Source organism: Ruegeria sp. C8, assembly GCF_056537565.1.
This window is the reverse complement of the sequence record NZ_JBQFRV010000011.1, coordinates 1-57671: the sequence shown is the minus strand read 5'-3', so window position 1 is coordinate 57671 and position 57671 is coordinate 1. Positions and strand designations below refer to the sequence as shown.

51 protein-coding genes and 1 pseudogene (1 of these 52 running past the window's edge) are annotated in these 57671 nt (G+C 58.8%); 19 read left to right on the top strand and 33 right to left on the bottom strand.

Annotated elements, in window-relative coordinates; genetic code table 11:
• Positions 1-608, top strand: partial view of an NAD(P)-dependent oxidoreductase gene (locus ACR0KL_RS15045; protein ID WP_170680143.1) — the 3' portion only. 265 nt of this gene lie to the left of the window's left edge; 608 of the gene's 873 nt are visible here — the last part of the coding sequence; its start codon lies off the left edge, out of view; the stop codon is at positions 606-608.
• Positions 609-712: 104 nt separating this feature from the next.
• Here ACR0KL_RS15045 and ACR0KL_RS15040 read toward each other — a convergent pair whose 3' ends face one another.
• The 6 genes from ACR0KL_RS15040 to ACR0KL_RS15015 all read right to left on the bottom strand — a co-directional run bounded on the left by ACR0KL_RS15040 (position 713) and on the right by ACR0KL_RS15015 (position 7763).
• Positions 713-1858, bottom strand: a complete 1146-nt coding sequence (locus ACR0KL_RS15040) for an ABC transporter permease (protein ID WP_170680145.1) — start codon at positions 1856-1858, stop codon at positions 713-715.
• Positions 1855-2781, bottom strand: a complete 927-nt coding sequence (locus ACR0KL_RS15035; RefSeq protein ID WP_170680147.1) for an ABC transporter ATP-binding protein — start codon at positions 2779-2781, stop codon at positions 1855-1857. Before ACR0KL_RS15035 ends, ACR0KL_RS15040 begins: the two co-directional genes overlap by 4 nt.
• Positions 2778-3740 (bottom strand): HlyD family secretion protein, encoded by a 963-nt coding sequence (locus ACR0KL_RS15030; RefSeq protein ID WP_480555236.1) that lies wholly within the window; start codon positions 3738-3740, stop codon positions 2778-2780. The genes ACR0KL_RS15035 and ACR0KL_RS15030 overlap by 4 nt, the downstream gene beginning before the upstream one ends.
• A gap of 464 nt (positions 3741-4204) precedes the next feature.
• On the bottom strand, positions 4205-5266 hold the full coding sequence (locus ACR0KL_RS15025; protein ID WP_480777211.1) for a glycosyltransferase family 4 protein: 1062 nt from the start codon (positions 5264-5266) through the stop codon (positions 4205-4207).
• A 243-nt stretch (positions 5267-5509) separates the two neighbouring features.
• Positions 5510-6637 carry a Hint domain-containing protein gene (locus ACR0KL_RS15020; RefSeq protein WP_480777210.1) on the bottom strand — a complete coding sequence of 376 codons (1128 nt, stop codon included), beginning with the start codon at positions 6635-6637 and terminating at the stop codon, positions 5510-5512.
• 214 nt (positions 6638-6851) lie between these two features.
• Positions 6852-7763 carry a LysR substrate-binding domain-containing protein gene (locus ACR0KL_RS15015; RefSeq protein WP_170661448.1) on the bottom strand — a complete coding sequence of 304 codons (912 nt, stop codon included), beginning with the start codon at positions 7761-7763 and terminating at the stop codon, positions 6852-6854.
• Positions 7764-7853: 90 nt separating this feature from the next.
• Here ACR0KL_RS15015 and ACR0KL_RS15010 point away from each other — a divergent pair, with 90 nt between their 5' ends.
• The 3 genes from ACR0KL_RS15010 (at position 7854) to ACR0KL_RS15000 (ending at position 12967) form a co-directional block, all read left to right on the top strand.
• Complete coding sequence (locus tag ACR0KL_RS15010) at positions 7854-9374, top strand: trimethylamine methyltransferase family protein (RefSeq protein WP_170680153.1); 1521 nt, start codon at positions 7854-7856, stop codon at positions 9372-9374.
• A 119-nt stretch (positions 9375-9493) separates the two neighbouring features.
• The gene (locus ACR0KL_RS15005; RefSeq protein ID WP_480777209.1) at positions 9494-11962 is read left to right on the top strand and encodes a GcvT family protein; all 2469 of its coding nucleotides are present in this window, start codon (positions 9494-9496) and stop codon (positions 11960-11962) included.
• Positions 11963-11977: 15 nt separating this feature from the next.
• Positions 11978-12967 (top strand): GlxA family transcriptional regulator, encoded by a 990-nt coding sequence (locus ACR0KL_RS15000; RefSeq protein WP_480777208.1) that lies wholly within the window; start codon positions 11978-11980, stop codon positions 12965-12967.
• Between the two features lie 30 nt (positions 12968-12997).
• Here the strand turns inward: ACR0KL_RS15000 and speB are convergent, their stop codons facing one another.
• The 6 genes from speB to ACR0KL_RS14970 all read right to left on the bottom strand — a co-directional run bounded on the left by speB (position 12998) and on the right by ACR0KL_RS14970 (position 18877).
• The gene (gene speB / locus ACR0KL_RS14995; protein WP_170680159.1) at positions 12998-13981 is read right to left on the bottom strand and encodes an agmatinase; all 984 of its coding nucleotides are present in this window, start codon (positions 13979-13981) and stop codon (positions 12998-13000) included.
• A 97-nt stretch (positions 13982-14078) separates the two neighbouring features.
• Positions 14079-15557: an aldehyde dehydrogenase gene (locus tag ACR0KL_RS14990; RefSeq protein WP_170680161.1), complete on the bottom strand. Its 1479-nt coding sequence runs from the start codon at positions 15555-15557 to the stop codon at positions 14079-14081.
• Between the two features lie 9 nt (positions 15558-15566).
• Positions 15567-16601, bottom strand: coding sequence for an LLM class flavin-dependent oxidoreductase (locus tag ACR0KL_RS14985; protein WP_170680222.1), 1035 nt, complete (start codon positions 16599-16601; stop codon positions 15567-15569).
• On the bottom strand, positions 16601-17521 hold the full coding sequence (locus ACR0KL_RS14980) for a flavin reductase family protein (RefSeq protein WP_170680163.1): 921 nt from the start codon (positions 17519-17521) through the stop codon (positions 16601-16603). Before ACR0KL_RS14980 ends, ACR0KL_RS14985 begins: the two co-directional genes overlap by 1 nt.
• Positions 17518-18306, bottom strand: a complete 789-nt coding sequence (locus ACR0KL_RS14975; RefSeq protein ID WP_480777207.1) for an alpha/beta fold hydrolase — start codon at positions 18304-18306, stop codon at positions 17518-17520. The genes ACR0KL_RS14980 and ACR0KL_RS14975 overlap by 4 nt, the downstream gene beginning before the upstream one ends.
• Positions 18278-18877, bottom strand: a complete 600-nt coding sequence (locus ACR0KL_RS14970; protein WP_170473740.1) for an amino acid synthesis family protein — start codon at positions 18875-18877, stop codon at positions 18278-18280. Before ACR0KL_RS14970 ends, ACR0KL_RS14975 begins: the two co-directional genes overlap by 29 nt.
• Positions 18878-18983: 106 nt before the next feature.
• Here ACR0KL_RS14970 and ACR0KL_RS14965 point away from each other — a divergent pair, with 106 nt between their 5' ends.
• The 9 genes from ACR0KL_RS14965 to ACR0KL_RS14925 all read left to right on the top strand — a co-directional run bounded on the left by ACR0KL_RS14965 (position 18984) and on the right by ACR0KL_RS14925 (position 29145).
• Positions 18984-19823: a LysR family transcriptional regulator gene (locus ACR0KL_RS14965; RefSeq protein ID WP_170680167.1), complete on the top strand. Its 840-nt coding sequence runs from the start codon at positions 18984-18986 to the stop codon at positions 19821-19823.
• A gap of 64 nt (positions 19824-19887) precedes the next feature.
• A complete protein-coding gene (locus tag ACR0KL_RS14960) occupies positions 19888-20931 on the top strand; it encodes a pyridoxal-phosphate dependent enzyme (RefSeq protein ID WP_170680169.1) in 1044 nt (347 codons plus the stop codon).
• Positions 20928-22073, top strand: coding sequence for a M24 family metallopeptidase (locus tag ACR0KL_RS14955; protein WP_480777206.1), 1146 nt, complete (start codon positions 20928-20930; stop codon positions 22071-22073). Before ACR0KL_RS14960 ends, ACR0KL_RS14955 begins: the two co-directional genes overlap by 4 nt.
• Positions 22070-22780: an aspartate racemase/maleate isomerase family protein gene (locus ACR0KL_RS14950; protein WP_170680173.1), complete on the top strand. Its 711-nt coding sequence runs from the start codon at positions 22070-22072 to the stop codon at positions 22778-22780. The genes ACR0KL_RS14955 and ACR0KL_RS14950 overlap by 4 nt, the downstream gene beginning before the upstream one ends.
• Before the next feature lie 136 nt (positions 22781-22916).
• Entirely contained in the window at positions 22917-24017 is a 1101-nt protein-coding gene (locus tag ACR0KL_RS14945) for an ABC transporter ATP-binding protein (RefSeq protein ID WP_170556042.1), read from the top strand.
• Between the two features lie 102 nt (positions 24018-24119).
• Positions 24120-25211 carry an extracellular solute-binding protein gene (locus ACR0KL_RS14940; RefSeq protein WP_170380379.1) on the top strand — a complete coding sequence of 364 codons (1092 nt, stop codon included), beginning with the start codon at positions 24120-24122 and terminating at the stop codon, positions 25209-25211.
• A gap of 70 nt (positions 25212-25281) precedes the next feature.
• The gene (locus ACR0KL_RS14935) at positions 25282-26556 is read left to right on the top strand and encodes an ABC transporter permease (protein ID WP_170556043.1); all 1275 of its coding nucleotides are present in this window, start codon (positions 25282-25284) and stop codon (positions 26554-26556) included.
• 5 nt (positions 26557-26561) lie between these two features.
• Positions 26562-27773 carry an ABC transporter permease gene (locus ACR0KL_RS14930; protein ID WP_170680175.1) on the top strand — a complete coding sequence of 404 codons (1212 nt, stop codon included), beginning with the start codon at positions 26562-26564 and terminating at the stop codon, positions 27771-27773.
• 160 nt (positions 27774-27933) lie between these two features.
• Positions 27934-29145 carry an aminopeptidase P family protein gene (locus tag ACR0KL_RS14925; protein ID WP_480777205.1) on the top strand — a complete coding sequence of 404 codons (1212 nt, stop codon included), beginning with the start codon at positions 27934-27936 and terminating at the stop codon, positions 29143-29145.
• Positions 29146-29201: 56 nt separating this feature from the next.
• On the opposite strand, the gene ACR0KL_RS14920 is transcribed toward ACR0KL_RS14925, so the two are convergent.
• Positions 29202-29501 (bottom strand): hypothetical protein, encoded by a 300-nt coding sequence (locus ACR0KL_RS14920; RefSeq protein ID WP_480777204.1) that lies wholly within the window; start codon positions 29499-29501, stop codon positions 29202-29204.
• A gap of 145 nt (positions 29502-29646) precedes the next feature.
• On the opposite strand from ACR0KL_RS14920, the gene ACR0KL_RS14915 reads away from it, so the two are divergent.
• Positions 29647-30810, top strand: a complete 1164-nt coding sequence (locus ACR0KL_RS14915; RefSeq protein ID WP_170680179.1) for a Hint domain-containing protein — start codon at positions 29647-29649, stop codon at positions 30808-30810.
• Between the two features lie 91 nt (positions 30811-30901).
• Here the strand turns inward: ACR0KL_RS14915 and ACR0KL_RS14910 are convergent, their stop codons facing one another.
• Both ACR0KL_RS14910 and ACR0KL_RS14905 read right to left on the bottom strand, forming a co-directional pair.
• Complete coding sequence (locus ACR0KL_RS14910; protein WP_170680181.1) at positions 30902-31639, bottom strand: hypothetical protein; 738 nt, start codon at positions 31637-31639, stop codon at positions 30902-30904.
• On the bottom strand, positions 31636-32208 hold the full coding sequence (locus ACR0KL_RS14905; protein ID WP_371811923.1) for an RNA polymerase sigma factor: 573 nt from the start codon (positions 32206-32208) through the stop codon (positions 31636-31638). The genes ACR0KL_RS14910 and ACR0KL_RS14905 overlap by 4 nt, the downstream gene beginning before the upstream one ends.
• A gap of 48 nt (positions 32209-32256) precedes the next feature.
• Here ACR0KL_RS14905 and ACR0KL_RS14900 point away from each other — a divergent pair, with 48 nt between their 5' ends.
• On the top strand, positions 32257-33195 hold the full coding sequence (locus ACR0KL_RS14900; RefSeq protein WP_170680183.1) for a c-type cytochrome: 939 nt from the start codon (positions 32257-32259) through the stop codon (positions 33193-33195).
• Positions 33196-33258: 63 nt separating this feature from the next.
• On the opposite strand, the gene ACR0KL_RS14895 is transcribed toward ACR0KL_RS14900, so the two are convergent.
• The 18 genes and pseudogenes from ACR0KL_RS14895 to ACR0KL_RS14810 all read right to left on the bottom strand — a co-directional run bounded on the left by ACR0KL_RS14895 (position 33259) and on the right by ACR0KL_RS14810 (position 52937).
• The gene (locus tag ACR0KL_RS14895; RefSeq protein WP_170556048.1) at positions 33259-33711 is read right to left on the bottom strand and encodes an SRPBCC family protein; all 453 of its coding nucleotides are present in this window, start codon (positions 33709-33711) and stop codon (positions 33259-33261) included.
• A 106-nt stretch (positions 33712-33817) separates the two neighbouring features.
• The gene (locus tag ACR0KL_RS14890) at positions 33818-34630 is read right to left on the bottom strand and encodes an XdhC family protein (protein ID WP_480777203.1); all 813 of its coding nucleotides are present in this window, start codon (positions 34628-34630) and stop codon (positions 33818-33820) included.
• Positions 34631-34642: 12 nt separating this feature from the next.
• Positions 34643-35785 (bottom strand): vWA domain-containing protein, encoded by a 1143-nt coding sequence (locus tag ACR0KL_RS14885; RefSeq protein ID WP_480555224.1) that lies wholly within the window; start codon positions 35783-35785, stop codon positions 34643-34645.
• Between the two features lie 47 nt (positions 35786-35832).
• Positions 35833-36699 (bottom strand): AAA family ATPase, encoded by an 867-nt coding sequence (locus ACR0KL_RS14880; RefSeq protein ID WP_170680189.1) that lies wholly within the window; start codon positions 36697-36699, stop codon positions 35833-35835.
• Positions 36700-36803: 104 nt separating this feature from the next.
• Entirely contained in the window at positions 36804-39221 is a 2418-nt protein-coding gene (locus tag ACR0KL_RS14875; protein WP_170680192.1) for an aerobic carbon-monoxide dehydrogenase large subunit, read from the bottom strand.
• On the bottom strand, positions 39218-39712 hold the full coding sequence (locus tag ACR0KL_RS14870; protein ID WP_170473684.1) for a (2Fe-2S)-binding protein: 495 nt from the start codon (positions 39710-39712) through the stop codon (positions 39218-39220). Before ACR0KL_RS14870 ends, ACR0KL_RS14875 begins: the two co-directional genes overlap by 4 nt.
• Before the next feature lie 12 nt (positions 39713-39724).
• Positions 39725-40558 carry an FAD binding domain-containing protein gene (locus ACR0KL_RS14865; protein WP_170680194.1) on the bottom strand — a complete coding sequence of 278 codons (834 nt, stop codon included), beginning with the start codon at positions 40556-40558 and terminating at the stop codon, positions 39725-39727.
• 139 nt (positions 40559-40697) lie between these two features.
• Positions 40698-41795 (bottom strand): MHYT domain-containing protein, encoded by a 1098-nt coding sequence (locus tag ACR0KL_RS14860; protein WP_170380393.1) that lies wholly within the window; start codon positions 41793-41795, stop codon positions 40698-40700.
• 139 nt (positions 41796-41934) lie between these two features.
• Positions 41935-43026, bottom strand: coding sequence for a ferritin-like domain-containing protein (locus tag ACR0KL_RS14855; protein WP_480777202.1), 1092 nt, complete (start codon positions 43024-43026; stop codon positions 41935-41937).
• Complete coding sequence (locus ACR0KL_RS14850; RefSeq protein ID WP_480777201.1) at positions 43023-44927, bottom strand: GMC family oxidoreductase; 1905 nt, start codon at positions 44925-44927, stop codon at positions 43023-43025. The genes ACR0KL_RS14855 and ACR0KL_RS14850 overlap by 4 nt, the downstream gene beginning before the upstream one ends.
• Positions 44924-45400 (bottom strand): hypothetical protein, encoded by a 477-nt coding sequence (locus ACR0KL_RS14845; protein ID WP_170680203.1) that lies wholly within the window; start codon positions 45398-45400, stop codon positions 44924-44926. The genes ACR0KL_RS14850 and ACR0KL_RS14845 overlap by 4 nt, the downstream gene beginning before the upstream one ends.
• Positions 45387-46328 (bottom strand): hypothetical protein, encoded by a 942-nt coding sequence (locus ACR0KL_RS14840; RefSeq protein ID WP_170463365.1) that lies wholly within the window; start codon positions 46326-46328, stop codon positions 45387-45389. Before ACR0KL_RS14840 ends, ACR0KL_RS14845 begins: the two co-directional genes overlap by 14 nt.
• Before the next feature lie 57 nt (positions 46329-46385).
• A complete protein-coding gene (locus ACR0KL_RS14835) occupies positions 46386-49559 on the bottom strand; it encodes an adenylate/guanylate cyclase domain-containing protein (protein ID WP_480777231.1) in 3174 nt (1057 codons plus the stop codon).
• Positions 49560-49580: 21 nt separating this feature from the next.
• Positions 49581-49721 (bottom strand): annotated as a pseudogene (locus ACR0KL_RS14830) (double zinc ribbon domain-containing protein); the annotation flags it as partial.
• Positions 49722-49880: 159 nt separating this feature from the next.
• Positions 49881-50234: an antibiotic biosynthesis monooxygenase gene (locus ACR0KL_RS14825; RefSeq protein WP_170680207.1), complete on the bottom strand. Its 354-nt coding sequence runs from the start codon at positions 50232-50234 to the stop codon at positions 49881-49883.
• Positions 50235-50493: 259 nt separating this feature from the next.
• Complete coding sequence (gene xylB / locus ACR0KL_RS14820) at positions 50494-51954, bottom strand: xylulokinase (RefSeq protein WP_170680209.1); 1461 nt, start codon at positions 51952-51954, stop codon at positions 50494-50496.
• A 71-nt stretch (positions 51955-52025) separates the two neighbouring features.
• A complete protein-coding gene (locus ACR0KL_RS14815) occupies positions 52026-52232 on the bottom strand; it encodes a hypothetical protein (protein WP_170680211.1) in 207 nt (68 codons plus the stop codon).
• A gap of 75 nt (positions 52233-52307) precedes the next feature.
• Positions 52308-52937, bottom strand: a complete 630-nt coding sequence (locus tag ACR0KL_RS14810) for a response regulator transcription factor (protein WP_247748029.1) — start codon at positions 52935-52937, stop codon at positions 52308-52310.
• Between the two features lie 220 nt (positions 52938-53157).
• Between ACR0KL_RS14810 and ACR0KL_RS14805 the strand changes: the two genes are divergently transcribed.
• Genes ACR0KL_RS14805 through ACR0KL_RS14790 form a run of 4 tightly spaced genes read left to right on the top strand, consistent with a single transcriptional unit; the run spans position 53158 to position 57482 of the window.
• On the top strand, positions 53158-54399 hold the full coding sequence (locus ACR0KL_RS14805; protein ID WP_170680213.1) for an aminotransferase class V-fold PLP-dependent enzyme: 1242 nt from the start codon (positions 53158-53160) through the stop codon (positions 54397-54399).
• A 28-nt stretch (positions 54400-54427) separates the two neighbouring features.
• Complete coding sequence (locus tag ACR0KL_RS14800; RefSeq protein ID WP_170680214.1) at positions 54428-55627, top strand: malate--CoA ligase subunit beta; 1200 nt, start codon at positions 54428-54430, stop codon at positions 55625-55627.
• Complete coding sequence (gene sucD, locus ACR0KL_RS14795) at positions 55624-56511, top strand: succinate--CoA ligase subunit alpha (protein WP_170380404.1); 888 nt, start codon at positions 55624-55626, stop codon at positions 56509-56511. Before ACR0KL_RS14800 ends, sucD begins: the two co-directional genes overlap by 4 nt.
• Positions 56511-57482, top strand: coding sequence for a 2-hydroxyacid dehydrogenase (locus ACR0KL_RS14790; protein WP_170680223.1), 972 nt, complete (start codon positions 56511-56513; stop codon positions 57480-57482). Before sucD ends, ACR0KL_RS14790 begins: the two co-directional genes overlap by 1 nt.
• Positions 57483-57671 lie beyond the last annotated feature (189 nt).

Sequence of the window (57671 nt, the reverse complement as noted above, 5' to 3'; positions counted from 1 at the left end):
GCACTACGCTCGTGGACCACACGACCGTTTCGGCGAAAGTCACACGCGAGTTGTATGCGGCGGCGAAGGATCAGGGCTTGGGCTTTGTAGACGCGCCGATTTCGGGCGGTCAGGCTGGGGCCGAAAACGGTGTCCTTTCGATCATGTGCGGCGGGGATCAGTCTGTTTACGACGCGGCCGAGCCAATCATGCAGGTCTATTCGAAGATCTGCCGTAGGATTGGCGAAAGCGGTGCGGGTCAGATGACAAAGATGAGCAACCAGATTGCGATCGCCGGTCTGGTTCAGGGCTTGAGCGAGGCCCTGCACTTTGCCGAGAAAGCCGGTCTGGACGGGCGCGCGGTCGTCGAGGTTATCAGCCAGGGCGCAGCCGGAAGCTGGCAGATGGCCAACAGGTACGAGACGATGCTGGACGACCACTTTGACCACGGGTTTGCCGTGGACTGGATGCGCAAAGATCTGGGGATTTGTCTTGATACTGCAAATGAAACAGGGGCAAGCCTTCCGGTGACTGCGCTGGTCGATCAGTTTTACAAAGATGTTCAGAAACTCGGCGGCGGCCGCTGGGATACCTCGTCTTTGCTAAAAAGGCTTCGGGCTCTGGATTGAACAACACGCCTGCGATTTCGAGGCCTCTCGGCAGAGCGCTTGCAAAGCAAACCGAGGTAGGGTGGCGATTCGCCTGACACGCAGTCCAAGCGCCAGATGGTTCGCTAGCCCAGGCGCTTCTTGAACCTCAATGTTGCTGCCAGCAATCCGAAAATGGCAAAGCCGATCATCCACAGGATCTCCGAGCGCAGATCATAAAGCGAGGCGTCGCGCAGAACCACGCCTCGGATCATTTCCATAAAATGCGTGGCTGGCAGCACCTGTGCGATGATCTGTACCGGTTGAGGCATGCCGTCGAACGGGAACATGAACCCGGACATCAGGATGGACGGCAGCAGGATAAAGAGGGTCATCTGCATCGACTGAAGCTGGTTCTGGGCCAGCGTGGAAATCACCAGCCCCAGCGAAAGGCTGGCAATGATGAACAGCAGCGTCACCACCAGCAATGTGCCCAGCCCTCCGTTAATTGGGACGTCAAACAGAAGATGCCCAAGCCCCAGAATGATCGCGACCTGGATCAGGCCCAGAAAGATGTAGGGGATGATCTTGCCCAGCATCAATTCGATCGACTTGATCGGTGTGTTGATCAGCATCTCCATATTCCCGCGTTCGCGCTCCCGAACGATCGCGGCGGAGGTGAACAGGATCATCGTCATCGTCAAGATCACCCCCACAAGACCTGGCACGATATTGACTGCGGATCGCTGTTCAGGGTTGAAATACAGTGTCACTTCAAATGTCGGAACCTGCCGGTTAGCAGGCAGCCTTAGCAGTTCGGTCAAGGGCATTGTCCGCAGGGATTTGATTGCGCTTGCCACCATGGTGTCCGAGCCATCGACGATCCAATGCGCAACAGGTCGACTACTGGTTTGATCTGTTGAATTGGGCAAGCCAAGCCCAACAGACGGGCTGCGGGCAAGGCGCTGGCTAACGTCCGGAGGGATGATTAGCGCGGCCCGCACGCGGGATTGCGTGATCGCGCGCTCGGCCTCTTGTGGGGTTGTCAGTTGCTCGGTGACTGTCACGACCTGCGTGGCCTGAACCATCTGCGTCAACATGCGGGACAGCTCGGTTTGGGATTGATCAACAACAGCCACAGGCACGTGGCGCAGGTTGGTGTTGATCGCATATCCGAACAATAATAGCTGGATCAGCGGGATCATGATGACCATGGCGAAGGTCATCCTGTCCCGCCGCAGTTGCAACAGTTCTTTCCTGAGGACGGCTGCGATCCGGCGGGCCGAGATCATGGGTCTTCCCCCCGCGTAGCGCTGACAAAGACGTCCTCAAGATTTGGCCTCTGGGGTGTCAGAGACAGATCAGAGAACCCCTCAAGCTGGGCGCGCAGCATGTCCACCGGCTGAGGTTCGGACTTGTCCACCAGAACCCGCAAGCGAGAGCCGACCTGAGCGGTCGACAATATCTTTGGCGTGCCGTCCAGCTCATGTTTGACCCTACGCAGATCCGGGCCTTCGACCTCCACAACGTCGGCTTGAAGATCATTCATAAGCTGGCGCGGTGATCCGTCCGCTTTCTTGACACCATGCTGGAGGATGGCCAGGCGGTGGCAGCGCTCGGCCTCATCCATGAAGTGGGTAGAAACGATCATGGTCGCACCCTGATCGACCAGATCGAACAATTGCTCCCAGAACGTGCGGCGTGTTTCGGGATCAACGGCCGAGGTCGGCTCGTCCAGAAACAGCAGTTTAGGCCGGTGCAGGATCGTGGCCGCAAGGGCCAGCTTTTGCCGCTGACCTCCGCTCATGCTGCCGCTGAGTTGATTTACGTTGGTCGTCAGGTCGTATGTGTGTAGCAGCTCGTCGATCCGATCTTTCGCTGCTTTTGCAGGGATACCGTAGATTTCCGCCGCGAACCTGAGGTTTTCCAGCACGGTCAGGTCGCGGTAGTAGGAGAAGATCTGGGTCATGTACCCGATCTCATTCTTGAGCGGTTCTGCCGCTTCGGGCATGGATCGACCCAGAACCGAGATGGATCCGCTGGTCGGCGTCAGTAGCCCGGTCAGCATACGCATGGTCGTTGTCTTGCCGCAGCCGTTAGGGCCAAGAAACCCGTAGATCTGGCCTGTTCTGATCTCAAGATCCAGATCGTTGACGGCGGTGTTTGTTCCGAATTGCCGGGTCAGGCCGCGTGTCGACACAACGACATCTGTCATGGCATGGGAACCTGCACTGGAACGCCGGCAGGCAGGTCCGGCGACGCGGTGGGCAGATCAATTTCGGCTAGATAGACAAGCCGCGTCCGGTCATCTTGGTTCAAACCATAGTAAGGGGTGAAGGACGCGTCGTCGCTGATCCACCGGACCACGCCGTCCAGCGGGGCATCCAGCCCATCGACATTCACCTCCAGCGTATCGCCGGGTTTCAGTTTCACGCGATGCGGTTCGGGTACATAGACGCGGGCATAGGGTGTCTGCCCCGTGACCAGAACGGCCACGGGGCTGCCGGTCGTCACCCGTTCACCAAGGTTCCAAGGCAACGAGTCCAAGACGCCGTCGCGTGTTGCGACAACGGTCAGATCCTCCAATACGGTCTGTTCCGCGTCAACCGACGCTTCGGCTGCGCGGACGTTGGCTTCGGCGACGGCGAGATCTTCGGGGCGGGTGCCGTTCTGAAGCTCTTTCAACGTTTCCTGAGCACCGACCAATTCGGCACGCGCAGAGTCCCGCAAGGCCAGATCATTTGCGACCTGCGCCTCGGTCACGACCGAGTTTTCAACCAAACGGGCATTGCGTTCATAGATTGCTTCAGCATCGGCCAATCGCGCGGTAGCCCCGGCGACCTTGGCTTGGGCAATTGCGATCTCTTCCTCGCGCGGCCCGACCTGCAGCTTCAAAAGGGTGGCTTTTGCTTTTTCCAGTTCCGCCTGAGCCAGGTTTAGCTTTGCGGTCTGCAATGTGGGATCAAGTTGAACCAGCGTATCTCCGGCCATGACGACCGAGCCTTCGGCAACTGGCAAATCGACGATGATTTCGCTGGCCGTCGCAGTCAATGCGACGCGGTCGCGTGCCAGAACACCTAGGGCCACGCTCGTATCCGAGGCAGAGCATCGGTCCAGAACCGCAGGCAGCATTGCCGCCAATATCAAGGGTATGGGGATCGACAAATTCAGCACGGGGTCCCTCCGGGTGTTAACCTCTGGTCGCGTTGGACGGTTTGTTGAACCATACAATCATGAAATCGGAATTGTATATGTTGTCTAGCCTTTCGCGAAGACCGCACCGATCATGCGATGCGTTGTGCCGGTTTCAAACCTTAAGCTTGTCCTGACACACCATTTACCTGCCATGCCTTCGGCAGTGTTGGATCAATGGGGTTCTCAAAAGCATCAAAAGTCAAAACGCGCGCTGTCATAGCGGGCGAAAAGAACATCGCAGTCATCAGACTCCTGACGAATGGGTCTGGGGAAATCCAGAATTTCAAACCCGTTCTTACCCATGAAAGAGACGAGCTCTGAGAACCTGTATCCACCCACACAACGCCGTTTTACATTCGCTTCGGCCAACACAAAGATAGCTCTTTTTGCGCGAGATCTACCCTCAGCCCGCACAGTTGGCGAAGGATCAGACGAGGTATCGATCATGTCATGGGCCGGTCTGGTTGGTGTTCAAGAAGGATGTTCATCAGCTTGTGGCTTATCACCTCGGGCGAGTGCATTTGCGCATGGTTCAAACAGGCCTGTCGCAGCCTCTGATACTCTGAGGTTTCCATCTGCAGCGATCGGATCATGGCGCGGATCAACCCTCGGTGCAAGCTTGGGTCATAGAGTGTTGTCTCATGCAGTTCCGGCGGCGTGATTTCCTTCATTTCGCGCAGGGCAGGGCCGATGATCGGTAATCCGAAACTTATGGCCAGTGAAACAGTGCCCGAGCTGAACAGCTCGGAATAGGGGGCTAGAAAGAAATGCGCGTTCGAGAAGATTTCGGGGATCTCTTCATCCGGGATACGGTCGGTTCTGAGCGAAATGTTCTTATTCCAGCCTAGGCGCCTCAGCAACCGTCTTTGGCTGCCGAAAGCCTTGCCGTACATGTTCAGACTATAGTCATAGTCCCGCTTTGTCAGCTTAGCGGCGGCGTCCCGGATGCGCTCTGCCCCTTTTTCTCCTCGAAACATTCCGAAGAACAAAAACGTGGTTGGTCTGCGATCCGGCATAGGGCGCGCCAGCGTGATGTCTTGCGGCTCGTACGACCCGAGGTAGCTTGGATGGGAAATCACATGAATACGGCTCGGGTCCGCCCCGTATTCCGAGATCATGTGATCGCGGGCATGGGGGGCGTGAACGTGGATGGCGTCGGCCCGTTTGACCAGCGATTGGCGGGCTTGACGAAAACCGTCAAGGCTGATCACCTTGTGCGGGCGGGCGTTGCGAATGGTCCAGACCAACCGACCGCCCTGCGCGCGGTAGCTGTCAACCGACAGTTCCGCCGTGTGCAAAAGGTCCCTATTGTTTTGCGCATCTGCGTCACGGCCAAAGATCCGGTCATCCCAACGTAGATGGGTTACTGGGTGTTTGGCCGCATCCAAATTCAGAAGTGCGCCTTTGCCGCCGCCGACGAACTCGACCCTGTCTGTCGCGCAGCGATACATCAGATTGCGCTGATAGGGGTTTCCGTCGGCGGTCGGAATGTTGAGGACCTGCACCGGATTTCCGCCGTTCACAAGGACCCGCCGAGTTCGTCTTGGGCGGTTTTTATTCTGGGGTTCGGCGAAATTGTCACTTGGCTCATATCTGCCCAGATCAAAGGGTCTGTTATCGACTGCATCCAACGAAATTGGATGCTCGGCGTCTGCAGGCTTGCTTGATGATTGGGGTGATAGCAACCCTTTTCTGCCAGCAACCCCGGCCTGGGCCAAGCGCGTGGTTGCCGGGGCAGGGGTCCCTGCTCAGTTATGGGCAGCCTGACCGTCGAACAAGGGTTTGCGGTTCCCACGGTGACGTTCAACAAGTTTCGAAATCCACTTGCCCTTTTCAGGCACCAACCTTGCCGTTAGCGGTCGAAAATCAAGCGCCGCGCATTCTGGGAAAAGCGCTTTGACCTCTTGCCGCGCTTCGGGTGAGATCGCCTGCATGGTCAGTGGCCCCAGATAGAGGCTTTCCGTAGGCGTGCCGTTGGACCAGATGATCTCATGCTGATCGAACAGGATGTGGTGATACTGAACTCCGCCAGACAGTTCGTCCAAAACATCGACACCGCTCAACGGCAGCAGTTTCTTCGCGGGCAGCAGGATATCCTGACAGTCGAACATCCGCTTGGCGATGGCTGAGGAGACCAAAATCCGGTGCTGAGGCGACACGATCAGATCGCGCCGCGGATAGCCGGGACCCAACGCATCCGCCCGGATCACAATGGGCTTGAGATGCGGTTTGTCCTCAAGTTGGTTTTGGCTCAGGCCACGAGAGCCAATCCAGCAAACCGGCCGCAGCCCGTTGTCATATGTCAGGACCTGATCGCCGACCTTTAGGTCCTCGACCCGAACAAGCCCCTCTGATGTTTCGATCAGTGTTCCTGATGCAAAACAGGGTACATCCTCGAATTCACCGCTCGCATTGGTCGGGCCGGTCACGACCTGATCGATTTCGATGGTGTTGTCACCATCCTCGTTCCAAGCTGCCGCGATTGCGTCGGTGTTGACGGTCAGGCCGTTGAACAATTCAAGTGGAACAAGCGCGCCATCGTCGGACTTCACACCGAACAGGGCAATGGTCCCGTCCGGGTTCACCTCGAGCCGGACAACAGGATCAGTGTCCGAGTTTTGAAGCTGCCATACGGCAGGCGTATTCACCTCGTATCGATCACCATCTGCAAATCGCACGGTTTGACCGGAGGTCCCGCTAATCTGGAACTGTAGCTCATTGGGTGCTCCGGCGGGGCCGCCGACAAAAAGATCAACACCGTTGATCTGCACGCTGAAGCTGTTGTCGAGCAGCCTGAAGTCGATGACAAACCCCCCGCCGGGGGTTGTGTCCGTAAATGTGGTAGATGCGCCGCCGACGATGCTGAAATCTGGCATTCAAGTCTCGTTTCAACCTGTAACCTGTTTTCCTTCCGTAGACGCGTAAACCCTTGCTTCTTCAAGACAGAAATTCGTTCATTTTGTGAAAAATTCGCCCCTGACGTCAGGTCCATTTGTTTTGGTTTTGCCCTAGACTGACGTGGGAATCCGCGGGCAGCGTCCTGACGCATATTTGGGGCGAGAGCGCGCGCCTCTCGATGGCGTGTCGTGCTCAGGCAGCCTCGTCCAGAGTGCGCAAAATCCAATCTCTTACCTTTCGCGCATCATCGGACAGAGGGGTTTTCTTGGACCAGACCAAATAGAACCCTTTGCCGGTCGTCCATTGCCAATCGGATCGGGCAGCCAGCAGACCCTGATCGACAAGACGGTCGGTCAGGTGTTTCCAGCCGAAGGCAAAGCCCTCACCGGCCATCGCCGCCTGCAGGACAAGCGCATAGTCATTCAATCGCAACCCCGTGTTCGGAACCGCTGTCCTGATCGAGAAATTGGCGAACCAATCGCTCCAACTCGGACGCTGACGAATGGGTTCTTCCAGATGAATGAGGCGTTGGGACAGGAGATTGGGCAGGCTTCTCAGATCAACTGCGGCGGCCATGACGCGGGGCGAGGCGACAGGATAGATCGCCTCGGGCGCGATCAGGGCGCTTTCGCAATCCGCCCAGTTTCCATCCCCCAGACGCACCGCCAGGCTGATGTTTTCCGCGTCGATATCCGGTTCCCGGTCACTGGATTGCAGGCGCAAGTCGATTTTCGGATGCTGGCTTTGCAGATCGACCAGTCGCGGCATGATCCAATAGTTGTTGAAGGCTGTCGATGCGCTGAGGGTGACGTAGCCCGCCTGTTTGGTCTGCTGAATGGACTCAACCGACAGGGCCAATTGCTCGAACGCGCGCGAGACATCCGCCAGCAGTCGCTCGCCGGCTCCGGTCAGGACGACCTGACGGTGACCGCGGGTGAACAGAGGTGTTCCCAGGCCTTCTTCCAGCCTGCGAATGGCAACGCTGACGGCGGGTTGTTGCACGTTCAGCTCCTGCGCGGCGCGGGTAAAGGACTGAAGGCGGGCGGCGGCCTCGAATACGACCAGATTACGAGGGGATCCAAGCTGTTTCCAGAGTTCTAGCATAATCTGTGTTTATGCTAAGCATTCAAATTTTCAAGCGTCACATGCGTTTTCTTGGCAGTTAATATGCACCCAAAAAATGGAGTGCTATTAATGGCTCGGCGCGCACGTCAATCCCGTTCCCGCGGTTCCGAGGCTGGTTCTGTCCCGGCCTCCCCTTATATCCAACGAAAGTTGGCGTTCTTTGACCCCCTGAACGAGGAAGATCTGGCCCGCCTTGAGGCTCAGGTCGACTGGATTTTCCAGGATGTGGGAATCGCCTTCCGCGACGACCCCGAAGCGCTGGAGCTGTGGCGCCGTGAAGGGGCGCGGGTCGAAGGCGATATCGTACGGGCCGACGCGCAATGGATTCGCAGCCTGTGTGCCAAGGCGCCCAAAAGCTTCAAACAAGTCGCACGCAACCCCGAGCGTTCGGTGGTCATAGGTGACGGAAATCAGGTTTTCGCGCCGGTCTACGGCGCACCTTTCGTGCGTGATCTGGAAGGCGGTCGCCGCTACGGCGATATCGAGGCGTTCGAAAAGCTGGTGAAACTGACTTACCTGCATCCGAACCTGCACCATGGCGGTTTCGTGACCTGCGAACCCTGCGACGTGCCGGTCAGCAAGCGTCACCTCGACATGATGTTGGCGCATATGACCCTCAGTGACAAACCGCATCTGGGTGCCATCACCGAGATGAGCCGCGCGCAAGACAGTGTCGACATGGCCGAGATCATCTTCGGCGCGGATTTCATGGAAGACAATTGCGTCATTATGGGCAACGTGAACACGAATTCTCCATTGCTGGTCGACCGCGTTGTCACCGAAGCGGCACGGGTCTATTCGACGCGCGGACAAGGCATGATCGTGGTTCCGTTCATCTTGTCCGGCGCAATGGGTCCGGTCAGCACCGCCGCCAGCGTCGCACAGGCCATGGCCGAGGCGATGATGGTCTGTGCCTACGTCCAACTTCTGCGCCCCGGCGCGCCCTTTGTTCTGGGCAACTTCCTGTCGTCCATGTCGCTGAAATCCGGTGCACCGACCTTTGGTATGCCGGAACCTGTGATTTCGAACTACGCCATCGGCCAACTGGCCCGCCGTGCCGGTCTGCCGCTGCGCTGCGGTGGCTCTTTGACGGCCTCCAAGATCGAAGACGCGCAGGCCGCCTATGAATCGGCGGATTCGATGCATTCGACCATGCTGGCCGGTGCAAACTTCGTTCTGCACTCGGCCGGTTGGCTCGAAGGTGGCCTGTGTACCGGTTTTGAAAAGCTAATCATGGATGCAGACCGTCTTGGCTCATACCAAAAAGTCCTCAGTCAAGGGCTGGACACCAGTGACGACGCCTTCGCCCGTGACGCCTATGACGAGGTCGACGCAGGCGGTCACTTCCTCGGCTGCGCCCACACCATGCGCAACTACCAGACTGCATTCTACGAACCCAAGCTCAGCGACAGCGAAAACGTCGAAAGCTGGGAAGAGGGCGGCTCCAAGGACATGCGCCGCCGCGCCTATGAGCGCTGGAACCAGATGCTGAGCGAATACCAACCCCCCGCAATGGACGAGGCCAAGAAAGACGAACTGGCCGCCTATGTGGCCAAACGCAAAGAAGAGATCCCGGACGCCTGGTACTAAAACCGGGATCCCTTCATCTGGCCAGAAATACCTTCAGGGGTGAATTGAGCCGCAGGCTCAAGAGGGGGCAGACAGCCCCCTTTCCCCATCACCACAAGAAAACGACACAGGAAATTCCCATGCCTGAGATTCAAAAAGACGAAACCACGTCTGGTAAAAAGCTGCCCTCCCACGCCAAGGTCGTTGTCATTGGCGGCGGCGTCGTCGGCTGTTCGATCCTCTTCCACCTGGCCAAGTTCGGTTGGAAAGACGTTGTCTTGCTGGAGCGTGACGAGTTGACATCCGGATCCAGCTGGCACGCGGCGGGTCAGATCCACACGATCAGTTCGGATCCCAACATCTCGCGCCTGCAGAGCTATACCATCGATCTCTATAAAGAGATTGAGGAAACCTCGGGCCACTCGGTCGGCATGCATATCACCGGCGGTTTCTACGCGGCGTCGACCAAGGAGTGGTACGACTACCTCAAGCGTGAACGCTCGAAAGCGCGCTACATGGGCCTGCATCAGGAATTCATCAGCCCGCAGGAACTGGCCGAGCGTCACCCGCTGATCGACCCCAAACACTATCACGCCGCCCTCTGGGACGAGCAGGATGGCGATGTCGATCCCTCGGGCGCAACTTACGCCTTCGCCAAATCCGCCCGTCACCACGGCGCGCAGTATTTCACCCATTGCGGTGTAACCTCGATGAGCCAGCGCCCCGATGGAAGCTGGGATTTGACCACCCCCAAAGGCGTCATAAACGCCGAGCAGGTTGTGAACTGCGGCGGCCTCTGGGCGCGCGAAGTGGGCCATATGTCGGGCATCCATCTGCCGGTACAGCCGATGGAGCACCACTATCTGATCACCGACGCGATCCCGATGATCAAGGACCGCATGGAGAGCATGGGCGAAGCCGGTCGTTTACCCGCGGGCATCGACTATGAGGCCAACATCTATTTCCGTCAGGAACGCCACGGCATGCTTCTGGGCACCTATGAGCCGAAATCGACCCCGTGGAAGGTCGATGGCACACCATGGGATTTCGGCCACGAGTTGCTGCAACCCGATCTCGACCGTATCGCCGACCGTCTAGAAATGTCGTTCGAGCGTATCCCCGCCATTGGCGAATCCGGTATCAAGGACACCATCAACGGCCCGTTCACCTTCGGCCCCGATGGCAACCCGATGATCGGTCCGGTTCCGGGCATGAAGAACTACTGGGTCGCCGTGGGCGTCATGGCAGGCTTCTGTCAGGGCGGCGGCGTTGGTCTGACCATGGCCGAATGGATGATCGACGGCGAGCCCTCGATCGACGTCTGGGCGATGGACGTGGCGCGCTTTGGCGAGTTCGCAACGCCGGACTGGGGCACCATCAAGTCCTCGGAAAACTACGAGCGTCGTTTCGTGATGACCTTCCCGAACGAAACGCTGCCCAAAGGCCGGATGCAGAAAACCACCGCGCTCTATGACCGTCTGGTCGAAAAAGGCGCCGTGATGGGGCAAGGCTTTGGTCTGGAAAACGCTCTGTGGTTTGCCGACAGTGCCGAAGACGCGCATGAAACGCCGACTTTCGAGCGGAACCGCAGCCACGACTATGTCGCGCGCGAAGTCAAAGCCGTGCAAGAGGCCGTGGGCGGTATCGAAATTGCCAACTTTGCCAAGCACGAGTTCAAGGGCGCTGGCGCGCGTGAATATCTGAACCGCACTCTGGCCGGCTACGTCCCGAAACCGGGCCGTCTGGCGCTGACCCCAATGCTGACCGAAAAAGGCCGCCTGTACGGAGACCTGACCGTGGCATGCCTGGGTGACGATCACTTCATGCTGTTCGGTTCCGGCACGATGCAGGACGCACACAGCCGTTGGTTCGAAAAGGACCTGCCTGCGGATGTGAGCTATGCGAATGTCTCGGATGACTGGCATGGGATCGCTCTGTCGGGTCCCAAGTCGCGCGAACTGCTGGCCCGTATCACCCGCGACGACGTCAGCGCCGATGCGCTGAAGTTCCGCGATCTACGCCAGACCTTCGTGGGCGGCGTGCCGGTGATCCTGAACCGTATCTCGTTCTCGGGCGAGCTGGGCTTTGAGATCTACTGCAAGCCGATGTACCTGCTGCGTCTGGCCGAGGCGATCGAAGAGGCCGGGGCCGATCTGGGTTATCGCTGGTACGGCGCGCGCGCGCTGATGTCGCTGCGTCTTGAAAAAGGCTGGGGCGTCTGGACCACCGATTTCCGTCCTGATTTCAACGCGGTCGAATCCGGCATGGATGTCTTCATCAACTGGAAGAAAGACTTTGTCGGCAAGGAAGCGACGCTGAAGTTCAAGGAAGATGGCGTTGCCCGCAAGCTGGTCACCATGACCATCGACGTGGACGGCATCGACGTCTCGAATGACGAAGCGATCCTGAAAGATGGCGAAGCGGTTGGTTATGTCTCGTCCGGCGGCTATGGCCACCGCGTCGGCAAGTCGATGGCGATGGGCTATGTCGCAACCGAGAGTGCCGCTCCGGGAACCAGGCTTCAGGTCGAAATCCTGGGCGCGTTCTACGATGCGGAAGTTCTGGGCGCGCCCGCCTATGACGCCAACGGCGCCAATATGCGGACGTAAGAAAGGAAAGCCGGAATGGGTCGTCCCGAGATCAATTTTGCAGATGCAAGCACACGGGTGAATGAGCTGAACCGCTTCATTTTCCTGCTGACGCCGGGGTTCTCTGCTTTGGACCTTGGGGCCGGGATCGACTCATTGGGGGCGGCCAATGCCGCCTCCGAGCAGGCTGTTTTCGAATGGAGTATCGTCAGCGAAACCGGCGAGGCGGTGACCTCATCCTCGGGGATGACGGTTGCTGTCGATGGCGGTTTGAACAAGACCCGCCGGGGCGATTGTATTGTCATTTGCGGGCCGACGACCGTGGATCGGTCGGTCTCGAATGAGTTGAAATCCTGGTTGCGTCAGGGGCGTCGGTTCGGCGTTCAGCTTTGCGGCATCGGGGGTGGGTCCGGCATTCTGGCCATGGCCGGAGTGGCCAGCGGCCAGAGCCTGAGCGCGCATTGGAAACAGCAACCCGTGATGGTCGAGCTGTTTCCGACCGTGGAATCCAACTGCTCGGTCTTTGTGGATGAAGGTCCGATTGCGACCTGCGGCGGAGGTGTCACCACGCTCGACCTGTTCTCATCGTTGATCGGTCAGGCCTGTGGTCAGACCGTTGCCTCTCGCGTGGCGGATCAATTGCTATATGCGTCGGTGCGTCCAAAGGACGGCAGGCAGACGCAGACGGATCTGTTCCGCTTTGGCCGCCGTCATGAGAAACTGGCGACCGCCATCATGATCATGCGCGAAAATCTTGAAAGCCCATTGTCGCCAAGTGTCGTGGCCGAAAGCGCGGGCCTCTCGACCCGACAGCTTGAGCGCTTGTTTCAACGGTACGTCGGCACAAGCCCAAAGAACTATATGACGCGCCTGAGGCTCGAGCGTGCGCGCACCCTGTTGCAGCAAACCGATATGCGGGTGCTGGATGTGGCCATCGCCTGCGGCTTTGGCTCAGCCAGCTATTTCTCCAAATGCTTCCGCCGGTATTTTGGAACCTCTCCGCATATGCAGCAGAAGTCGGTCTGAAAGACCGAGCTTTAGTCCGAAAACCTGCTCTTACCCCGCGCTGGGCGAACCTTTGTGGTGCAGAATACGCCCAATTGTGTTCATGAGGATTTGTGCCGCCAGAATGGCGGTGCTGCCCGTGTGATCATAATCCGGGGCCACTTCGACCAGATCCAACCCCACCACATCACCGCGCTGGGTCAGACCGTCGAGCAGTTCCAGCACTTCGTAATACAGGAAACCACCGTGGCTGGGCGTGCCGGTACCAGGCGCGATGGAGGGGTCGAACCCGTCAATGTCTATTGTGACATAGTACCTAGCGCCTACCGGTATCCGGTCCAAAACAGCCTCGGTCCCCAGCTTGCGCAACTGCCGGACCGACAGGATGTCTGACCCCATGCGACGGGCGTCCTCATAGCCCTCTTTTGCGGTCGACGAGACGTTGCGAATGCCAATTTGCGTCAGGCCCGAAACATATGATTTCTCCGCCGCACGCCGCATCGGGTTTCCGTGCCCGAACCGAACCCCGTGCCGTTCATCCACGAAATCCAGATGCGCGTCGATCTGAACAAGGTGAATGGGGCCGTTCTTTTCGCAATCGGCAGCAAAGGCATCAATGCAAGGGATGTTGACCGAATGATCTCCGCCCAGAACCACAGGCAGAGCCCCGGCCTCAAGGCATTTTTCGACACCGAGCTTTATGTTCTGGTGGCTTTTTTCGGTGCTGGTATGCACGATATCGGCGTCGCCCAGATCCACGATCCGGGTGGTTTCCGACGGCAGGTAGGTGATGTCATCTTCATGGTCGTATGCGCCGCCATGCCCAAAGGAAAACAAGGTCGAGGCTTCGCGGATGGCGCGTGGCCCGAACCGCGCGCCGGGCCGGAACTGAGTGCCAAAATCAAACGGAGCGCCAAGGATCGCGACATCAGCGTCGATCGCATCCCAGTCGCTGACATAGGGATATTTGCCAAAGGTCGAGATCCCGACAAAGGGCAAGTTTAACCGACCGCTTTCATATCCATGTGCGCTCATTCTTCAGCCTCCAACCGCTATTCTTGCGCCATAGTGTGGGATAATTTTCAGAAGGGCCATAGGGTTGTGGAGAAGAGGGCGAAATCTATCGCCACGCTCAGCGCATCACAAACGGGTTCGACATGGGTTGATCAGAGGTGTTCAGCCATACGGTCTTGGTGCGTGTGTAGTCCTGAATGGCCTCGATCCCCGCTTCGCGGCCATAGCCGGATTGGTTGTAGCCGCCAAACGGCGCGATGGGCGACACCGCTCGATACGTGTTGATCCAACAAATACCGGCCTTCAATCGGGACGACACCCGGTGCGCGCGGGCGACATTTTCGGTGAACACGCCCGATCCCAACCCGAACGGGGTTTCGTTGGCCAGAGCGATTGCTTCTTCCTCGGTGTCGAAGGGCAACAGGGACATGACGGGCCCGAACATCTCGACCTGCAGGGTCTCGGTCTCGGGCGATGCACATTCGACCAGAGTGGGCGCCATGAAGTTTCCGGGTCGGTCAAGCGGCGCGCCGCCAAACCGGATGCGCGCGCCCTGATCGGTGGATTTTGCCAGTACCGTCTTGATATTGGCGATCTGCGCATTGGTGCAAAGCGGCCCGATATGGGTCGAGGCGTTCAAAGGGTCACCCACGACGACGTCTTTCATTTTCTCTTCGATCCTGACTGCCAAGGCCTCCAGAATTGGGCGATGTACCAAACCGCGAGATCCCGCGACGCAGCTTTGGCCGGAGGCCCCGAAGTTGCCTGCGATCAGGCCATTGGCGGCCCCGTCCAGATTGGCATCGTCAAATACCAAAATCGGGGATTTTCCGCCAAGCTCCAGCGTGGTTACGGCGAAGTTTTCGGCCGAGTTGCGAACCACATGGCGCGCTGTTTCCGGGCCGCCGGTAAAGGCGATGCGATCCACGTCGGGGTGTCGGGTCAGGGGGATCGCGCAGTTTTCTGCATCGCCCGTGATAACCGAGACGACGCCGGGCGGGAAGCCCGCCTGCTCTACCAGACGCGCGAATTCCAGCATTGGCGCTGGCGCAATCTCAGAGGCCTTCAGCACCACCGAACACCCGGCGGCAAGGGCTGGACCCAGCTTGGTTGCCGTCAGGAACATCTGCGCGTTCCAAGGCACAATTGCGACGACCACACCGATTGGTTCGCGGCGGGTAAAGACATGCAGGTTGGGCTTGTCGATCGGAAGCACCGCACCTTCGATCTTGTCGGCCAAACCAGCGTAGTAACGATAGTAGTCGCCGACATAGGCCGTCTGGCTTGCTGTTTCGGCCAGAAGCTTTCCGCTGTCTTTCGTCTCAATCTCGCCGAGGCGTTCGGCATTTTGTTCAATCAGCTCTGCAAGCCTGAACAACAATTTGCCACGCGCGGTCTGCGTCAAATCCCGCCAAGCCGGGTTATTCAGGGATCGACGCGCCGCCGAGATGGCACGATCCACATCCTCGGGCGCGGCGCAGGCGAAACTGGACCATGCCTCGCCCGTAGCAGGGTTTTGCGAGGTCATGACCTGCCCGTTGGCGCCCTCGGTCCAGGTTCCGTCGATGAAAAGCTGATAGTGTGGGTTCTGTTGCATCACGGGTCCTCACTGAAACTTTGGCATCACGTCGTCGATAAACCGGGCCAGCGAAGCGCGCTTGCGCTCAAAGCTCATGCCGCTGTCGATCCAGAACGAATATTCATCATAGCCAAGGTCTTCATAGTGCTTCAGGCGATCCGTGACCTGCTCAGCCGTGCCAACTGTCAGATCGCGGCCCATGTTCTCGGGGGCCATCATGGCGTTGGCCGCCATTTCTTCATCCGTCAGGGTTTGGATCAGCCCCTGATGTACGGGTCGCTTGTTCTGAAACCACGCGCCGAAATAGTTGTAAAAGCGCGAAAGCTCACGCGTGGCCTGATCCACATCAGCGGCGTCCTGCCCGACATAAGTGTGGTGAAGAAGCATGATCTTCGGTCGCGGCCCGTCATAGTTGGCGCAGGCATCATTGAAGCGGCCCATCAAACTCTCAATCTCTGCGTTACCTTGCCAGAGAGGCGTGACCTGAATGTTGAAGCCATTTTGGACGCCGAATTCGTGGCTGTTGGGGTCGCGGGCAGCGATCCAGATCGGCGGCCCTCCGTCCTGAACGGGTTTCGGCGCAGAGGTGGTGGCAGGGAATTGGAAATACTCTCCCTCATGGGCGCAATCGCCTTCCCACAATTTGGGCAACAGGGGCGCGATTTCCCGCATGCGCTGGCCCGCGTCCCAGGCATCCATGCCGGGGATCAATCGTTCATATTCATAGGAATAGGCTCCGCGCGCGATACCCAACTCGATACGTCCCCCGGTCATCAGGTCGGCGGCGGCCGTTTCGCCCGCTAGCTTGATCGGATGCCAGAAAGGCGCGATGACCGTGCCGGTACCTAGGCGGATGTTTTTGGTGTGATGCGCAATATCGACGAGGGTCATCAATGGATTTGGCGCGATGGTGAAATCCATCCCGTGATGCTCGCCCGTCCAAACCGCGCGCATACCGGCGTCATCCGCCATTTTGCACAGCTCAATAAACTCTTCATACAGTTTCTCATGAGGCTGTTCGGGGTTGAGCCGCTCCATATGAGCAAAGAGGGAAAACTCCATCATTCAGTCCTTTCCGAGAGGGTATGTACATCGCCCCGCTGCGCATCGCCGAGGTATAGAGAAAAGTCGCGGGTCAGGCTTTCAAACGCAAAGCGGGACATCATGGTGGCGATGGCCGGGGTTGCGAATGTCAGGTCTGTAAGCTGCTTGATGGCAACCGCTTCAAGGGTGCTGTTGAGCGGCAAAGCCGGTACCGATGCGAGCGTGTAGACATGGTGCGTCGTGGCGTCGTCGTAGACAGAATAGACCGCACCCAACTGCGCTGTGATCCCGCGCGTTGCCAAGTCTTGCTGCAGGCTTTCGCGCAGGGCTTGATGATCCGACAAGCTGATCTGCGGCGGGCGGTATCCGGATGCGGTTTTCTCCAACAGCACCTTTCCGTTGCATTCGATGATCGCGCCGCAGACAACGGATCGGTCTGCGGCCTCGAATGCGCCGCGTTCCAGGCCGAGGCTGAAATACTGCCCGTTGGCGTATCCGAGGCCTCGGGTTTCGGCATAGGAATACGCCCCAACCTCTCCGATCAGAATACAGTGATCTCCGGCGTCAATGGCCTGATGCGCCCGGCAGGAAAACGTTGCAACTGCGCCATCCAGAAGAGGGACGCCATTGGCGTCCAACTGGTGCGCGGTTTTGGCAAACCGATCGCCTTTGAACCCGGCGAACGTGTTTGAGACATCCTCTTGCCCCTCAGCCAGAATGTTCACTGCGAAATACTCGCAGCTCGCGAAGGCATCGTAGGAGGACAGGTTCTTGCCCGGACAAACCAGCAAAAGCGGCGGGTCCAGAGAAACGGATGAGAAGGAATTGGCAGTAAACCCCAACGGCGTGCCTGAGGTGTCGCGCGTCGTCACGACAGTGACGCCGGTCATAAAGCTGCCAAAGGCACGCCGCAGGTCGCGAGGGTCGAGACTGGTCATTGTTGCACCTCGTTCAGAAAGGTCGAAAGGGCGGCGTTAACCTCTGCGGCGTGGGTCATCGGCATCATATGCGCGGCACCCTTGACGATCTGCGCCCGCCCGTTTGGAACAAGCTTCGCCATGGCGCGTGACATGGCGGGGGTCGAGTTGGGCTCAAGTTCACCGGTCATAAACAGCGCTGGGCAGAGGATCTTTTTCAACTCATTACTGCGCGGGTTTTTGCTGTTGGAAAAGACGGTATAGGCCTGTTTGTACCCAGCTGGGTTCGTTGCCGTCAGCCAGTTTTGACAGGCTGTACGCTCGGGCGATTCCGTGTCGCCGAACCAACGGAAGAGGGTCCCCGTCGGGTCGCTCGGTGTCTTGCCATCAAGCGCGGCGGCGCGGGTTTGTATGGCCCGTGTAGCCTCAGAATCGCGTTCGAAAATCGCGTTCAGAGCAACAACGCCCGCGATCCGCTGAGGTGCTTTGGCCGCCAGATCCAGCGCAATCATTGCGCCCATGGAATGACCGACGACGAGTGTTGGCCCGTCCAGCCGATCCAGAACGCGCAACGCGGCCTCGGTATATTCCGAAATATCCTCACGCGGGTCGCCCAAAGGGCTTTCGCCGTGACCGGGCATGTCCGGTGCGGTCAGACACGCCACCGATGCCAGCGCGTCAAATTGGGCGCCCCAGGCCTCGGCGCGCAAACCGACGCCATGCAGCAACAGGACATTCGGTCCCGCGCCGGTCTGGATTGCTGCGAGGCCGCCGATCTCAGACCGCGGCCGGGTTGTCCACGTCATGGCCCAAATCCTTGAGGTCCTGATAGCGGTCGCCAATACGGTGATGCGGCCGGCCCGAGGTCGCCGCACCAAGCACCACAACGATCTCATCGTCTCGTGGCGCATCGGGGATCGCAAATTGGATGGTCAGATAGTGCGAGCGCCGCCCGGCGTCGTTCTTGTCCATCAGCGGCACCATGATCGGAGCGTTCGCGGGCCCTCGGGTGTTGGTAAAGGCCAGATAAGACTTTGCGTCAACGGCCTGCCGGTAGTGGTTGCCAAAGCGCAGAGTGTGAATGAGGCCCGAGGCATGCTCGACCTCGCCATTCAGACCAACCACGGCGGCCTTGCCATAAGCCTCGATCGCATCCCCGCTGCCAGCCAGCGCAATCATGCGCTTGGTCATCATTTCACCCAAGACGGGACCGTAGGCCTGAATCTCGGGCTTCAGGTCTTCGACATATCGGCCAGCCCATGGGTTGGTGACTACAGCGGCCACTGCAAACATTCGCCATGGGGTTTTTGCGGGGCGAAACCCCTCGACCAGAACCTCTTCGTCATAGGTTACGATTTTGCGTATTTCCGGCTGCATAAAACTTCTCCTGTCGCGCGGGCCGACGTTAGAAACGGGGCTGATTTTTGACAAATGATAGAATTATGTGCTTTGACATTAACAAGACTAATGACCAGCTTGGCCTATGGCAAAATCACTTCCCCCTCTGACCTGGTTCCGATCCTTCGAGGCCGCCGCCCGCACGCTTAGCTTTACCGCTGCGGCCGAGGAAATCGGTCTGACGCAATCGGCGGTCAGCCAGCAGGTGAAATCGCTTGAATTGCGGTTGGGCGCATCCCTTTTCGTGCGCCATCCGCGCAGTCTGGCGTTGACGGATGCGGGGAGAAAGCTGTTGCCCGAGGTGGGTAAGGCGCTTGAGGCGCTGGCTGTTGCCGCCGGGCAGGTCGACACCAACGCGTCCGGAGACGTTCTGACCGTCGCGACCTCGGTCAGTATCGCGCAATGGGTCATCGCCCCACATCTGCCCGCGTTTGCCCGTCAGCACTCGGACATTCGCGTACGGCTGCTCAGTGCGATATGGCCCGATGACTTTAATGCATCCCAGGCGGATGTGCAGGTGCGATTCGGATCGAAGAAACAAGTGGGGCAGGGCGCTGTTCGTCTGATGCCGGACCGGCTTGTTCCTTTCAAATCTCCGGCTCTGTTGGGGGACATATCGGATCTGCCTCTGATTGAAGCTGTGGGGACTTCAGGCGGGTGGAGTCGATGGTTGGAAAGCCAAGGGCTACAAAGCCAGCCCACTATTTTTGTGGATACCTTTGGCATGGCGCTTCAATTGGCGGCGCATGGGGGTGGCGTGGCATTGGTGAGTGAGCTTCTTGCGAAACATGCGCTTGATACGGGCTTGGTCGAGCGTGCGCATGGCGGCTCAATCGAGAGCAATGAGGGGTATTTTCTATCCGCCAACGCCGCGAACCCGGCGGCGGGATTGTTTCATGACTGGCTGTTGGGTCAGGTCGGTTAACGCTCAGAAGAGTTGACAGATCCAGGGCGATCGGATCACGTCAGGCAAAATGGCGGGGAGACACATGAAGATCGTTGCGAATACACACAGGGCAGGTCCCAAACTTGCGCCCTCGGCCCCTTATCCGTCGACACATGCGGCCCGCGTTTCGGCGTTGTTGTCCATGTGTCCAGCGGCGAAAGATACCCCGCTGGTGAATGCCGCAGGCCTCGCTCCGGTTGCGCAGCTTTGGGTCAAAGATGAACGCGCGCGTATGAATCTGGGCTCGTTCAAAGCCCTCGGCGCGGCTTATGTGATTGCGCGCCACGCGGCCGAAGCCTCGGATACGCCGGGTGTAGACACGTTGGCAGGGTCAACCTACGTGACCGCCAGCGCCGGGAATCACGGGATGAGCGTTGCAGCGGGAGCGCGGATGTTTGGCGCAAAGGCCGTTGTCTATATCGCCGAGACGGTGCCCGAGAGTTTTGCCGCACGATTGAAGGGCCAAGGTGCCGAGGTTGTGCGCAGTGGCTCTGACTATGCGGCCAGCATGCAAGCGGCAAGCGCGGCGGCTGAAGAGAACGGGTGGATCCTGCTCTCGGACAGCTCATGGGACGGGTATTATGAGCTGCCCTGGACCCTGATGGAGGGGTACCTGCAAATGGCGTCTGAGGCGGTTGATCAATGCCCTGAGCCCCCGACTCACATCATGTTGCAGGCAGGTGTTGGCGGTCTTGCCGGTGCTGTAGCGGCCTATGCGCGCAAAGCCTGGGGCGACGCGCCGAAGATAGTCGTGGTCGAACCTGAAGCCGCGCCTGCCCTGCAGGCCAGTATCGAGGCCGGGTCGTGCGTGTTCGCCGATGGGCCAGATAGCATTATGGGGCGTTTGGATTGCAAGGAGCCGTCGTTGATCGCATTGAATGGATTGGCGCGCGATGCCGACCTGTTTCTGACACTTTCGGATGAGGACGTGTCCGAGAAACTGCCCGCCATGGCCGCGGCGGGGTTGGAGACAACAGCCTCGGGCGGCGCTGGGCTTGCCGCGGTTCTGAATGACCAGGCACGGACCGAATTGGGAATGACTGAGGCCTCACGCGTGCTGTGCATCCTCTCCGAGACTGCGGAATGAGGGGGTTCGCACGATCCGAGTTTGAAGCGCGCACCAGACGCGCGCAAAAGTTGATGGATGCGGCGGGCCTGTCGGCGCTTTTGCTGACAACCGAGACGGATGTACGCTATTTCACCGGGTTTCTGACCCGGTTCTGGGAAAGCCCGACCCGCCCGTGGTTCCTCATTGTGCCAGCCACGGGCAAGCCGATAGCGGTGATCCCGTCGATCGGGGCAGCCCTCATGGCGCAGACATGGATTGACGACATCCGCACCTGGAGCGCGCCTCATCTGGAAGATGATGGAGTCTCACTGCTGCGCGACGCGCTGGTCGAGGTGACACCGGCAGAGGGGCGAATTGGGATACCGGATGGGCATGAGACGCACCTCCGTATGCCTTTGGCAGACCTTGAACGATTACGAGGCCAGCTTGGAACAAGGGCGCTGAAAGGTGACAACGGCATCCTGCGCCAGTTGCGCATGGTCAAATCAGAGGCCGAGGTTGCCAAGATCGAAACCGCCTGCAGCATTGCCGGTCGGGCTTTTGCCCGCGTCCCCGAGATCGCCGGAGAAGGAGTGCCGTTGAATGAGGTGTTCCGCCGCTTTCAAATGCTGTGCCTGGAGGAGGGTGCCGATTGGGTGCCCTATCTTGCAGGCGGGTCGGAGCAGGGTGGCTATGCGGATGTGATTTCGCCAGCCTCCGACGTACCGTTGGCGCTGGGCGATGTGTTGATGTTGGACACCGGTTTGGTCTGGGACGGGTATTTCTGTGACTTCGACCGAAACTGGTCGGTTGGCCCGCCTCGGCCTGATGTGGCAAACGCCCATGCCAGATTAATCGAGGCATCGGGTGCTGCGTTCGAAACCGCTCGTCCAGGCGCAACCGCAGCGGATTTGTTTCATGCTATGAACACCGTTCTCACGGTGGATGCAGAGGGTACGGATGCGGGTCGTCTGGGCCATGGTTTGGGAATGTCCCTCACCGAATGGCCCTCTCTGATCCCGACGGACAACACAGTTCTGGAACCGGGCATGGTTTTGACACTGGAACCGGGCATCGCCGTCGGTGACAAAATTCTGGTGCATGAGGAAAACATCGTCATCACGGACGGCACCCCACGGTTTATCAGCCCAAGGATCGGGCCGGAGATGGTGCAGCTATGACCTATGTCCCTTACACTCTGGATGAAGACGATCCAAGCGCCTCGCCGCTGGGGCTGATCGTTTTGCAGGTCGATGAGACGCTTGAGCCTGAATTCGGCGCATATTTCGCGGACCGTAAATACCCGCTGCACGTCACGCGCATTCCAAGCGGGATCGAGGTGACGACCGAAAGCCTTGCCGAAATGGAGAAGGCGCTGCCGGCGGCGGCGGAGTTACTTCCCAATGCGCGACCCTACAACGTTGTGGGCTACGGCTGCACCTCGGCCAGTTCGGTGATCGGGTCAGAGCGCGTCGCGGAACTGATCAAACAGACATGCAATACCCGTGAAGTCACGAATCCTCTCCGCGCGGCGACCGCTTGCGCCGCCGACCTAGGTGTTTCGAAATTTGCCCTGCTGTCGCCTTACATCGAAGAGGTCAACATACCGCTGCGTACTGCGTTTCAGGCCAGTGGAATAGGCATGGATGTTTTTGCAAGTTTCGGGCAGGCAGAAGAGGCCAAAGTGGCGCGGATATCGACGGAATCCGTGGTCGAGGCGGCCTCCGAATTGGGGGCAGATCCGGCGGTCGAGGCGGTGTTCCTGAGTTGTACCAACCTGCGAACTCTCGACGCGATACCGAAAATCCAAGAGCGGATCGGAAAACCTGTTTTGTCGAGTAATCAATGTCTTGCGTGGCATATGAGGCGCTTAAACGCTGTGCATTGACAAGTAAGTGTGAACTCAATTTTGGCAAAAGCACCATAACTTGTTGCCAAGTGCGTATCGCTTGGTCTTAACTGTGGGTCACAGATCAATGAAATCCGAAAGCCTCGGGTAATCATTTGACGAAACAGGGGGTCTTGTGACCGGTACAACGAACGACGCCGCGTTTGTCGAATTTCAACGCGTTCAGAAGTCTTATGATGGCGAGAATCTCGTCGTTAAAGATCTCAACCTTGCAATGCCGAAGGGCGAGTTTCTAACAATGCTTGGGCCGTCAGGCTCAGGCAAGACAACTTGCCTTATGATGCTCGCCGGGTTTGAAACCGCTACCCATGGTGAAATCCTGCTGGATGGAAAGCCAATCAACAATATCCCGCCGCACAAACGTGGGATTGGCATGGTGTTTCAGAACTACGCTCTGTTCCCGCACATGACGGTGGCCGAAAACCTTTCGTTTCCTCTGGAAGTTCGCAAGCTGGGCAAGTCCGAGCGTGACGAAAAGGTCAAGCGCGCTTTGGACATGGTGCAGATGGGTGCCTTTGGCGGTCGTCGTCCGGCGCAGCTGTCCGGCGGTCAGCAACAGCGGATCGCCTTGGCCCGCGCGTTGGTGTTCGAGCCGGAGCTGGTGCTGATGGACGAGCCGCTGGGCGCGCTGGACAAACAGCTGCGTGAGCATATGCAGTTCGAAATCACCCGACTGGCGCATGAGTTGGGCATTACCACCGTTTATGTGACCCACGACCAGACCGAGGCGCTGACGATGTCAGACCGTGTCGCCGTGTTCGATGATGGCCGCATTCAGCAGCTGGCCCCGCCGGATCAACTCTATGAAGAGCCCGATAACAGCTTCGTCGCGCAGTTCATCGGCGAGAACAACACTCTGGAAGGTGTGGTCAAATCCATCGACGGAGACGGCTGTGTGGTGCAGTTGGATGACGGATCAGAAATTGATGCGGTGCCGATCAATGTGCACAATCCGGGCGAACGGACCAAGGTTTCGATCCGGCCGGAACGTGTGGAGTTCAACAAGGATCGTCTGCATGCCGACGCGCATACGCTGAAGGCGACGGTTAAGGAATTCATCTATATGGGCGACGTGTTCCGCTTCCGCATGTCTGTAGCGGGCAATGACGAGTTCATCGTCAAGACACGGAACGCCCCCGATGCCATTCGCCTGCAACCCGGTCAAGAGATCGATATTGGTTGGCTGGCCAAGGATTGTCGTGCGCTTGACGCATAGACCAAGCCGCGCGGCACAAGCGCGGTTACACTGAGGGACCGGCTGGCGAAAACCCGTGCGTCGGCTGACCACACAACAAACGGGAAATACTGGGAGTTTTACATGAAACCAACAAAGACACTGCTGACTGCAGCGGCTCTGGCAACAGCGGCCGGTGGCGTTTCCGCCGAAGAGATGACCATCGTCTCGTGGGGGGGAGCCTATTCCAAATCGCAGCTTAAGGCCTATCACGAACCCTATTCGGAAAAGACTGGCGTCACCATCCTGAACGATGACAGCTCGGCCGAAGCGGTTGCCAAGCTGCGCGCTATGAATGAAGCCGGGAACATCACCTGGGACGTCGTTGACGTTGTTGCGGCGGACGCGATCCGTCTGTGCGACGAAGGTCTGGCGATGGAAATCGATCCCGACACCATGCTGGCCCCGGCACCTGATGGCACGCCCGCATCCGAAGACTTCGGTGACCTGCTGGTTAGCGACTGCTTTATCCCGCAGATCGTTTACTCGACCACATTCGGCTATCGCACCGACCTGGTTGGTGACACACCGCCGACAGACGTCTGCGCCGTGTTTGATCTGGAAAACTATCCGGGTAAGCGTTCGCTGGAAAAGCGTCCGATCAACAACATGGAATGGGCTCTGATCTGTGACGGCGTTGCCAAGGACGACGTTTATGACGTGCTGGCGACTGCAGAGGGTCAGGATCAGGCTCTGGCCAAGCTCGACACCATCAAGGACAGCGTTGTCTGGTGGTCGGCAGGTGCAGACACGCCCCAGCTGCTGGCTGATGGCGAAGTCATCATGGGCTCGACCTACAACGGTCGTCTGTTCAGCGTGATCGAAGAACAGAACCAGCCCGTTGCCATGCTGTGGGATGCGCAGGTGTTCGATCTGGACGGTTGGATCATCCCGGCCGGTCTGAGCGAAGAGCGTCAGGCGCGCGCACTGGACTACATCATGTTCGCGACCGACACCCAGCGGCTTGCGGATCAGGCCAAGTACATCTCGTACGGTCCGGCCCGTGCCTCGTCGGCTCCGCTGGTGGGTCAGCATGCCGATCTGGGTATCGACATGGCACCGCACATGCCGACCGATCCGAACAACGCCAAGAACACGTTCCTGTACAACTACGAGTTTTGGGCTGACTACCGCGACGACATCGACGCCAAGTTCCAGGCGTGGTTGGCGCAATAAGCGTCTGATTTCATGACAAACTCGGGGGCGGTGCGCCGCCCCCGGACCAAAGAAAACCCAAGGGGCACTGATGACTGACGCAAGCCAAAACGCCGGACCTATGCTGGCAGCGGATGGAACGCCGCTCAAGCAATCGCTGGCACGTTCGTTGAGGCGACAAAAGCTGCGGGCGCTGATGCTGGTGGCCCCTCTGCTTTTGTTCGTGCTGTTCTCGTTCATCGTGCCGATTGCATCGATGCTTTTCCGGTCGGTGGAAAACAGCATTGTGCAGCAAACCCTGCCCCTGACGGTCGAAGCCTTGCAAAGCTGGGATGAAAACAGTGGCGAACTGCCTGACGAGGCCGTCTATGATGCCTTTGTCCGCGACATGGTCGTGGCTGTCGACAACAAGACACATACCCGACTGGGTTCGCGCTTGAACTACGAAGAGACAGGCATGTCCTCGATGTTCCGCCGCTCCGGTCGGAAAATGGGTAAGCTGGATCCCGAAACAGATGGGCCGTTCAAGGATCAGGTGATCGAAATCCACGAGGGCTGGGGCGAACCGCAGACTTGGGCGGTGATCAAGACTCACTCGCCCGCTGTGACGAACGGCTATTTCCTAAACGCGGTCGATATGCGCCGCACACCCGAAGGCGCGCAGGCGCAGCCTGAGGACAAGCAGATTCTGATCAAGCTGTTCGGGCGCACACTGTTCATGTCGTTGGTGATTACCGCGTCCTGTATCCTGTTGGCCTATCCGGTCAGTTACCTGCTGGCGACCCTACCGATGCGGGTGTCCAACTTGCTGATGATCCTTGTATTGTTACCCTTCTGGACCTCGCTTCTGGTGCGAACGTCGGCGTGGAAGGTCATGCTGCAACAACAGGGTGTGATCAACGAAACGCTAGTCTGGCTCGGATTGGTGGCCGATGACGCCCGACTTGTCATCATCAACAACCAGATCGGTACGATCATCGCGATGACGCATATTCTGCTGCCGTTTATGATCCTGCCGATGTACTCGGTGATGCAAACAATACCCGAGTCCTACACGCGCGCCGCGAAATCCATGGGCGCGACGAATTGGACGACCTTCTGGCGCATCTATTTCCCTCAATCCATTCCGGGCATTGGCGCGGGGTCGATCCTCGTGTTCATTCTGGCCATCGGCTACTACATCACGCCCGAGATCGTGGGCGGCACCAAGGGCGTCTTCATCTCGAACCGGATTGCGTACCACATCTCGTCCTCGCTGAACTGGGGGCTGGCGGCTGCGCTGGGCACGATCCTGTTGGCCGTCGTGTTGTTGCTCTACTGGTGTTACGACAAGATCGTCGGCATTGATAACGTGAAGTTGGGATAATCGACATGGCCGCACTTACTCCGATTTCCCGCAAACCGATGTCCATGGTTCTGCCAAGCGTTGCGCTGGCAGGGGCCTTCGCCGGTGTCTTCGTTGGCGCAGGTAACGGTTCGATCTTTCTGGGCATCATTGGCGGAGCCGCCCTGATCGCGGCACTGGCTTGGATCTACATCGCTGTTCTGAAAAACGAGCAACTGGCCCGCTGGATCACCATTTTGGGCTTCGGCATCGCCGGATTTCTGATTTCGGGTCCGATGGGCGGCGTTCTGGGCCTGCTGGGCGGCTGGTTCTTCGCATGGTTCATCTACTGGCTGTATGAGGGCCGCTATCGCCGCAAACTGCTGCCCTATCTGACCGCGAAACAGGTGTTCTATCACTACCTGTTCCGGGTGATCTGCGGTGCGATCTTTGTTTTCCTGATCACGCCGATCCTCGTGGTTCTGCCCCTGTCGTTCAACGCACAGGACTTCTTTACCTTCACGCCCGAAATGCTGCGGCTGGACCCCGAGGGGTACTCGCTGAAGCATTACCGCGACTTCTTCACCAACAATGAATGGCAGCGCAGCTTCAAGAACTCGTTGATCATCGCACCGATTGCGACGGTGATCTCTGTTTCGCTGGGCACACTGGCGGCCATTGGGCTCAGCCAAAGCCACGTTCCCGGTCGCCGTGCCATCATGGGTATCCTGATCTCGCCGATGATCGTGCCACTGATCATCTCGGCCACCGGCATGTTCTTCTTCTACAGCGATATCGGTCGCTTCATGGAAGGTACGCTGGGCATGAACAAGAACTTCGTGGGCTATGTGAAAGTGATCCTCGCCCACGCCGTTCTGGGCATCCCCTTCGTCATCATTACCGTGACCGCCACGCTGGTGGGCTTTGACCGATCGCTGACGCGAGCGGCGGCGAATATGGGCGCAGGGCCGGTACGGACCTTCTTCAAGATCCAGATGCCGCTGATCCTGCCGGGCGTGATCTCAGGTGGTTTGTTTGCCTTCATCACCTCGTTTGATGAGGTGGTCGTTGTGCTGTTTGTCGGCTCGGCCAGCCAAAAGACCCTGCCATGGCAGATGTTCACTGGCCTGCGCGAACAGATCAGCCCGACAATTCTGGCGGTGGCGACGATCCTTGTGGTGATCTCGATCGCGCTGTTGACCACTGTCGAATTGCTACGCCGCCGGTCCGAGCGTCTGCGGGGGCTTTCCCCCGCTTGACGCAAGCGCGCGCCTGATCTAACGATTCACCTGTTCATCCCAGCCGCGATGGCGTCGCGGGCGAACTGGGATGATCGGCTCTCGGACCCCGAGACCGCCTGTCCTGAACGCCGGGACAAGTGGCCGGGTTTGCCGCCCGGCAAAGATGAGAGACCTGAACATGACAAATCGCCCCGAATTCTTCACCTGCCACAATGGCGACAAAGCCCCTCTGCCGTTCAGCAAAGGCGAATACGACCGCCGTTTGGGCAAATTGCGCGCTATCATGGCCGCGCGGGATATTCCCGTGGTGCTGCTGACGTCGATGCAGAACATCGCCTATTACTCGGGCTTTCTGTACTGCGCTTTTGGCCGGCCCTACGGCTGCGTTGTTACACAGTACGCCTGCACCACCGTTTCGGCCAATATCGACGCGGGCCAGCCGTGGCGTCGCTCAGTCGAGGATAATGTTATCTACACCGATTGGAAGCGCGACAACTACTGGCGCGCGGTCGCCAGCCTTATCGGTGGCGCGAAACGGATCGGGATCGAAAGCGATCACATGACTCTGGCCGCGCGCGATACGGCTTTGGCGATGCTGGGCCAGCCTGAATTGGTCGACATCGCGCCCGACACCATGGCGGCCCGTATGGTGAAATCGGCCGAAGAGATCGAATTGATCAAAGGTGGTGCCCGCACCGCCGATGTGGGCGGAGCCGCCATTCACGCCGCCATCCGCGAAGGCGCAACCGAAATAGAGATCGCTATGGCCGGTCGCGACGCAATGGAGGCGGAGATCGCCCGCGCTTATCCCGACGCGGAATACCGTGACACTTGGGTCTGGTTCCAGTCCGGCCTCAACACCGATGGCGCGCATAACCCGGTCACCAAACGGGCGCTGCAAAAGGGCGATATCCTGTCGCTGAACACCTTCCCGATGATTTCGGGGTACTACACGGCTCTGGAGCGCACCCTGTTTCTGGGCGAACCCGACGCCGCAAGCCTGCGCATCTGGAAGGCCAACGTCGCCGCGCATGAGCTTGGCCTGAGCCTGATCAAACCCGGCGCGACCTGTTCCGGCATCACCGCCGAGATCAACCGTTTCTTTGAAGATGAGGGCCTGCTGCAATACCGCTCCTTCGGCTATGGCCACTCCTTTGGTGTACTCAGCCACTACTATGGGCGCGAGGCTGGTCTGGAACTGCGTGAGGATATCGACACGGTTCTGGAACCCGGCATGGTCGTCTCGATCGAGCCGATGCTGTGGATTCCCGAAGGTCAGCCTGGAGCCGGAGGCTACCGTGAGCATGACATTCTGGTGGTCGAAGAAGACGGGGCCGAGAACATCACCGGCTTCCCCTACGGTCCCGGCCACAACATCATCAACGCGTGATACTAAGGGGGTGGGGCGTGTGCCTCACCCTTTGCAACAAACACGCAGAGCGCGGTCTAGGCTTGATAAAACGGATCCAGCTTGGCCTTGGCTTTTTCGTTTACGATCGGGATATAGTTCAGGCGATCCCCGGCTGATTGTGGAATAGCTAGCTTTAGAGCCTCAAGGTCCCGCACTGCCAAAATGACCGCATCGCCGGTTTCTCCGCCAAAACCTGCGATCTCTTCTTCGGTGAAACCGATCAGTTGAACGACGTCTTTGGCCAGAAACATTTTGACTTCAACGGATTGCGATAGCTTGAGAATTTCGTCCTTCAGCCGTTGGGCTGTCTGCGCAGGCATGGTAACGACGGCCATATTCGGTCCTGATTGATTGGGGTACGCTGTATTTGATCACACTACAGGAAAAAGATACTAGGGTTGTCAATTTAAGGATGCATTAATACGCATGAGATAGAATATCGTTATTCTATGCAGTTTAAGCGGTTTGGTAGAAGCAGTAGTGCCATTCCTATTTGATTGGTCAACTCTGGGCAGTGCGAACAGTTCGACCGTGCTGACAGACGGTTCGAACTCGTCGACGCTAACCGTGGCCTCTGATCCAGGGGTATTCTTCAATGGGTTTCTTGGTGGAAACCTGTTTGTTTCGGGCATCCCGGGCCCTGCGACATCAGAAGTGACGTTTTCAACCGCTGTTAAAAACGTGACGTTCGAAATTCTGGATCTGGACAGCAACGAATTCTCTTTCGACGATAGAGTGACGGTTCTGGCGTTTGATGTGAACGACAATCCGGTCCCGGTTGTTTTCTCCAACCTCAGCCCATTTCACGTCCAGACCGGCAACACGGTCGAAGCCAACGGGAATGTGTCTCCGGGTGTCGAAGGGCCAGGTGCGCCAGATTCGCTGACCGTTTCAATTGCAGGCCCGGTGTCCCGGATTGAGGTCATCTTTGAAGGGGGTCTGTCTTCGGGTGCCAATACCGGTGCAATCGGCTTTGGTGATATCTCCGGCGATATTCTGTGTTTGTGCGCGGGAACTATGATTGAAACGCCGAACGGCCCAACTTCTGTTGAAAATCTGTCCGTGGGAGACACCGTTCTGACCAAGGGAAATGGCCCGCAGCGGTTGCGGTGGGTTGGTTCCAAAACGGTGGACTTTGCGGCCCAAGGTGCCGCTGCGGAAAAATTGCGACCTGTCTGTATCTCTGCCGGCGCACTTGGGCAGGGGCTTCCAGCAAAAGACCTGCTGGTGTCCAGACAACACCGCATATTGGTGTCTTCCAAAGTGTCCGAGCGTATGTTCGGCAGTCCCGATGTCCTTGTGTCGGCAATAAAGCTGGCCGCGTTACCTGGGATCTACGTGGATGAAGACATAACCGAGGTTGTCTATTACCACCTTCTCTTCGATCAACACGAGGTCATTTTCGCCGATGGTGCTCCTTCGGAGAGTTTGTTTACAGGCCCCGAAGCAATCAAGACAATATCGGAGGAGGCCCGAGAAGAAATCTTTATCCTCTTCCCGGAAGTGCAACGTCAGGGCTACGCCGCGGAAACGGCATATCCTGTACCAGCCGGTCGTTTGCAGAAGAAATTCGTCGAGCGGCATCTCAAGAACGGAAAGCTGGTTCTCGAGGACGCGTCCACGCCATCGAACCGCCTGCATTGAGCGTTCACAACTCGGTCACTCCGCTATTCGTGTCGAAAGTCCGATGTGGTGTATTCTTTGGTCTCCGCGATTGGCCAAAGCCAAGACGCATTTAGCCTGCAATTGCCTCGGAAAATGCGGCCAGGCGATCGCTTAGATCGCTCTGACCATCGGCGCCGATGATCATGTAGCCATAGCCGTCTTCCGCCCAAGTGGCCGTTGCCAGCCCGCTGAGAACGGCAAGGTTCACATCCTTGTCCGGTGCCCCTGGCCCTTGACGGATCACGCAAAAGGCAAAGGGCCGCCCCTGATCATCCGCAAAGACGACCTGAACCAGTGGCTTTCCCTTGAAAGACAGAACCTGAGCGCGTTTCAGCTCTGCACCCGGTAAGACGCTCAGGGCTTCGCGATTCAGGGACCGGCCTAGCGTGGCCTCGGCCTGAGCAAACTGGGCCTCAAGCGCCTCGGGTGCGGTGTCCAGAGTGGCAATTGTTTCAGGTACATAGAGCGATTGGTAGATTGCCGCCTGTTGCGCCCAACCTAGCGGCGCGGGTCGTGTCGCCCACAACGTCGCCGAAACCGCCACAATCGCGACCGAGGCCGCGACGGCCAGCAATCGAAAAGGTTGAGACGCGGGTTGAGACCTCGCGCGGTCCGGCAAGGTGATCTGAGGCGCGTCCTGCGGAACATCCTTGAAGACCGCATGCACAACGGGTGCAAACGGATCAAGCGCCATCAGGCGCTGTTCCAGTTCTGGATCGGCTTCGACCGCGCTCTCGATCTCTTGCGCCTCGGTCTCGTCCAGATTTCCATTCAGATACGCCAGCAGCGTTTCATCGGAAAGCGTCATTTGCCACCCCGTCGAACGGCGTCCGCAGCCTCGTGCTGCATCACGGTTTTCAGTTTCTGCCGAGCCGTAGAAAGCCGGCTCATGATTGTTCCAATCGGCACCTCAAGCAAGGCTGCTGCCTCGCGATAGCTATACCCTTCCACGAAGACAAGCATCACAGTCTCGCGCTGTGCTTCTGGCAGGTGCATCACTTGAGTAAACACTTCAGCCGCGAAAATATTCGTTTCTGAATCCGGTCCTGTTGCAATTAATTCGGTTTCTGGGGTCACAGACAAGGCCTGTGCCTTACGAACCGAGCGCGCGCGTACCTCATTCAGCCAGATCGAGCGGCAGATCGTCATCAGCCAGCTGTCTAGCCTGTCATGGGATGTCACCTGATGGTGACGCTCCAGCGCGCGCAGGCATGTGGATTGCAAAAGGTCGTCGGCCACATCTCGGGCCCCCGACAGGGCAAGCCCGAACCGCCACACGCGTTTCGAATGCGTCTGGATCGCGCCGCGCACGGCCTGTTCCGAGCTGATTTCACCACTCATCGAATAAATCGCGACCTGTGTGTGTTTGTCTTTCACGGACCGGGCCCGCAGGGTCAGAAATTACATAACCTGAGGAGAAATGAAATGAAACTTCTGTTGAAAGCAGTCACGATTGCGTCTGCAATTGTTGCAACCCCGGCCCTGTCGGAAAGTTGGACTTTGTCCTCGGATGCCTCTCATCTGGCCTATGGTACGATCAAGAAAGACACAGTGGGTGAGGTCAATTCTTTCACCTCGCTGAGCGGTCATGTCAGCCCTGATGGCAAGGCCGAGATCGAGATTGATCTGTCCTCAGTAGAAACCAATATCGACATACGCAACGAACGGATGATCGAATACGTGTTCCGCAAGGCAGGCACCGCTGCCCTGACCGCTGAATTCGACATGGATGAGGTCTCGGGCCTTGCCGTGGGCGCATCGTCGATCATCGATGTCGAGGCCGCGTTGTCTCTGGTCGGGACCGAGATCGAGTTCGACGCCGAGATGTTTGTGGTGCGACTGACCGAGACATCGGTGATGGTTTCTACCAATGATATGGTTTTTCTCAGCACCGAGGACGCAGGCGTGGATGCAGGCGTTGACAAGCTGATGGAGCTGGCCGACCTGCCCGGCATCACACGGACCGTACCGATCACCGCACGTCTCGTGTTTACCATGGACGAAAACAAGGCCGAAGCGGCGACCGCCGCTCCGGTCGCAATCGCCGCAGTGGACGGGGATCTCCAAGCGGGCAAGAAGGTCTTTCGCAAGTGCAAAGCCTGCCATCAGCTGAAAGAAGGCCGCAATGGCGTAGGGCCCTCGCTGTTCAAAGTGGTGGGTGCATCTGCGGGGCAGGTGGACGGGTTCAAATATTCCGGCCCGCTTGCCAGTGCCGATCTTGTCTGGACGCCGGAGAATCTGGCGGCGTTTCTGGCCGACCCCAAAGGGTTTCTGCCCGGCAACAAGATGCAGTTCCCCGGCCTGAAGAACGAGGCCGATATCACCAATGTCATCGCCTACATGCAGGATGAGGCTCAGGGCTGAGGGAAACAAAATGCGGTGTGGCAGACCCTGCCACACCCACTGGATGCGCGTTAGGTGCGGCGCTTATTGCACGAATTGTTCTGCAACGACTTCTCCGAACTTGTCGAAGAACTTGCCGGATAGCTTTTTGGCCGTCCCTGCAATCAGGCGGCTGCCTAATTGTGCGATCTTACCGCCGATCGTCACCTTGGCTGTGTAAGACAGAACCGTCTCATCCCCGTCGGCAGTCAGAGATACATCCGCGCCGCCTTTGGCAAAGCCGGCAGCACCGCCTTTGCCTTCGCCGGACAGCGAAAACGCATCTGGCGCCTGGGAGTTGTCCAGCGTCACCTCGCCGTTGAAGCGGGCCTTGACCGGGCCGATTTTCAGGACGACCTTGGCCTCGAGGTGTTCGGGGGAATGCTGGATCAACTCTTCGCAGCCCGGAATGCATTCGCGCAGCACATCGGGGTCATTGAGCGCGCGGTAAACGGCGTCCTTGGGGGCAGCGATGCGAATTTCGTCGGTGAGTTCCATCTCGGGGGTCCTTTTTCAACAACATTTCGGAAAGACACGGAGGGCTTTTTCGGTCGCCTCCTCCGCGGTCAACTCGGGTTGCGCCGCTTTGAGAGCGTGCAGCCAGTTAAGCCATTTTCTCATCATGGGACGTCTCCTGGGATTTGTCAGAATTGCGCCACATGATGATTTCAGCCAAAATCGAAAGCGCGATTTCATGCGGGTCGATGGCGTGGATATCCAACCCGGCGGGCGACTTCAGGCGCTTGGTCTGTTCAGTGCTCAGCCCTTGCGTTTCCAGTTTGGCACAAAGCACTTCGGCCTTGCGGCGGCTGGCAACCATCGAAACGCGGCGCGCAGGTGACAGCAGTGCAGCTTTCAATGCCGCTCCGTCGCCTTTGCCTTGCGACGCCACCACAACAAAATCACGCGCTTCAACGCCCAAAGCGTTCAGATGGTTGGGATCAAAGGGGGTGTATTTCACCGTGTTTTCAGCACCCTCAGGCAAACACACGCGCAACCCAGCCAGTGCGGCATGGGTCGCCAACGCCTGCGCGATCGGAGAGTCTCCAAAAATGATCAAGCGCGGAGCGTGTTGATAGGGTTCGATCAGCATGTCCACTGTCCCTCCGGATGGGCACCCGCTTTTGTAGGTCTGAACACCGTCCGGGTCGGCCATAGACACAACCTTGTCCGAGGGTTTGACGCGGATCATTTTCGGCTCACCTGACACCTGCGCCTCTTGCGCTGCGGCGCGAACCGCGCGTTGCACGCAGGCACCCCCCAGATGGCCTAGAACCGTACCGTCGCGGGTAATGGCCGCCTTGCCTCCGGCCTTGGCCGAGGTCGCATCGGCTGTGCGCAGAACGGTCGCCACGCAAAAGGCATCGCCGGTGCGGCGCAGTTCTTCAATCGTGTCGAAAATGTCGAAACCTGCCATCGGTAAATCCTTTCACAGTTTTCTGAATTCAGGTTCCAGCGCCGCCAGCGCCTCAAGCGTATTGGCGGGCAGATGGGCATCCAGATGGGGTTCTGCGGCCTGCATGGCAGCGGCAACCGGTTGGTAATTCTGCCAGCCTTTCAGCGGGTTCAGCCAGACGACCCGGCGCGCTTTGCGTTGGATCCGTTCCAGAACCTGCCCCAATGCCTGCGGAGCCGTGCTGCAATACCCATCCGACAAGATCAGCACGATCGTCCGTCCGTTCAGCGCCCGCGCGCCGTAGCCGTCCAGAAAGCTTTCGAGACTGCCAGAGATGTCGGTCCCGCCGCCAAACCCCTCGGCCATCAGTGAAAGCCGCCCGGCGGCGCGGATTGAGTCGTGATCGCGCAGTGCGTCTGTCACGCGCATCAGACGGGTGTGGAACAGATAAGCGTCGGCTTCGGTTCCGCTGCCGATTAGTCCCTTGAGAAAAGCCAGGAAGACTCGGGAATAAACGGTCATCGACCCACTGACATCGCATAGCGCAACGATCCGCATCGGTCGCGGCGGTCGCGCACGGCGATAGAGGTCCATCGGCTCTCCACCCCGTGCCAGACTGGCCCGTTGTATCCGCCGCATGTCCAGCGTCCGACCACGTAGTGCCTGTCTATGTCGGCGAGATCGGCGGTCGCGGATCGCTAGGGCTAGCTGCGTTGCGGCCCGTTCGGCCTGTCTCAGCGACTCGTCATCCATCAACTCGCGCAGATCCCGGCGCGACAGGTTGGCCGTTCGGGTCGCAATCAGCTTCCCATCCATCCCTTCGGCCTCCCCGTCGCCCGGATCAGGAGTGGCGGCTGCCTGATGTTTATCCGTTTGCGGATCCTGTTCGCCTTGCGTTTGCTGCTGCCAGATCTTCGGTTTCGCCGACTGCACCCGTACATGAGCGGTCTGCGCCATCCCACTGCGCTGTTTGCCGGCATTGAACCAGTAGGCGTCGAACAGCTCATCAAAGCGTCGCCAATCCTCGGCGCTGCCTGTCAGCAACACGCACAAGGCCTGCCTGGCCTGTGTCCTGTCGGTTGCCTCGACCGCCGCCAAGGCGGCCAGCGCTTCACCGGTTTCAGCGGGACCCACGCGTAATCCGTTCATCCGCAGATGGGCCATGAATCCGCTCATGCGGTCCACCAAGCCTGTCGCGCGGGAAGGGAACCGGGTGACCTGCATCACGCAACCTTCCCGATCAAGCGATCCAGAACCTCAGACGGGGCGGCGTCATAGTCGGCTGCCGTCTTCAGCAGGCAGACCAGCGTCGCCTGCACCTCGCCCCGAGACCGGGCCATGTCGTTCACACCCAGCCCCGACAGGGCGGCGGCCCAGTCCAGCATCTCGGCAATGCCTGGTGTTTTCTCGAGGTCTTCCTTGCGCAGGGCCTGAACAACCCCGACGATCTGACGTGCCAGCAACCCTTCAATAGAGGGCATACGCGCCTTCAAGATGGCCATTTCCGTCTCGCGCGAGGGGTAGCCGAGATAGCTGTACAGACACCGCCGCCGCAAAGCGTCGGACAGGTCCCGCGTGCCGTTGGCCGTCAGGATCACAATCGGGCGAGAGCGCGCTTTGATGGTCCCAAGCTCCGGAATTGTGATCTGAAAATCAGACAGGATCTCAAGCAGATAGGCCTCGAACTCTTCATCTGCGCGGTCAATCTCATCTATCAAAAGAACCGGAGGGTCGTCCTCACTGATCGCCTCTAAAAGGGGCCGTTTCAGAAGGTAGTCATCCGAGAACAACTGCGCTTCGCTTGTGCCACCATGCGCTTCGCTCGCGCGGATGGCCAGCAATTGGCGCTGATAGTTCCATTCGTAAATGGCGTGGCTGGCATCCAGCCCTTCATAACACTGCAAGCGGATCAAGCGCGCGTCGTGTTGGGCAGCCAGAGCCTTCGCGACTTCGGTTTTGCCAACGCCTGCCGGACCTTCCAGCAGCAAGGGCCGCCCCAAAGCCTGCGCCAGATGCAGCGCCATCGCCAACCGATCATCGGCAACATAGCCCTGCGCGGCCAATCCGTTCTGCACGTCACTCAAAGTCAAAACCAGGATCCATTCTTCATCTGGCTAAAAATATCCCGGGGGAGGTTCGGAGGGGGCTGGCCCCCTCCGTTCGGTCGGACCGGCGTCAGCCGGTCCGAACCCAATCACCCATGCATCCCCAACCCATTGGCGATCTTCCAGATCCGCCAATGGTCATGCGGCATATGGCTCTGCACCAACCCGAAGGGTCGGAACGCATCATGCACCGCGTTTGAGAAACAGGGCACGCCACCCACATTCGGGCTTTCGCCCACACCCTTCGCGCCAATCGGATGGTGCGGAGAAGGCGTCACCGTATAGTCGGTGATATAGTTCGGCGTCTCCCACGCGGTTGGCAGGAAGAAGTCCATCAGCGTGCCGGTTTTCACATTGCCCATCTCATCATAGGCAATCTCCTGACCCATTGCGATGGCCAAGGCTTCGGTCACACCACCATGGACCTGCCCGTCAATGATCATCGGGTTGATCCGGGTGCCACAATCATCCAGCGCATAGAACTTTCGCACGTCCCACTCACCGGTATCCACGTCGATCTCCATGACGCAGATATAGGCCCCGAACGGATAGGTCATGTTCGGCGGGTCATAGTAGCTGACCGCCTCCAGACCGGGTTCCAGTCCCGGGATTGCCTGATTATAGGCGGCAAAGGCGATTTCCTTCATCGTCTTGAAACGCTCGGGCGCGCCTTTGACGGAGAACCGATCCACATCCCATTCGACATCGTCGTCGTGGACCTCAAGCAGATAAGCCGCGATCATCTGCGCCTTGGCGCGGATTTTGCGCGCGGCCATGGCAGTCGCTGCACCGGCAACGGGCGTGGACCGAGAGCCGTAGGTTCCCAGACCGTAGGGCGCAGTATCGGTGTCGCCTTCCTCCAAAGTGATATCATCGGCGGGTAGACCGATCTCACTGGCGATGATCTGGGCAAAGGTCGTGGCATGGCCCTGACCCTGTGAAATCGTCCCCAACCGCGCGATGGCGGACCCGGTCGGGTGGATCCGGATTTCGCAACTGTCGAACATACCAAGCCCAAGAATATCGCAGTTCTTCACTGGCCCGGCACCCACGATTTCGGTGAAATGCGTCAGACCAATTCCCAGCAGCTTGCGGGTTTTACCAGCCTTGAAGTCCTCAACCCGCTGTGCCTGTTCCGCCCGCAGACCTTCGTAGTCGACGGCCTTCAATGCCTTGTCCCAAGCGGTATGGTAATCGCCCGAGTCATACTCCCAGCCCAGAGCCGACTGGTACGGGAACTGATCGGCCTTGATGAAGTTTATCCGGCGCAGCTCGGCCGCGTCCATGTTCAGTTTGATGGCTAGAACCTCGATCATGCGTTCGATGAAATAGGCGGCCTCGGTCACGCGGAAGGAACAGCGATAGGCCACCCCGCCCGGAGCCTTGTTGGTATAGACACCATCCACGGCCAGATAGGCGGTGGGGATGTCATACGACCCCGTACAGATGTTCATGAAGCCTGCAGGGAATTTGGTCGGGTCCGCACAGGCGTCAAAGCCGCCATGGTCCGCCGTGGTGTGACACCACAGGCCGGTGATCTTGCCGTCCTTGGTGGCCGCGATCTTGCCCTGCATCCAGTAGTCGCGGGCAAAGGCGGTGGACATCAGGTTCTCCATCCGGTCCTCGACCCATTTCACCGGCTTGCCGGTGACAATCGAGGCCACGACCGAGCAGACATAGCCCGCATAAGCTCCAACCTTATTGCCGAAACCGCCACCGATATCGGGGCTGATGACGCGGATATTGTGTTCGGCGATGCCTGAGATCAGCGACACAACCGTCCGGATCGCGTGCGGTGCCTGAAACGTGCCATACAGCGTTAATTTTCCGGTCACCTTGTCCATGCTGGCAACCGAGCCGCAAGTCTCCAACGGGCAGGGGTGGGTGCGGTGATAGTACACCATCTCCTCGGCGACCACGTCAGCTTCGGCCAGAATGGCCTCGGTCGCATCCTTGTCGCCTTGTTCCCAGGTGAAGATGTGGTTGTGATGCTTGCGAGGGCCATGCGCACCTTCGGTTTGACCTTCAAGGTCTTCGCGCAGGACCACATCGGATTTCAGCGCCTCAAACGGATCGGTGATCACAGGCAGTTCTTCGTAGTCAACCTCAACCAACTCCACCGCATCGGCGGCGATATAGCGGTCTTCGGCGACCACAAAGGCGACTTCCTGGCCTTGGAACAGCACCTTGCCGTCGGCCAGAACCATCTGCTTGTCACCCGCCAGCGTTGGCATCCAATGCAAGCCCAGCGGAGCCAGATCCTCGGCGGTCAGAACAGCGATCACGCCGGGCATCGCCAAGGCAGCCTCTTTGTTGACGCTGACAACGCGGGCATGTGCGTAGGGGGAGCGCACGAAGTCGCCGAATAGCATGCCGTCCAGCTTGATGTCATCGACATAATTGCCCTTGCCTTGGGTAAAGCGCACATCCTCGACGCGTTTGCGCGAGCTGCCCATCCCCTTGAGATTGGCGGCGCGTTCTTCGGGGGTCAGTGTCTGGTCGTTCATTCCGCAGCCTCCTTCTGAGCGTTCAGCATGTCAGCAGAGGCCGAGATCGCCTTGACGATGTTCTGGTATCCGGTGCAGCGGCACAGGTTCCCGGCCATCCCGAAACGGATATCCTCTTCGGTCGGGTTCGGGTTTTCCTGTAGCAAACGGTGCGCGCGAGTAATCATCCCCGGCGTGCAAAAGCCGCATTGCAGCCCGTGATGCTCGCGGAACATTTCCTGCAATACGCCAAGGCTGCCATCGTCATTGGTGAGGCCTTCGACGGTGGTGATATCGGCTCCGTTCACTTGCGCTACAAAGGTCGTGCAGGATTTGACGGATTTGCCATCGATATCCACGGTGCAGGCGCCGCAATGGCTGGTCTCGCAGCCGATATGAGGGCCGGTGATTTTAAGATCTTCCCGAAGGAAGTGAATCAACAGCGTGCGCGGCTCGGCCAGACCTTCGACCTCTTTGCCGTTCACGGTGAGTTTGACGTGCATTTTCGACATGGTTTCCTCCCCTCAACCCGCGCGGCTTTGCGCACGGTCGATGGCGCGGCGCAGCATCACGCTCGCCACATGTTTCTTGAATTCGACGGGTCCACGGTTGTCGGCCACGGGTTCAATGGCATCCAGCATGGCGGCAACACAGCCGTCCACATCGCCATTGGCCAATGCAGCGCTGGCGCTTTCGGACCAGATCGGAGTGTCCGCCAAGTTGGTCATCGCAACAGAGGCCGTGCCATTGCCGACCATCACAGCTGCGGCGGCCGTAGCGTAATCCCCGATCTTACGCTTTTGCTTCTCATACGCCTGACCAACTCCGGCCCCCGGCACAGGGATCGAAATCCGGGTCAGAATTTCTTCATCCTCGCGCGCGGTGAAATAGGCGGCCTCATAAAACTCACGGGCGGCGACACTGCGTGACCCGTCGGGGCCGGACAGTTCAAACGTCGCGTTCAGGCACTGCATCAAACCCGGCATGTCGTTCCCTGGGTCGCCGTTGGCGACATTGCCACCGACGGTGCCCATGTAGCGGACCTGAGGGTCGGCAATCTGCAAGCCCGCCTCGCGGATCAGCGGAATGGCAGTGGCGAGACCGTCATGGGTGATCAACTCGTGCTGCGTCACCATGGCGCCAAGGGTCACGGTATCGGACCCGACCTCGATGCCCTTAAGTTCGTCGATGGCCTGAAGATCGACAAGATGGCCCATCTCGGCCATGCGCAGCTTCATCATCGGGATCAGGCTGTGCCCGCCCGCGATCACGCGCGCTTCGTCTCCGTGTTCTTGCAAAATGCCGATGGCCGAGGCGATGTCGCCTGGCCGGTGATACTCAAAACCGGCTGGTATCATGTTTTTCCTCCCTGGGTCCAAGCGATATACCTTGGGGTACCTTCAGTCAGGAAAGAGGGGTGCGCTCAGCGGTTCCAGCCGTAGGAAACGGGACGCGCAGCTTGTTTCACGAAATGCGAATGAGCTGCACGAGTTGCGATCACAGGCCCAAAGCGTCGCGGATGTCTGACAGGCGAGATCGGCTGACAGGTACTTTGCTGAGGGCCTCGACAGAGTCGAAATAGCATGTCCCGTTGTCCTTGTGCCTCTCGAAGCTTGAGACATGTTTGGGGTTCACCAGATAACTTCGATGGGCGCGCAGGAAGCCATCGGGTTGCAGGCGCGTCTCGGCCTCGGTGATGGACCAGGGGCAGAACAGCTTCTCGGAATCGATATAGAGAATGGTGTAGTGCCCCTCAGCACGGATGGCGGCAATTTGGGCGGGTTCGGCAAAGAAGGTCTGGCCTTCACGTTCAAAAGGCACCCCGGCGCGTAGGGTTGGGGTTGGTTCTGGTTGAGGGGCGGGTGTTGGGACTGAGGCGGGTTCAGGCTTGGGTTCGATGAAGGTGATCCCGGTCAGCAGGAAGGCCCCACAGATCAGGAAGACTGCAACCGTGACGCCCATCGCCAGAATCTGGTTGTCCAGCGCAGGCCCGGCGGCCCCGGCAGTCTCGGTTGCGACGAAATCCGTGAGACCGGTCGCGACGAAGTGCATGGAAAACACCGCAATGCCGAAACAGGCTGTGCCCAACAGGATGTTCCGATGGGTTCGGCTGTCATAGGCCACCCAGATCGCCAGAACCGACAGAACAACCGAGGCCGCGGTCGACAAAACGATGTCGAACAGGCTGTAGACGGGTCGGCACAGCTGCATCCCAGCCATGCCGACATAGTGCATGACAACGATGCCAAGCCCCACGATCACGCCCGCGCCCACGATGGTCGGCGGGGTTCTGGGACGGAAATGCAAAAGCAGCAGCGCCAGTCCCACCATAAGGATGGCAACCAGCGCCGAGATCAGCGTCACCAGCGCATCGTAATAAAACAGGATCGGCAATTGCAGACCCAGCATGGCAACGAAATGCATGGACCAGATACCGCCGCCCAGTATGACGGCTGCGAGGGCGACGATGAACTTGCGCCGTTGATTGTCCAGTTTCGACGCGCCATGCGTCAGGTAAAGACCGGTAAAACCCGCCATCAGCGCCACGGCCAACGAGGCCGCCACGAGCCACGCATTGTGCGAATAGTCCAACATTGAGATGCCGCGCCCTCCCCAGCGCGATCATGACGTTATCAAACTGAAATTCTACGCACAATCTTTGTTGGACACAGCGGCAGACACCTTTTTCGACTGAGGCGCATAAACGGGGTCCCGCCGGTTTTAAGGCTACAGGTCAGATCCGCTTTTTCGGCGCAAGATAGGTCCATGTCGGCCCGGCTGTCTCGCCCGATCCGTCCGGCAACGGTATGCGCATCAGTTTTTGCGCCAGCGACTTGATCGAATACATCGTTGGAACAAGGTCGCGCAAAGCGGATTTATCCTCGTTGAAGGCGATGTGCAGACCGTCCAGCAAACCTGACCACGCGGCGTTGAACTCGGTCGAAATCGCGGCGATTTCGGGGGCGGACTTATAGTTCTCCTCGCAGGGGTCGTCTTTCATGGGCGAGACCGCGCTCCAATCAACGATCAGGTCACCGCCAGTCGGAGGGTCGGTCACAAGATCTTCGGGGCGATAGTAGCGGCTATGTAGGATTTCGTTGAACTTGAAGTAGTGTGCAATGTCCTCATGGCCGGCTGGCCCCGGAATGGTGTCTCCGTCACCCGCTTTGCCACCCAGATCTGCGCCTTCGCCCTCTTCCATGATCTTGTGGATGGCATCAAAAGCCGCTTTGCGACGTTGCGCGGGGGTGCCGGTGATCTCGACAACTTCACCGCCCGCGCCGAAATAGTCGTCATTGGAGATCTGACGCGCGGGGTCGCCGATGAAGATCTCTTTGTCCCCGAACTCCTTACACGCTTCTTCCAGCAGCTTCCTGACATAGGCGTAGAATCCGCCGATGGTGGAATAACGCCCCCTCAATGCCTTGCGGAGGTCTTTCGGCGCGGTTTCGATCTTGCGAAAGCTCTTGACCTGTTTGGGCGAGAACTTACGCAGACGCACCTCTGGCCCGGCCCCGTTCAGTAGCTCTGTCGGGTATTTCGGCAGCAAGTTGGGATTGTTCAGCTGAGGCGTACCACCGATCGCGTTCATCACATTCGCCGCAAGAACCATATGTAGCATCTCTTCGACCATGACCTGACGGATCACCTCGATCGGCTCAGCGTTGACGATGGTCGGCTCGGACCGGTCATATTGCCCTTGTTCGAGGATAGAATAGCAGGCCGTCGCGTAGGGCGGGATTGTTGAAAGCTCGAGCATCAAGGCGTCTTGCAGATGTTTGCAGAGATTTTTACGCGCGGCGTCCAGTTTCTTTTTCGAACTCATTTCGCACCCCCTTTCCGAACGGCCTTCTGGATGGCTCTGGCGGCCCTGAAGGCCATGGCCGACATCGTCAGTGTTGGGTTGGAGGTGGCAATCGTCGGCATCGAGCCTGCGCCCACCAGCCACAGATTGTCGTGGTCCCATGCGCGCATCTCGTCATTGGTGACCGAGTTGTGCCGATCCGTCCCAATCCTGTGCGTACCGACCAGATGGCCTGCACCGAAGAAGGTGTAACCTTTTCCATCATAAGTTAAATACCCCGCATCCGATGGGCTGTAGGAGGTATGGTTCTTGATACCCAGCCGCTGGAAAATCTGCGCGCAAGTGTCATTCGCAGCGGCCAGCCCGGCGCGGGAATAGTCGTCCAGATCATAGCTGATCACCGGGCGGTATTCTCCCATTGGCGTGCGGTAGGCCGGGTCGATGGTCACGCGGTTTGTGGCTCTGGGCAGTTGCTCAACCATCGTGCCAATTCGGACCTGCCGCTGGACATCGTGATAGAGCTTGTCGCGCAGGGCGGTGCCATAGAGGTTGTCCTGCTCGACCAGCCGCGCCACGTCTGAATTCGGAGAGCCAGCGGCAAAGTTCCAGCCCCAATTACCGATCTCCAACCGGAAGGCCGCGTTCTTGTTCCTAAAGTTTCCGTCCCGGAAATTGGCGTAGCTCGAGGTCGATCCGGGCCCGCGAAACGGTCCAACCGGCTCGGGCGCGGCGCCCCAAGTCATCATGTAGGGGTGGTCCATCAGGTTGCGGCCCAGCTCGTCACTGCTGGTGCAAATTCCCGAGGCCAGAGCCAGAGTAACGTTTTCCACCGCACCGCCAGCCAGCACAAATTGCTTACCTCTGGCCCGGCGCAGTTCGTACTGAGGCACACCGGGGAACGGGTATTTCTTGTAAACGATGCCAGATACACGCCCGCTTTCGGCCAGTTCGACCTTCGAGGCGATGGCCTGCGTGATCGTCTCCAACTGATGCTTGGCTTCGTGCTTGGCATCTTCGAGCGTTTTCATCGCGTTGTATTTGGCCTGGATCGGGCAGATCGGAATGCAGCTTGAGTTCCCCTCGCACCGCTGACCCATATAGGCGAATGGCCCGGTCGCGCCGCGCGGGAGGAATTGTTGCCGGCGCTTGTCGCCAACCTGAATACCCTTGGCAGTTCTTGGCTTGCGGGGGGTTGAGTTCCGACCTTGCGGCGTGCGCGAGACTTTCAGGTGTACCGTGCTGGTGGCGTCCTCGCCGATTTCGATGGGCATCCCATCTGCCTTGGCAAAGAAGCCATCCACATAAGACGACGGGATCGAATGCATCGGATAGTCGTACTCTTTGTCGAAATACCCGACATTGTCGTGCCGTCCGGACGTGCGAATACCCAGTGCCTTGGGCGTCTGTTCGTCGGCATCGGCCGAAACGCCGATCTCCCACTCGGCGCGCTCATAATCCGCGCGCAGGTCCTGATAGCCAAAGGGCCAGTCAACGCCTTTGCCGAAACGGCTTTGCATCTCGAAATCCGCAGGCATCATGCGCAGGCTTGTGCCCAGCCAATGCAGTGAGGTTCCGCCAAAGGCCATCAGATAGTTGCTGCCAAAGGGCAGGGGGCCGCGTTGGACGAAATACCCGTTTGTATCGGGCTCGGTGCCCCGAACAGCGGTGATATCCAGCACCGAAGGTGAGGGCAGGGTTGGTAGGTTCGGATAGGGAGAGTTCGGCGTCTTGGCCAGCGACAGATAGTACTGATCCAGGTACGAGCGATAGGTTTCCCACGTCTTGCCGTGGTCTTCTCCGGCTTCGAGGATCAGAACCGAATGACCGGCCGATACCAGCTCCTTCGCCAGAATGCCCCCGGCAAACCCGGCTCCCACGATGACCACATCATAGGTCCGGTCGTCATCTGCAATTGCGCTCATTTGCCTGCCCCCCGCTGTTTTGGAGGTTCAAGGCCCCATGCGCCAAAGCCCTGTTGCTTGGCCCCTTGGGGATGCGCGCCGATGGCGTCCCAGACCAGCCCTTCCTTGTAGGACCGGGTCGAGATGATCTTGACCACATCAAACCGCGACGCGCCGTAGCTTTCGCGCCATTCCTGCGAAAGCGGTACCCATTGGCCGGTGTACCAAAGTTGGATCAGCGTGCGTGACAGCGGGCCGAGGCATTTGTCTGACAGGTAAGTTTGACGCATGATCCGGTCGTCGTCCTGTTTGCCCAGCTTGTCGGAATGAGACAGGAACTCTTTGAGGATTTCGGTGGGCAGGACTTGCCGAAACTGATGCCAGTATTCGCCTGCGCATCCGGTGCCTTGCAGTTCGGCGCTGCTATAGCCGGTCAGGGCGGCGCTGACGGTCAGAAAGGCGTTAAACTCGGGGGTGTCATCATGCGTCTTCATGGCGATCCCCATCAATTGCGTCCACGTAGAAGCCACGCGGCTCAAAGCAGGCGGGCGGGCTTTCAAAGACTTGCACAGCCACCGGCGTCATATCGGTGAACAGCGTGCGCATGTCGCGGGTCATCGGGAAATCGTTGTTCCCTAGTTTCAGCTTGAAGCTTTTTGCGATGCGTTTGCCCTCTTTCGTGGTCAACATCGCGGTTTCAAACAGGCCCGAGATGGTCCAGCGGGTCCAAACAGTGCGTCCAAGCCCGGTGGCGAATTCGGGGATCGGTGTGCAGTTGGTCAGGGTCCAGTGATCGCCCTTGAGTTTGCCCAGATCCGCCGTCAGATCGTAGACGATGGTTTGCGGATCGTCGGGATTGACCAGTTGAATCCACCATTTCTTGGGTGAGATCGGTGGGTGTCCCTTCATCTTGGCGTTCAGCGAAGGAACCTTGTAGTTGAACTGGCCCAGAAACTTGGGCTCTCCGAACGCTTGGCGTCCGGCCTTGACGGCCATGGCATTATCGGCGGCCACATGAACCCGTAGATGGCCGATGGTTTTTGTCTGATCGCGGCCGTGAAGATATTCGGTCAGTGACATCTTCGGCACGCCTGGCACCCGGTTCTTGGGATAGGCCAGTAGGTTGAATTCGACCTCGTTCACGAAGCCCAGCGAGTTGTCATAGTGCGCGGTATAGCGTTGGAAGTTCAGCAGGATGACGGCCTTGTTCTCGCCGTCTTCATCGGGAAATTCGGCGACGCAAAGGCCGGTGCCTTTCACAAACTGGCGGGCAACTTCGACCGAGGTGTACCAATACATCCACTGGCATTGCAGCGAGGCATAGTAGAAGGGGAACGTGTCAAACTGCTTTGGCAGTTTCGGCATGACGCCGGTGACATCCGTTTGATGGCACGGGTCGCTTTTGGCTTTTTTCTTTGTCATTTGGCTGTGATCTCCCCCACTGGCTGTGACAATTCTACTTGCTCCAATTCCGCCCGATCATGCCTCCGGCTGTTTTGTTTTTAGGGTTTTCAAAATGGCTTTTGCCTCGACCAGCGCGGGTGCTTTGGTCTTGTCGGCGGCCACGGCTTTCGAGATCTCACCAAAGCAGTTCGACGAAGTCTCAAGCTCGGCCAATTCCCGAACGACATGCAAAAGCGGGCCGTAATGGCCAAGCTGCAACGCCACCATGGCAGCGTCTTTAAGGTGGTCGATCCCGGCGCTGTCGTCCCCGTGGGCCATGGCCAACCGACCGCGCAGGCAGGTCAGGCCAACGATCCAGAATTTCTCACTGCTATCGTTGGCGAAGGCTTCGGCTTCGTCCAACAGCTCCTCGGCCAGTTCCAGTTTGCCGTGCAGAATGGCCGCATCCGCGTAGAGGCACAGGAAGAAGCTCAGACCAAGGCGGCAGCCTGTATCGCGCCATTCGCGCAGGCCCAGGGCGATCTCTTCCAAGGCCTTTTCGCCATCGGTGCTTCGGCGCACCCAACCATTCATGACCCGCGCCCAACCGCGCCAAAACTGGAAAGAATATTCTTCGGACAGGGCGATCAAAATGGCAGAGCTGTCCTGCACCGTCGCCTCATCACCCCGGAAATGGGAAATCCATCCAAGGAAGGCATTGGCGAAGGACTGGCTGAACGGGTGTGCTGTCTCTTCGGCATGGACCAGCGCTGCCTTGATCGCTTTCAGGGCGCTGGCTTCGTCGCCTGATAGCCAGTAGGAAAGCGCGCGATAGCCCTGAAGGGCAACCGCAAGGTCAACCACATCGAAATCGAGGCCCATGAAGCGATGTTCGATGGACAGATTGACCTCAAGCCCGGCCTCAAGATGTTTCAGCGCGTCCTTGGGATGGCCCAGATAGGTCTGAAGCGACCCCATTGAGCGTTTGGCCGAGACAATGGTCAGCGGGCTCGATAAATCCTGACAGAGCGAGACCAGCCGGTCCGCATTCTGTTTCGAGATCTCATATTCCCCGCCCAGCATGGTCGAACGGAACTGCCCGTAGACCACTTTGAACAGCCGCTCGGTCTCGCCATATTCACGGCACAGGGACTGCGCCCGCGCATAGGCCGACAAAACCGATTTATGCGCATAGCCCCGGACGAAGGCCAGAGGCACGGCGATCATGATCTGCATGTCTATTTCGCGCCGGTCGCGTTCCTGCGATTGCGGCATTTCCTGCAAGCATTCCAAAGCGTGCTGCAAATGGGTGATCGCCTCGACATTCGCCGAATGGTCCAATGCCTGCCGGGCAGCGGTCATCAGTTTGCCCTCGGCGGCGGGGTAATTGCCGGCACGCCAATAGTGATGGCCCAGAATTTCGGGCTCTCGCGCGACAGTTTCGGAGTATTTTTCCTCAAGAACTGCTGCGATTTGGCCATGCCATCGTGAGGCTGTCGAGCGCAGCATGGATTGATACGCGGCATCCTGTACCAGCGCGTGGCGGAACCGGTATGCATCAGCCATACCCGGCTGGCCTGCTGGAACGATCAGTTCGGTCTCAAGCAGCTGGTTCAGCGCTTCGGTGATGTCGTTTTCGGTCCAGTCCAGAACCTCGGACAGCAGCTTGCGTTCAAAGTTTCGACCGATTGCGGCGGCGACCTGCACGATCTCGCGGCTGGCCGACAAACGGTCCAATCTGGCCATCAGTGAGTCCTGCAGCGATTCCGGGATCGCCATGGACAATTCGGCCTGACTCTGGCCGCGATTGACCAAAAGGCCGGATTCCATCGCCATCTTGGTCAGTTCTTCGACGAATAGCGGCACGCCATCGGTGCGATCGGCCAACTGGCTGAGAACTTCCGGCGACGGCCGCACGCCCGAAATGCTTTCAACCAGCTTATAGATGTCACGTCGTACAAGCCGGTTAAGCTCCAGACTGGTGACATGGGACTGGTTGCGCCATGGCGATTGGAACTCGGTCCGGGCGGTCATCAGGATCAGGCAGCGGCGGTTCGGCACCTGTTCGATCCAGCCATTGACGAATTCCAGCGTCGAGGCGTCGAACCAATGCATATCGTCGAGCAGCAGCAATAGCGGCTGATGCTGCTCCAACCCCGCGCATAGCTGCAAAAGCGCTTCGATCAACGCACCCTTTTCCCGCTCGGGTCCCATCGGCGCGACCAGAGAGGTGTTGTCTTCCAGCCCCATCAGGCGCAGGACAGGCGCGGCGCAGGTTTCAGTATCAAGGTTCAGATCGGTCAGAAACCGGGTGACTTTGTCCCGGCTTTCCTCAGGAGGCGCATTGGGCAGCATGCCCGTCAGCGTCGTCAGCGCATTCTTGATCGGGAAAAACGCGCTGCTTTGATGCAACGGCGATCCGAACAGGGTGAACTGGGTGGAGTCCTCGCTGGTCAGTTTGTCCTTCAGTCCAAATGCGATCTTTGATTTGCCAACGCCCGCGTCGCCGGTCAGCAGCAGAACCTGCCCCTCTCCGTCCAGCGCGCCGTCCCATCTGGACTGGACCAGAGCGATTTCGGCTGTGCGCCCGATGGTCGGTGTCTTGTCGTGCGCGAAGTCTTTGCGCCCGGTCTCAAAACCGGAAATCCTCGACCCGACCACATAGAGCTGCAATGGTGTGCTGACACCAGCCAAGGGCGGGCTGCCGATCGAGGTGAAATCCAGACGCTCTCCGATCAGTCTGCGTGTCACTTCCGAGACAACCACCTGACCCACATCTGCAGCAGCCTGAATCCGAGCTGCCACGTTCGGTGTATCCCCAAAAAGCCAGACCTTTTCCGAGCTTGACGTACCGGCTGCCGTGCCCACCACCACAGGTCCGGTATGGATCCCGATCCGCACATTTGTCGAAACCGACTTGTCCGTCAGCCCCGCATTCCCGTCGCGCGTCGCGCCAGCGATCTCAAGCGCGCAAAGAGCGGCGGAATAGTGGCTGAGTTCCTGCGCGGTAGGATAGCCGAAGATGGCGACCACTCCGTCGCCCGCATAGTTTGCAATCTCGCCGCCGAATTTGGTGACGGTCCGGCCAACCAACTCGCGGTATTGCGTGATCAGTTCGCGGTAATCCTCGGGGTCGAGCCTTTCGGACAAGGCCGTTGAACCCACCAGATCGCAGAACATGACGGTCAGTTGGCGACGTTCGGCCACGTCTTCTGGTGCGTCCTTGGGAGAGGGCAAAGGGGCACCCGGTGGGGGACTGTCCTGACCCATCAGCGAAGCCCCACAAGCGGTGCAAAACTTTGCATGCGCCATCGCTGACGCACCACAGGACCCACAGGCTAGGGTCAGTGCATTGCCGCAGCCGTGGCAAAAGTTGGACCCGGCAGGATTGGCCGCACCGCATTTGCTGCAATTAACATTCGGACGTCCCAATATGACTGCCCCTGAGCGCTGTAATTGCGCCGAATATGAAACAAAGAAACAATTTCGCGTTCTTTAGTATCACAAAATCTACAATTCGTCGCCCATGAATTGTGCTCGGGTTTTGTGCGCCCGCAAAGGGTTACTCACTGGTGCGGGCTGGCACTGTGGTTAGGACCCCGCCTGCGGTCGCAGAAACCCTCCAATTCTGTCGATGTTTTCGACCAGAAAGAACGGGCTGTCAGAGCCTGGTATGGGCTGAAAAAGCTGCCCATGGTCTTTTTTGAATGCGGTAAAGATCGGGCCGCTCACATGGTCCAGAAAAGCTTGGAAATTCTTGTAGATTTCGATGAAAACGACGGTGCCGTCACTGCAGGGCGGCGCCGAGTTTTCGCCGCCCGTGTGGATGAGGTAGCCCCAGGTGTCCTCTTCCTGCTTCACATCTTGGGCCAATTGCTTGAGGGCTGCGATCCCCTCGGCCTCTTCTCCGGGTTTCAAATACCAGGTCGCGATTATGCTATACATATCGATAGTCCTTTCGAGAGGCAGGTCTGTGTCCTATCCGTGATCAGCCCTGCCCAGACGGGTCAAATTGATTGATCGTTGTGGCGCGGCGGCCCTCGGTAAAAGAGGGTAAAATATGCCGAAAGAGAGCCTGCAACAGGCTTGCCGGATGAGGGCCACGCAGCCCTTATGTTAGCATATTGTGCGCCGGGCTGGCAAAACTCAGATGTTGCCAGCGGGTGTGTGCGGTCCTGACTGTCACTGAGCCACGGTCCGAATATCAACCCCGCGAGGAAATCTGCCGCAGAGGTCCGTAGGCGGCTTTGAACTGCGCCTTGGTTGCCTCGTAATCTGCGGTTTTGCTGCTTTCGGGCAGAACGCGTTCGCCGATGCTGGGAGGGGTTAGGATGTCTTCGGGCGACGCTCCGGTTTCTGCGATTTGGGCAAGACGCGCGGCCCCCAGTGCTGCGCCGAACTCGCCATCTTTGGGTAGCTCTATGGGTACGTTCAAAACAGTTGCAATCAGCTTGACCCAGTAGCGCGATTTTGTACCGCCGCCGATGCCGATCAGCCGATCAATCCGCGCGCCAGTCTGCACCAGCGCGTCATAAGAGTCGCTCAGACCATAGGCGACGCCCTCAAGCACGGCGCAGGTCAGATCGCTCTTGTCGGTGTCTTTTCCCAGCCCGGTAAAGCCGCCGCGAATGTTGGCGTCGTTGTGCGGGGTGCGCTCGCCTGAGAGGTAAGGGTAGAATTGCACGCGCCCCGGCGCGCGTAGCTCCTCGCCCAGTGCGCGCGTCAGGTCGGCGGGTTTTTGGCCAGTGATTTGGCTTAGCCAGTTCAGGCTGTCGGTTGCAGATAGCATAACGCCCATCTGATACCAGCGATCGGGCACTGCATGGCAAAACGTGTGCAATGCCGAGGCCGGATCAGGGTGATAGCCATCGCGCGCAGCCAACAGCACCCCGGAGGTGCCAAGCGAAATAAACCCGTCTCCTTCGTTCAGAGCACCCAAACCACAGGCAGCCGCGGCGTTGTCTCCGGCACCGCCTGCGACCGTTACGTTATTGCGCAGACCCCAACGGCTGGCAAGATCGGCGCGAAGGGTACCTGCGGGCTGACATCCCTCGACCAGGCGGGGCATCTGAGATTCTGACATCTGCCCAGCGATCAAAAGCTCCTCGGACCATGTACGCCGCGAGACGTCCAGCCAGGATGTGCCAGCGCTATCCGACATGTCAGCGACGTAGTCGCCTGTCAGATAGTAGTTCATATAAGCCGCAGGCAGCAGAACCTTCGCGATACGGGTGAAATTGTTTGGCTCATGTTCCTTGACCCAGAGCAGTTTGGGGGCCGTAAAGCCGGGGAAAACGATATTGCCTGAAGTCTCGCGAATACCGGGCAGGGCGTCCAGATGCTGGGCCTCGGTATCCGCGCGCGTGTCATTCCACAGAATACAGGGTCGGATCACGTCACCTGCGGAATCCAGAAGCGTTGCGCCATGCATGTGGCCCGCTACGCCTACGGCTCGCAGATCGGCGAATTCGGGATGGGCGTCGCGTAGCGCGGCAACCGCCCCCTCTAGCGCCGCGACCCAATCGGCGGGGTCCTGTTCGCTCCAGCCCGGATGTTTGTGTTCGGACGTGCAGGAGCGCTCGGCCGAGCCGAGCACGCTGCCGTCTTCGGCCAAGAGCAGGGCGCGCAGCCCGGACGTTCCCAGATCAATGCCAAGGTAGCTCATACTGCGTCGCCTCTGAATTCACATATTTGCAAACGGTTTATTCTGTTTTTAAGGAGTCTGCAAAGTGCGGATCAGCCCCCGATGTAGCTGCCGGTCTTTGGGCGATAGAAAATCTTCTGATCATGCAGCTTGCCCAGAAGATCATGCATCCGGCGGATGGTGTCTTCGGTGGTCTCATTCGCCTCAATAGAATAAGAGGCCATCGCCTGTCGCAGGGCCTGTTCGATCAGTTCCATATCCTCGATGGAGAGTTCGAACATGTCATTGTATTGCGGCATTTGAAGTCCTCCGGCTGCGGGTGTGAACCCAAAGCATGCCCGGAAAACCCCGAGTTTACCAGAATGCGGTCCGTATCAGTCCCTTTGCATCCGCGCTGCATAATATTGCGCAATGGCTTGGGTCCGGTTTTTGACGCCCAGCTTGTCGTAGATGTTCGACAGGTGGAACTTCACGGTGTTTGTCGAAATCTCGAGCTCTTTTGAAAGTTCGCGATTGGACATGCCCTGCGCCAGCGCCTCGAGGATGGTGCGTTCCTTGCGCGACAGGCTTTCGATCGGGTCCTGCTGCATTTTCCGGACGTCTATGAACGGAAACACCATCTTGCCCGCGGCCACCTTCTCGCAGGTGTCCAGAAGCCCTTCGACCTCGCCCGAGCGTGCGGCAAACCCAGCTGCCCCGGCCTGCATCGCCAGTCGTGGAACGTCAGCATTGGCATCGCCATAGACGACGAAGCGCGGTGCGCTGGCCTGATCGCGCAGCACCTCGATCAGTTTGGCAGCGCCAAGGGCGGGCAATGTCCAGTCCACCACGCCGACCTGAACAGGCACCCGCATGACCGTGCCAAGGAATCCTTCGGCCGTGGCCGAGGTCGCGACCAATGAGAATCGCGGGTCGCGTTCAAAGATCTCTGACATCGCCGACAGGACCAGAGGGTTGCCGTCTGCCAGCATGACGTCGATGGGCTTTGATGGAGCTTCTGCCATATGAATTTGCCCTTAAAGTTCAAAAAACTACCCAAATGGGTGGGTGCAGCTTTTGTATACTATCGTATTTTTATACCTTTAGGTAGGTAATATCCCATCCTATTAGGCATGCTAAATCAGTAGTAAGTTACGTTGCGTGATCTGGCAAGACCACGTTTTCTACACGGCAACTCAACCAAACGGGCCGCTAAGCCTGAGAAACAGCCGAGGAAGCCGCACAATGACTTTCCAGATTTTCCCTCCGCTCGAAATCCCCGAGACCCTTGCAGCGGGTCCCGGACCCGGCAACACGGATGCCCGCGTTCTGCAGGCCTTTGCAGGGGCAGGGGTCGCCGATCACATGCAAGGCGACGTTCTGCGAGGAATGATCGAGTGCAAGTATATGCTGCGCGAAATCTGGGGCACGCAGAACGCCTATACCTTCGCCGTCGCCGGAACGGGTTGGAGCGCGCTGGACACCATGTTCTCGGCCGTCATGCCGGGCGACAAGGTTGTGGCTTTTGCCAACGGCACATTCTCGGGCATTGATGCGCTGACCCTGCGGATCAAGGCGGCGACGCCCGCTGAACACGCAGCCAATCCGCTTGACCCGCAAGCTGCCAGCGTCACCGTGATCGAGGTTCCGCATGGCCAGTCTGTCACCGGAGAAATCGTCGAAGCAGCCCTGGCCGAGCACAATGCCAAATGGGCGTTCATGGCGCATTGGGAAACCGGGTCCGGCCGGATCAACGACATTCGTGGCTTTTCGGACGCGTGTGAGCGTCACGGCGCTATGGGTCTGATCGACGCGGTGTCGTCGCTGGGCGTCGATAACTTCTCTATCGACGACTACCCCGGCATTGCGGGTTGGGCCTCTTGCCCGCAGAAAGGTCTATGCTGTCTGCCACTGACCTACGCGCCGGTTAGCTTTACCGATGCCTTCATCGACAGCCTCAAGACCAGCGGTGCTTACACCTATGTGCACAACCCGATCTTCGAGGCCCGCCACTGGGGTATCGTCGACGGACAGGATGTCGAGAAAGGCACCTATCACCGGACGCATTCGGGCTATGCCGTGGCCGCCTTTCACGAGGCGCTGCGTCTGACCTTGCAGGAAGGGCTGGCCAAGCGCGCTGCGTCTTACCGCATTCACGAACGAGTCCTGCGCGATGCCGTGGTCGAACTGGGGTGCGAGGTCACCTCGGACATGCCGAGCTTGATCGTTCTGAACCTGCCGCCAGAGCTTGCCGGGCGTGAGATGGAATTGGTGCAGAATTGCCGTGCGCGCGGTTATGGCATCTGGCCCACGCTCAGCGCGCCTGTTCAGGTGCGGATCGGCATCCTCAACCAGCTGAACCGGAAATCCGTCAGCCGGATCGTGCGCTTGTTTGCCGAGGCGATGCGCGAACTGGGCGGGCAGATTGATCGGGACGCAATCGAAGCCCTGCTGGAAAGCCGCTACGGCACTTCGATGGCTGCTTAATTTCACTGCAAGAACGGGAGGATTGCAGATGGATATTCACGAATATCAGGCGAAAGAACTACTTTCGAATTTCGGTGTCGAAGTGCCGCCCGGTGCTTTGGCCTATAGCCCGGAACAGGCGGCCTATCGGGCGCGTGAACTGGGGGGCGACAAGTGGATCGTCAAAGCGCAGGTCCACGCAGGCGGCCGCGGCAAGGCCGGAGGGGTCAAGCTGTGCAACACCGAAAACGAGATCTACACAGCCTGTGATGACATGTTTGGCCGCAAGCTGGTCACGCATCAGACCGGTCCTGAAGGCAAAGGGATCTACCGCGTTTACGTGGAAGCCGCGGTCCCGATTGATCGCGAAATCTATTTGGGTTTCGTGCTGGACCGTTCCAGCCAGCGGGTCATGATCGTTGCGTCCTCGGAAGGCGGGATGGAGATCGAAGATATCTCGGCCGAGCGTCCGGACAGCATCGTGCGTTCGATCGTTGAACCCGCGGTGGGTCTGCAAGAGTTCCAAGCCCGTGAAATCGCGTTCCAATTGCGGCTGGAGCCGAAGCTGATCCAGCACATGGTCCGCACGCTGCAAGGCTGCTACGCCGCCTTCAGCGATCTGGACGCCACAATGGTCGAGATCAACCCTCTGGTCATCACCGGAGACGACCGCGTATTGGCGTTGGACGCGAAGATGAGCTTTGACGACAACGCGCTCTTCCGTCACCCGCAGATCGCCGAATTGCGTGACAAAAGCCAGGAAGACCCGCGCGAAAGCCGCGCCGGTGACCGGGGTCTGTCCTATGTTGGTCTCGACGGTAATATCGGCTGCATTGTCAATGGCGCCGGTCTGGCGATGGCGACGATGGACACGATCAAATTGGCTGGCGGAGAGCCTGCGAACTTCCTCGACATCGGTGGTGGAGCCTCACCTGAGCGTGTGGCCAAAGCCTTCCGTCTGGTTCTGTCGGACGACAATGTGCAGGCCATTTTGGTGAACATATTTGCCGGTATCAACCGCTGCGACTGGGTGGCCGAAGGTGTCGTACAGGCGTTGAAAGAGCTGGATATCGACATCCCTGTCGTCGTGCGCCTGGCCGGTACCAATGTGGAAGAGGGTCAGAAGATCCTCGCCAAATCCGGTCTTCCGATCATCCGCGCCACCACTCTGATGGAGGCTGCCGAACGCGCTGTCGGCGCATGGCGCAACGACCTTATCCAAGGCACCAAGATGAGGGCTGTGCAATGAGCATTCTTCTAGATCGTAACTCGCGCGTGATCGTGCAGGGTATCACTGGCCGAATGGCGCGGTTCCACACCAAGGACATGCTGAACTACGGCACCAATGTGGTGGGCGGCGTGGTTCCCGGTAAAGGCGGCGAAACCGTCGAAGGCGTTCCGGTCTTTGACACCGTCAAGCAGGCGGTTGAAGCAACCGGCGCGGATGCCAGCCTAGTGTTCGTTCCACCGCCCTTCGCGGCGGACTCGATCATGGAGGCTGCAGATGCCGGTATCCGCTATTGTGTCTGCATCACCGACGGTATTCCGGCGCAGGACATGATCCGCGTGAAGCGCTACATGTACCGCTACCCCAAAGAGAAGCGCATGGTTCTGACCGGGCCGAACTGCGCGGGCACCATCTCGCCGGGCAAAGCGCTGCTGGGGATCATGCCAGGGCACATTTACCTGCCAGGCAACGTGGGCATCATCGGTCGCTCAGGGACGCTGGGCTATGAGGCTGCGGCCCAGTTGAAAGAGCGTGGGATCGGTGTCTCGACCAGCGTTGGCATCGGCGGCGACCCGATCAACGGCTCGTCCTTCAAGGATATTCTACAGCGTTTCGAAGAGGATGAAGACACCCACATCATCGCCATGATCGGTGAGATCGGCGGCCCTCAGGAGGCCGAAGCGGCTGAGTTCATTCGCGATCACATCACCAAGCCCGTTGTGGCTTACGTTGCGGGTCTGACCGCTCCGAAAGGCCGGACCATGGGTCATGCCGGTGCGATCATCTCGGCCTTCGGCGAAAGTGCCAGCGAAAAGGTTGAAATCCTGTCGGCCGCCGGTGTGACCGTGGCCGAAAACCCAGCGGTGATCGGTGAAACGATCGCCCGCGTGATGGAGGCCGCATGATGGTCAAACCCTCGGTTCTAGTCACCCGTCGCTGGCCTGCCGCCGTCGAGGCGCAACTGGCCGAGAACTACAACACCGTGCTGAACACCGGGGACAAGCCTATGTCCCCGGCAGAAATCCGGCATGCGCTGAAATCCTATGATGCGGTCCTGCCGACCGTGACCGATACCCTCAGCTCCGAGGCTTTGGACGTTCCCGGTGCGCAGACGAAAATCCTGGCAAATTACGGCGTTGGCTACAGTCACATCTGCGAGTCTTCAGTGCGTGGGTTGGGCATGACCGTCACCAACACGCCGGACGTGCTGTCCGAATGCACCGCCGATATCGCAATGACCTTGCTGCTGATGGTGGCGCGCCGCGCGGGCGAAGGGGAACGCGAGATACGGGCGGGCCACTGGACCGGCTGGCGCCCCACGCATCTGATCGGCACCAAGGTCAGTGGCAAGGTGCTGGGCATCGTCGGCTATGGCCGCATCGGGCAGGAAATGGCCCGGCGTGCCCATCACGGGTTCGGCATGCAGATCGTTGTCTACAACCGCAGCAAAATTGCACCCGAGGTTCTGGCCCCGTGCAATGCCACGCAGGTCGAAACTGTGGATGATCTGCTGCCGCAATGCGATTTCGTCTCGCTCCATTGCCCCGGCGGGGCCGCAAACCGGCACCTGATAAACGCGCGCCGTCTGGATCTGATGAAACCGGATGCGTTCCTGATCAACACGGCCCGAGGCGAGGTGATCGACGAACGCGCGCTGATCCAGTCCCTGACCTTCGACATGATCGGAGGCGCAGCACTGGACGTTTTCGACGGAGAGCCCCGCATCAACCCCGACCTTTTGCAATGTGACAACCTCGTGATGCTGCCGCATCTGGGCAGTGCCACCCGTGAGGCGCGCGAGGCGATGGGGTTCCGGGTGCTGGACAACCTCAGCGACTTTTTCGATGGCCGCGAACCGCGCGATCGCGTGATCTGACACTCGCGTATATCAATTTCCTGCTCTGGCCCCTCCAAAGGGCCGAGCTTTGGACCGCTTAGGAGGACTGCGTCATGAACGCCCCCAATCGTATCGACGGTTTTTTCACCCAGTCTTTGTCGGACCGTGATCCTGAGCTTTTCGGTTCGATCACGTCCGAGCTGGGCCGTCAGCGCGACGAGATCGAGC

What these genes read in the sequence shown, in the direction of transcription:
- ACR0KL_RS15040 (WP_170680145.1), bottom strand. Translation starts at nt 1,858, where the DNA reads ATGATCTCGGCCCGCCGGATCGCAGCCGTCCTCAGGAAAGAACTGTTG.
- ACR0KL_RS15035 (WP_170680147.1), bottom strand. Translation starts at nt 2,781, where the DNA reads ATGACAGATGTCGTTGTGTCGACACGCGGCCTGACCCGGCAATTCGGA.
- ACR0KL_RS15020 (WP_480777210.1), bottom strand. Translation starts at nt 6,637, where the DNA reads ATGCCAGATTTCAGCATCGTCGGCGGCGCATCTACCACATTTACGGAC.
- ACR0KL_RS15015 (WP_170661448.1), bottom strand. Translation starts at nt 7,763, where the DNA reads ATGCTAGAACTCTGGAAACAGCTTGGATCCCCTCGTAATCTGGTCGTA.
- ACR0KL_RS15010 (WP_170680153.1), top strand. Translation starts at nt 7,854, where the DNA reads ATGGCTCGGCGCGCACGTCAATCCCGTTCCCGCGGTTCCGAGGCTGGT.
- ACR0KL_RS15005 (WP_480777209.1), top strand. Translation starts at nt 9,494, where the DNA reads ATGCCTGAGATTCAAAAAGACGAAACCACGTCTGGTAAAAAGCTGCCC.
- ACR0KL_RS15000 (WP_480777208.1), top strand. Translation starts at nt 11,978, where the DNA reads ATGGGTCGTCCCGAGATCAATTTTGCAGATGCAAGCACACGGGTGAAT.
- speB (WP_170680159.1), bottom strand. Translation starts at nt 13,981, where the DNA reads ATGAGCGCACATGGATATGAAAGCGGTCGGTTAAACTTGCCCTTTGTC.
- ACR0KL_RS14990 (WP_170680161.1), bottom strand. Translation starts at nt 15,557, where the DNA reads ATGCAACAGAACCCACACTATCAGCTTTTCATCGACGGAACCTGGACC.
- ACR0KL_RS14985 (WP_170680222.1), bottom strand. Translation starts at nt 16,601, where the DNA reads ATGGAGTTTTCCCTCTTTGCTCATATGGAGCGGCTCAACCCCGAACAG.
- ACR0KL_RS14980 (WP_170680163.1), bottom strand. Translation starts at nt 17,521, where the DNA reads ATGACCAGTCTCGACCCTCGCGACCTGCGGCGTGCCTTTGGCAGCTTT.
- ACR0KL_RS14975 (WP_480777207.1), bottom strand. Translation starts at nt 18,306, where the DNA reads ATGACGTGGACAACCCGGCCGCGGTCTGAGATCGGCGGCCTCGCAGCA.
- ACR0KL_RS14970 (WP_170473740.1), bottom strand. Translation starts at nt 18,877, where the DNA reads ATGCAGCCGGAAATACGCAAAATCGTAACCTATGACGAAGAGGTTCTG.
- ACR0KL_RS14965 (WP_170680167.1), top strand. Translation starts at nt 18,984, where the DNA reads ATGGCAAAATCACTTCCCCCTCTGACCTGGTTCCGATCCTTCGAGGCC.
- ACR0KL_RS14960 (WP_170680169.1), top strand. Translation starts at nt 19,888, where the DNA reads ATGAAGATCGTTGCGAATACACACAGGGCAGGTCCCAAACTTGCGCCC.
- ACR0KL_RS14955 (WP_480777206.1), top strand. Translation starts at nt 20,928, where the DNA reads ATGAGGGGGTTCGCACGATCCGAGTTTGAAGCGCGCACCAGACGCGCG.
- ACR0KL_RS14950 (WP_170680173.1), top strand. Translation starts at nt 22,070, where the DNA reads ATGACCTATGTCCCTTACACTCTGGATGAAGACGATCCAAGCGCCTCG.
- ACR0KL_RS14940 (WP_170380379.1), top strand. Translation starts at nt 24,120, where the DNA reads ATGAAACCAACAAAGACACTGCTGACTGCAGCGGCTCTGGCAACAGCG.
- ACR0KL_RS14935 (WP_170556043.1), top strand. Translation starts at nt 25,282, where the DNA reads ATGACTGACGCAAGCCAAAACGCCGGACCTATGCTGGCAGCGGATGGA.
- ACR0KL_RS14930 (WP_170680175.1), top strand. Translation starts at nt 26,562, where the DNA reads ATGGCCGCACTTACTCCGATTTCCCGCAAACCGATGTCCATGGTTCTG.
- ACR0KL_RS14925 (WP_480777205.1), top strand. Translation starts at nt 27,934, where the DNA reads ATGACAAATCGCCCCGAATTCTTCACCTGCCACAATGGCGACAAAGCC.
- ACR0KL_RS14920 (WP_480777204.1), bottom strand. Translation starts at nt 29,501, where the DNA reads ATGGCCGTCGTTACCATGCCTGCGCAGACAGCCCAACGGCTGAAGGAC.
- ACR0KL_RS14910 (WP_170680181.1), bottom strand. Translation starts at nt 31,639, where the DNA reads ATGACGCTTTCCGATGAAACGCTGCTGGCGTATCTGAATGGAAATCTG.
- ACR0KL_RS14900 (WP_170680183.1), top strand. Translation starts at nt 32,257, where the DNA reads ATGAAACTTCTGTTGAAAGCAGTCACGATTGCGTCTGCAATTGTTGCA.
- ACR0KL_RS14895 (WP_170556048.1), bottom strand. Translation starts at nt 33,711, where the DNA reads ATGGAACTCACCGACGAAATTCGCATCGCTGCCCCCAAGGACGCCGTT.
- ACR0KL_RS14890 (WP_480777203.1), bottom strand. Translation starts at nt 34,630, where the DNA reads ATGGCAGGTTTCGACATTTTCGACACGATTGAAGAACTGCGCCGCACC.
- ACR0KL_RS14885 (WP_480555224.1), bottom strand. Translation starts at nt 35,785, where the DNA reads ATGAGCGGATTCATGGCCCATCTGCGGATGAACGGATTACGCGTGGGT.
- ACR0KL_RS14875 (WP_170680192.1), bottom strand. Translation starts at nt 39,221, where the DNA reads ATGAACGACCAGACACTGACCCCCGAAGAACGCGCCGCCAATCTCAAG.
- ACR0KL_RS14870 (WP_170473684.1), bottom strand. Translation starts at nt 39,712, where the DNA reads ATGTCGAAAATGCACGTCAAACTCACCGTGAACGGCAAAGAGGTCGAA.
- ACR0KL_RS14865 (WP_170680194.1), bottom strand. Translation starts at nt 40,558, where the DNA reads ATGATACCAGCCGGTTTTGAGTATCACCGGCCAGGCGACATCGCCTCG.
- ACR0KL_RS14860 (WP_170380393.1), bottom strand. Translation starts at nt 41,795, where the DNA reads ATGTTGGACTATTCGCACAATGCGTGGCTCGTGGCGGCCTCGTTGGCC.
- ACR0KL_RS14855 (WP_480777202.1), bottom strand. Translation starts at nt 43,026, where the DNA reads ATGAGTTCGAAAAAGAAACTGGACGCCGCGCGTAAAAATCTCTGCAAA.
- ACR0KL_RS14850 (WP_480777201.1), bottom strand. Translation starts at nt 44,927, where the DNA reads ATGAGCGCAATTGCAGATGACGACCGGACCTATGATGTGGTCATCGTG.
- ACR0KL_RS14845 (WP_170680203.1), bottom strand. Translation starts at nt 45,400, where the DNA reads ATGAAGACGCATGATGACACCCCCGAGTTTAACGCCTTTCTGACCGTC.
- ACR0KL_RS14840 (WP_170463365.1), bottom strand. Translation starts at nt 46,328, where the DNA reads ATGACAAAGAAAAAAGCCAAAAGCGACCCGTGCCATCAAACGGATGTC.
- ACR0KL_RS14835 (WP_480777231.1), bottom strand. Translation starts at nt 49,559, where the DNA reads ATGGGTCAGGACAGTCCCCCACCGGGTGCCCCTTTGCCCTCTCCCAAG.
- ACR0KL_RS14825 (WP_170680207.1), bottom strand. Translation starts at nt 50,234, where the DNA reads ATGTATAGCATAATCGCGACCTGGTATTTGAAACCCGGAGAAGAGGCC.
- xylB (WP_170680209.1), bottom strand. Translation starts at nt 51,954, where the DNA reads ATGAGCTACCTTGGCATTGATCTGGGAACGTCCGGGCTGCGCGCCCTG.
- ACR0KL_RS14815 (WP_170680211.1), bottom strand. Translation starts at nt 52,232, where the DNA reads ATGCCGCAATACAATGACATGTTCGAACTCTCCATCGAGGATATGGAA.
- ACR0KL_RS14810 (WP_247748029.1), bottom strand. Translation starts at nt 52,937, where the DNA reads ATGGCAGAAGCTCCATCAAAGCCCATCGACGTCATGCTGGCAGACGGC.
- ACR0KL_RS14805 (WP_170680213.1), top strand. Translation starts at nt 53,158, where the DNA reads ATGACTTTCCAGATTTTCCCTCCGCTCGAAATCCCCGAGACCCTTGCA.
- ACR0KL_RS14800 (WP_170680214.1), top strand. Translation starts at nt 54,428, where the DNA reads ATGGATATTCACGAATATCAGGCGAAAGAACTACTTTCGAATTTCGGT.
- sucD (WP_170380404.1), top strand. Translation starts at nt 55,624, where the DNA reads ATGAGCATTCTTCTAGATCGTAACTCGCGCGTGATCGTGCAGGGTATC.
- ACR0KL_RS14790 (WP_170680223.1), top strand. Translation starts at nt 56,511, where the DNA reads ATGGTCAAACCCTCGGTTCTAGTCACCCGTCGCTGGCCTGCCGCCGTC.